Raw genomic sequence first — 54732 nt, 5'->3', positions numbered from 1 at the left:
CACACCGTCTCCACCGCCCGCCGCTTCGTCTGGCACAAACTGACCCTGGTCCCCGGCGACCCGACCGCCTACCTCCACGACGGTCAGCCCCGGAGGATGGTCGCCCGCACGGTCACCGTGCAGGTGCCCGACGCGTCCGGTACGGGCACGACGCCGGTCAGCCGCACCCTCTACGACACCCACTTCGGCCCCGTCGTCGTGGTGCCGGGCACGTTCGGCTGGACCGCCGACACGGCGTACGCGATCAGTGACCCCAACGCCGCGAACAACCGCGCCTTCGACGGCTGGCTCGCGATGGCCAGGGCCCGGACGGTGGGTGAGCTGCGGGAGGTGCTGGACCAGCGGCAGTTCCTGCCCTGGGTGAACGTAGTAGCCGCCGACAGCCGCGGCGCCGCCCTGTACGCGGATCACTCGGTGGTGCCCCGGGTCACCGACGAGCTGGCCGCCGCCTGCATCCCCGCGCCGTTCCGGCCCCTGTACGCCAGCAGCGGCCAGGCCGTCCTCGACGGGTCCCGCTCGGCGTGCGAGCTGGGCGCCGACCCCGACGCCGCGGTGCCCGGCATCCTCGGGCCGGCGCACCTGCCGGCGCTGGTCCGCGCCGACTACGCGACGAACTCCAACGACAGCTACTGGCTGGCCAACCCGGAGCAGCCGCTCGAAGGCTTCCCGCGCATCGTCGGCGACGAGCGGACCGAGCGCAGCCTGCGCACCCGGCTCGGCGTGCGCCAGGTGCAGCAGCGTCTGGCCGGCACCGACGGCCTGCCCGGCACCGGCTTCACGACCGGCAAGCTGTGGGACGTCACGTTCGGCAACCGGGCGTACGGTGGCGAGCTGGTCCGCGACGACCTGGTGCGACTGTGTACGGCCCAGCCGACCGGCACCGCCTCCGACGGCAGCATTGTCGACCTGGCGGAGGCGTGCGAGGCGCTGCGCGGCTGGGACCTGCGGGTCGACCTCGACAGCCGGGGCGCGCACCTGTTCACCGAGTTCGCCCTGGCCGGCGGCCTGCGCTTCGCCGACCGGTTCGACGTCGCCGCCCCGGTCACCACGCCCAGCCGGCTCGCCGTCGACGACCCGCGGGTGCGCACCGCCCTCGCCGACGCCGTACGCAGGCTGGCCGGCATCCCGCTGGACGCCCGCCTCGGCGACGTCCAGACCGAGCCGCGCGGCGCCGAGCGCATCCCGATCCACGGCGGACGCGCCGAGGCAGGCGTGTTCAACATGATCATCGACCTGTTGGCGCCCGGCGTCGGGTACCCGAAGGTGCGGCACGGCTCGTCGTTCGTGATGGCCGTCGAGCTGGGACGCGACGGGCCGTCGGGGCGGCAGATCCTGACGTACTCGCAGTCGGCCAGCCCGAACTCCCCCTGGTACGCGGACCAGACGCGGCTGTACTCGGGGAAGGGCTGGGACACGATCAAGTTCACGGAACGGCAACTGCGGGCGGACCCGAACCTGGTCACGTACCGGGTGGGGGAGCGCCCCTGACGGGCGGGACGTGACGATGCGCCGGCCCGTGGCCTCCGCCGCGGGCCGGCATGCCGTGATGTGACAGTGGTGACCTCGTCAGGCCGATGCGGTTGCCAGGTTGGGCAGGAGACCAGCGCACTGCAAACGCTCGCAAGCCGTGATGATGTGCGCCGGGGTGAAGAGGCGTGCCTTACGTCCGCTCCAGGCCTGGACGCGCTCAATCAATTGGTCGATATCGCTTGTCTTCGGTTGTGCTTGAGCGGCGTAGTGCACGGTGGCGAGTAGTTCGAGGCTGTACGGAGCCTCGAACCCCTGCACCAACGCGGCCAGGCGTTGGAGAGCGGGTGGGAGTGACCTGCCAGGGGAGTCGAACCATCTGGCGACCGCCTCGCTCGTGCCCTCTGTCAGGTGGATCGGGCGCAACTCCTCGACTCGGGACGAACGGTCGCCGAACCCGACCAGGTAATGCCCCTCCAGGCAGTTGAGAACGTGATTCAGGCGTTCCGCGTAGGGGCCGTACCTTCCGCGGCTGAAGGAAAGGTGCAGAGGTTCGCCAAGCACCTGCAGGAAATAGGCGATCTTCTGGATTTCCAGGGTTGTGATGCCGTCTCGCGGCTCCAGCGCACGGGATTGCTCAAGGTACCGCTCGATGGCACGTAGAAGGGTGACTCGTCCAGGTGTCAGCGGGGGCGCCGGGTTGCCGACCGGCATTTCGGACGGCTCGGGGGCGCCCTCGGGGGGAAACAGCAGCACCCGGACGCCGGGCAACTCGGCGAAGGCCCGCTCGATCAGTGGGCGGATGTGCTCCCAGTCGAGCCCGCCGTTGCCGCATCCAAGCGCAGGCACTGCCACCGAAGGAATTCCGCGCTCGCGTACCACTCGGACGAGGTCGGTGAGGCCGGTCTCGATGTCGCGCAGCTTGGAGGCAGCACGCCAGTGGCCCTTCGTGGGAAAGTTGATCACATATCGGCGAGGGCCGAGGCGCGCGGAGTCAAAGACGAACATTTCGCCCAGTCTGACTTCTTTCGCCGCGCAAGCCGCCCGGTAGGCCGCGTAGTTCGCAGGATAGGCGCGCTTGAACTGGAGAGCGATTCCTTTACCCATCACGCCTACCGTGTTGACCGTGTTGACCAGGGCTTCAGCGTCGGCGGTCAGCAGGTTGCCGTGGCTGATGATGATCACTTGCGCACCTCCTCCCGTTGGTATCCGTAGTACCAGTCCGGTCTGACACCAACGTACGCGTCGATGATGCCAGCAGCGCGGAGAACCTGCGTCAACTGCTCCTGCCGTTGTGGCGTCCGGACGGCGTACCCGGCGAGCAGCGAAGCGGGAACTCGAGGTGGACCAGGAACTCGGCCATCCTCCGCCGGACCCGGTCCGGGTCCTCCGGTGTGTTCTTCCAGATGCGCTCGTCGAGGAGTGGCCAGTCGACCAGGTCGGCCAGATCATCTAGAATCGGTGAGAACCTGGTCAAGCTGGCTGCGCAGTTGCCGTCGCTTGCGACCCAGCTCACCCCAGCGGTGTGCACCCGCTCCACCGAACTCACGAGGTAGACGAGCGGATCGTCCCCGCCCGCGTAACACCCGACCTTGCCGTCCCTGTGCTCACAAGCGATTCGGTACATCATCGGTGAGCGGGAGGCGAAGTAGAAGGGCACATAGTCGGCTACGACGCCGCCCGGTGGGCAGGTAACTCGCCTCGCCCGTCGGCTTGCTTTGATGTCGAGGGCACCGACGTTGGTAACCAGCCTGTCCCCGACCGTGGTGTCTGCGAGCAGGCGGCCGGCGGCGAGGATGATTGGCACGTTGTCGATGTGGGTGAAGTGCATGATCGGACGGTTTCTTGCCTGCCCGGCCTCGCTCGCCATCGCTCAGTCCAGATCGCTCGGGTCGATTCGGGCCTTCACCCCCGCGTGTTCCGCGAGCAGGTAGAGCAAGTTGGAGCCGTCGATCAGCTCCAGGGGCTTGCCTGAGGCGAACTCGTACGAGGCGGGTCCGTAGCCGCTCGTCGTGACGAGAATGCCCTTCGAGGCGCGGACACGATAGCCAGCGTGCGATGAATTCGGCACCCTCCGCAGCCTGAACACATCTGCTATCTGCCGAGATATGTGCGTTTTGGGTAAGCTGCGCTGGCCTCGGTTGTCAGATCCCGGACAGAAGAGGCCGGCTGCTGGTGAGCCGGCCGGAGAGAGCTCTCCCGGCCTGTGGGATCGTCAACAGGCCGCCAGACGTCAGGGCCCTGCTGGCGGCCTCGTTGCCGTTAGGGGTTCGAGACGCTCTTGGGAAGGTGGGGTCGATGTTGGCTGGGCTGGAGGTGCCGCCCGCCGTCGAGGCGGAGCGCGTCATCACGGCCGTGCTGGCCGACCTGCGCTCCGGTGACCACCGGGGCGTGGTCGTCGACTCGCCGCCCGGGGCCGGCAAGTCGACCCTGGTCGTCCGGGCCGCCGTCGAGCTGGCCGCCGCAGGGGAACCGCTGATCGTCATCGCGCAGACCAACGAGCAGGTCGACGACCTCATCGACCGGCTGGCCCGCAAGGCCGCCGAGCTGCGCATCGGCCGGCTCTCCGCCGCCGACTACCGGGCGACCGACCGGGTCAGCGGCCACGACACGGTCCGGGTCGCCGCGAAGGTCGCCGACCTCGCCGACTCGGCCGTCATCATCGGTACGGCCGCCAAGTGGGCCACGGTCACCGACGGCTCGTGGCCGTGGGCGATCGTCGACGAGGCGTACCAGATGCGGTCGGACGCCCTGCTGCGCGTGGCCGGCAGGTTCGAGCGGGCGCTGTTCGTGGGTGACCCGGGACAGCTCGACCCGTTCTCCACGGTCGAGACCGCGCGCTGGACGGGCCTGACCTGGGACCCGATGCAGTCGGCGGTGGCGGTGCTGCTGCGGCACAACCCCGACCTGCCGGTGCACCGGCTGCCGGTGTCGTGGCGGCTGCCCGCGTCGGCGGCCCCGGTGATCTCCCAGGCGTTCTACCCGTTCACCGGGTTCCGCGCCGGCACGGGTGGGGCCGATCGGGCGCTGGCGTTCACCGAGCCCGGGCCGGGGGACCGGGTCGACGCAGCGGTGGAGCTGGCGGCGTCCTCGGGCTGGGCGCTGTACGAGCTGCCGGCCCGGCACACGCTGCGCACCGACGCCGAGGCGACGGCGGCGTGCGCCGAGCTGGCGCTGCGGGTGCTGCGGCGCGAAGGGGTCGCGGTCTCCGAGCACGCGCCGGCGGGCGCGCCGGTCACGGCCGACCGGATCGCCGTCGGGGCCGCGCACCGCGACCAGGTCGCGGCCATCCGCGCGCAGCTCGGCGAGGCCGCGGCGGGCGTCACGGTGGACACCGCCAACCGGCTCCAGGGCCGCGAGTACGACGTGACGATCGTGCTGCACCCGTTGTCGGGGCGGCGGGACGCGACGGCGTTCCACCTGGAGTCGGGGCGGCTGTGTGTGCTGACGTCCCGGCACCGGCACGCGTGCGTCGTGGTGGCGCGCGCGGGAATCGCGGAGTTGCTGGACGCCCACCCGTCGTCCGAGCCGGTGTACCTGGACGTCCCGGTCAAGTTCCCGGACGGCTGGCAGGCCAACCAGGCCATCCTCGCCCACCTGCACGGCTCGGCCCAGCGGCGATAGCGGCTGGCCAGGGGCGAATTCGATGGTCGAGCCGGGCCGAAGCCCTTCGTCGGCTACTCGCGGGATTGCTTGGTGAACTCGGTTCGGACCTCGTTGAAAAGTGTCACGCCGAACCCTACGCACTCCCAGAGCTTCGCCGCGTTGGAGAACGGCAGCTTCGGCGCGAGGGGCGTCGGGTTGAAGTCGGGCTCACGAGCCTGAATCGCTTGGAGGGCGAGCCGTGGGTACGGGCCCCCTGCGACCAGGTCATCGGTCGACACATACAGAATGAACTCGGCCACCGAGTTGCGGAACGAAACCCTGAGGTTGGTCTCGTAGTTTGCCCACGCCTCTGTGTGTTGGAAGAACTTCTCCCTCGCGGAGTGCCTGAAAGCGAGGCCGGTTTTCGCCAGCAACGCCTCGATCTCCGCGCGGTCGGCGCGGTGTTCGCGATAACCGGATCGCTCGCGGAGGCTCGCGCACCGCTCGTAGTAGCGGTGGCCGAAGTCGATCCGGTTCAAGATCTCGATCAGCTCTCGCTGGAGCTCTGGATCGTGCACCTTACTCACGCTGGGAGCTTCCTTCGTTCGGGGGCAAGCCTCGGTTACCCCTCGGGCGCGTATCGTAGCTCAATGCCGTTGCTCTTCGCCAATTGTTCGAATGCGGCCCGGTTTGCGGAATTGAGGTTGCTGTCCGGGACTTCGAGAATCATTCTTCCCTGCAGCGGCTTCCCGTAGAGGTCCTCGCGGTACTTGATCGATCCTATGATGGTGCCGGGCCGGTATTTCCGCAGCATCTCGCCCAGATATGTCTTGAAGGTGTCCGGGGCGATGATGTCGAAATCTGTTGCCTTGCGTGAGACGATTTCGCCCGGTCGACCTCCTTCCGGTGGGCGATACGAGTCGACGATCTTGCCATTTTTGAGGTATACCTCGTTGTATTGATAGTTCTCGCCGGCGGTCCTGTTGAAACGGTTCCCGCGCGCCATCGGACTGTCGTTGAGCCAGTAATCCCGGGTGACCTTCCAGTCCACCCGGTCGCGCGGTGTCTCGTCCGCCACCCTGCTCTTGCGCGCGACGTAATCCTGGTAGAGCCTCTCCAGTTCCGGCGACGTGAACGTGCCGTCCTCGCCGATGAGTTCGCGGGCCTCCGCCCGGGCCCCCTGTTCGGCCAGGGGGGCTTGGTCGGCGCCGGCGTCGTCGGGTTCCGATCCCGGAGGCCCGGGCCCACCGCTGTCCGCCCCGCTCGACGGTGAACTCGGGCCGTCGACGAAGGGATCCGGCACGACGTTGTCGTGCGCGTCGTAGAAGGTGGTGCGTTCCAACGCGCCCGGCACGCTGTGCAGCAGGTACATCTCCCAGTCGGTGACGCCGGGCGCGAACTCCCAGTTACGGGCGTCGGACCGGATGTTGCCGGACCCGTCGACTGGGATGCCCCGATGCCCGTCGTCGTAGTACTTGCCTCGGGCCAGCACGTTCGGGTAATCGGTTGGGCTGAAACCGGACAGCGAGACGTGGAACCGGTAGTTGGGGTTCGCCAGTCGGCCGAGGAACTCCTGCCGGATGTTGGCCAGCCCGACGTCCATCAGGTGCTCGTGTCCACGCCGGTCAGCGAACGGTCGGACGTGATCCGCGAGACCGAGCGCCAGATCGCGCCCGCTGTTGTCGGCCGTCGGTCCCGCAGGGCCGTCGAGCGGCTCCACCTCGGTGATCGTGACCTTCTTGCCGTCGACGACGGCTGTTGCCCTGCCGCCACGACGGATCGCGTTGTCGAAGGCCTTCTGCTCCGCCGTCGACCCGGTTGCGGAGTTCCTGATGTAGAGCGCCCGGTAGTTCTTGCCCGACGTCCGGGCCAGGCCGTCGAAGGTGCGGGCCAGTGGAAGCACGCCCGCCTCGCTGGTCGGCACCCTGGCCACGGCGTCGGGTGTGAGCAGCACCTCGACCGGCCGTTGGTCGACCTTCACACCATGGCTCTTCGCGTACTGGTCGAGTAGGGAGCTCTGCGCCCTCCCGGAGAGGCTGTCGCCGCCACTGGCGCGCAGTCGCGGGTCGACGGGGCCGGCCGGGCGGGTAGCGTCGCCGCCGCGTGCCTGGCTGGCGGTCTGCGGCCGAGAGAGCTGCCGGGACAGGAGAGCCGACGACATCAACTGGAGCAACCGCTGCCGCTCGGCCGTGAGCCGCTGCCCCTCCGACTGCCATGCATCGGCCCATGCGTTGTGCTGCCGCATGTCGGCTGCGAGCCGGGTCTTCTCAGCACTCAGTCGGGTCTTCTCGGCGTCGAGTCGAGCCTTCTCGGCGTCGATCCGCCTCTTCTCGGCATCGAGTCGCGCCTTTTCGCGATTGAGTTGGTTCGCCTCGGCCTGGTACGCCGCGTACGCGTTGGCCTGGCGGGGCAGTTCGAAGACGTGCGGTTTGGCGTTGTGCGCCGCGATCTTGGCCCTGAGGACAGCGACCTTCTGGTTGTGTGCGGCGATCCTGTCGCCGACGGCGGCGTCCCGGGCGTTGTAGGCGTCCGCCCTGGTGTTGAATGTGGAACTGCGCCGTTCAAGTGCGTTGCGCTGGGCTGTCAGGGGCTGCGCGTTCTGCTCGTGCGCCGCGACGGTGCCGTTGAACGACGCCACCCTGTTGTTGAGATCTGCGGGAAAGCCGCCGACCGGCGCGAGCCGTTGGGGCGATGCGTTGCCGTCGACCTGCACTGCGGCCGGTGCGTTGGGGTCGGCGAGCGCCGGGCGCCCGCTCATGGGCAACGCCAGCATCGTGGCCAGGACGAGGGGCAGGACGCGCCGCGAATGACGCAGGACCATGACCATCGGGGTTCACCCCTTCACCCGGTCGGCGAACCGGTCGAGGATCTTTGCGGCGGCCGGCCCGCCGTCCCCGGCCTGGCAGACCGCGACCTGGAGGACGGCGGTCCCCTTGAGGCGCGCCTGGCGGTGGCAGGCCCAGCCGCCCGCGCCGTCCTGAGTTGCCGTCCAGGTGACGATGTCCGACCCGGTCGCACCGAGCTGGTAGGTCCAACTCGACGTGGTCTGGTTCGGGTCGGTCCGGACGGCGGAATTGCAGATCCTGACGCCCTCGGCCAGGCTGCGGAAGACCTTGCCGGCCTGATCGCCGTCGGGGTACAAGGCGACGACCTGGGTGACGGTGTTGTCGGGCACCGCCTCGGAGTCCTGGTAGGTCGCCGACAGGAAGGCCGTCCAGCCGCGTCCGTAGACCGCCTGGGTCGCCGGCCCGACCGCCATCACACACCTCGGCGGATCGGCCGTCAGCGGCGGCTGCGGTTCGCTCGCGCTGACGTCGGACGCCAACGTGACGCCAACCAGCCTGCTGACCTCTTCGGCATCCAGCACGCTCGCCTGCACCGTGCCGGACACGACGCGCAGCTCGTTCCTGGGCCACACCCAGTAACCCACACCGACCAGCAACAGGACTGTCGCCGCAGCCGCGCCGATCAGCCATCCGCCCCGCGACGTCAGCACCGCGGCGAACCGCCCCCGACGTCGAGCCGCCGAGCCCCCCGAATCGGTGGGGACGGCGGGCGAGGGCGGCGTAGGCGGGCCCTCGGTGTGGGGTGCGGTCAGCGCTTCCGCCGAGCCGGTCGGATTGGGCGGATCCACTTCGGCGGAGTCGGACCCCGCCTGGCCCCCCTCCGGACGCGGTGTCCGGGCCGGCTCGCCGCCTCGTAGCAGACGGGCAACGACGTGACGGGCTCGAGACACGAGAACGTGCACAGACCACCCCCGAGGACGACAGTGACCGCCATACCCTGTCAATCTACAAGGGACGCGCAACACGCCAGTGGCGGTCGATAACCGGTACGACTCCGCGCAAAGGAGTCGTCGGGACGATTGGGTCGGCCCCGGTTGACTGAGCATGCACGGAATCCCGTTTTGCGCCGCCAGCTATCCGTGGGATTGCTGTCGCTGTGCCGATAGATCGTTCGCCCTGCTGATCTATTCCGATCTATAGAGTCCGCGGGCAAAGGCCGTCACCGAAAGGCGGACGATGAACGATCAATCCAATTCCCTCTCCCGCCGGCGACTGCTCGTCGGCGCGGCGGCGGCCTCGGCGGCGCTCACCGCCGTGAGCCCGGCCGCCGCCCAGGCCGCCCCGTCCGGCGCATCCGCTCAGGCCGCCCCGTCCACCGCGCCCGCCCAGCCCCTCGTCGCCCGCGACCGGATCGCGACGGCTCGCCTCCTGGCGACCGGCGTCGGACCGGGCGCGGCCCGCTTCCAGGCGGACTTCCACGAACGGCTCGCCGCCTGGCTCGCCTTCTGGTCGGCCAACTCGCCCCCGTCCTGGGGCACCCCGGTCGAGGTGGTCGGCGAGGTCGCCCCCACGGGCGACGCTCTCACCCTGCACAGCGTCCGGGTACGCCGGGGCGAGGACCTGGCCGACGGGTTCACCGCGGCCCGACTCGACGCCGCGCACCGGGCCACCGAGGCCAGCCTGCACCACCACTTCCCGGCCGTACGCCGGCTGCCCGACGGCACCCTGCGGGTGCGCGACGGGTCCGCCGCGTTCACCGGCTCACCCGACCAGCTCGCCTTCGTCGCCGGGGCGTGCCGCGAGCTGTGGGGCCTGACGGCGGGGGACTGGCGCGACCGGGCCAACGCCGCCCTCGCCCGGGCCGGGCACCGCCTCGACGTCGCCTCCCGCTCCGGGTGGGCGGCCTTCACCAGGACGAGCCTGCGGCTCGGCCTGCGCACCGAGACCTACCAGTAGAGGGAGACAGCAGATGGCGCGCAGTGAGTTCCGGTTCGTGGTCGACGGGGTCGAGCTGACCCCCGAGCAGCAGACCGCCATCGCCGGCGAGATCCAGAAGGCGGGCCTTGCCGCCCTGACTGCCGTCGGCGGCCGGCTGACCAACCCGCTGACCGTCGGGCACGGCAACATCCGGCTCCGGCCCGAATGGTACGGGCTGTGGGTGGTCGACGGGCCGTTCGCCGACGAGCTCGGCCAGAAGATCAACGACCTCGGTTTCTGGATGCAGAAGTGACCCAGCCCGTCCACCGGCCGGACCCGCCGGAGCGAATGTGCCCGAGCACCCCCGCGACCAACGCCACGGTGTTCCTCGGCATGATCACTCCGGCGGGCCGGGTCGCGTACGTCACGCCACAGCTCCCGGCCGAGGTGGCGCTCGCCGCCTCGGCCGGGGCCGACGGGCCGGTGGAGTCGCGGTACCGGTTCGCCGGCCCCTGCGTCACCTCGTCGTGCGGCTTCTGGACCGGCGACCACTGCGGCCTCGGCGAACGCCTCGTCGCCTCGTACCGGGAGACCACCGGGTCGGCCGAGGCGGAGCTGCCGCGCTGCGCGATCCGCCGGTCCTGCCGCTGGTACGCCGAGCAGGGCCCGTCGGCCTGCGTCGCCTGCTCCCACGTGGTCACCGACGCCCGCTGACCGCCCGTGAAGGTCGGTCAGGCCCGGGCCGACGCCGCGACGCGCTGCTCGGCGTCGTCCAGCCACCGGCGGTACCACCGGGCGAAGCCCAGCGGTGTGCCGTCGTCGTCCAGCAGCGGGCGGAACCCGCCCTCCTCGGCGGTGTCGTCGGCCCACATCGCGCCGCGCGCCGGCCCGCTCACCACGAGGGCCTCGCGCAGGGCGCAGCCCAGGTGGCACAGGTACAGCAGGCCGACCGAGTGCGCCGGGTCGTAGACGACCTCGTCGTGCCGCTCCCAATAGGCGTCCTCGGCGGCGTTGAACTCCTCCGTCGTGGCGAAGTCGTCCTCGTCGGGCTGCTCGGGCAGCCCGTCGGCCGGGTTGAACGCCTCGGTCGCCGGGAAGGGCCGGGCCAGGGTCTCCCGGTCGGTCAGGTCGGCGCCGTCGCCCTCCCACTTCCACCGGCCGTCCACCCGGCGGACCGGGAACAGGCCGTACACCGGCCCGGCGCCGCCGCGTCCGACCTGGAGCAGGAACGAGCGGTACTCCCCGGGCAGCTCCACCCGGAGCTGGCCCTCCAGCTCGGCCAGCTCCGCCGGGGTCAGCGGCGGCTCCACCTGCCACTCGTGCGCGTATGCCCCGAACACCTCGCCCGTCGCCGCCGTGACGGCCAGGCGGGCGAGCCTCTGCCGTACGTCCGACCAGTCGTGTTCCGTCACGCCCGGCACCGTACCGGCCGCCGCCGACAGAACCGCCCGCCCGCCGAGGGCGCCGACGTCACCCGCCAGGAGGTCGACCTGCTGCGCCGGCTCAACTCGCACGAGGTCCGCGAGCACACCGGCGGGCCGGAGACGGAGGGGCAGGTCGTCGCCCGGCACGAGCGCTGCGTGCGCGGCCCGGGCCGGCTCGCGGACGTTGACGGACGAGCAACTCGACACGCCGGGCAGGAAGTAGCTGAGCTGCCAACATCGGGACGGGCCCGGCAGATCCAGCCGGTACGCCGGGCTCAGGCCGGGATGTAGTCGAAGGTGTCCGGGTCGGGCCCCTGCCGACCCGCCTCGCCCCGGTCGAGGCTGCCGATCCGCTCCATCGTCACGTCGTCCAGCTCGAAGTCGAAGACCTGGAAGTTCTCCTCCATCCGACTGGGCGTGACGGACTTCGGGAAGACGATGTCGCCGCGCTGGACGTGCCAGCGGAGCACCACCTGGGGCACCGTCCGGCCCGCCTGCTCGGCGATGTCGATCAGATCGGGGTCGTCCAGCACCTTGCCCTGGGCGATCGGCGCCCACGCCTCGGTGAGGATGTCATGTACGTGGTCGTACGCGCGCACCTCCTCGTTGCCGAAGTACGGGTGCGCCTCGATCTGGTTCACCGCCGGCACGATGTCGGACTCGGCGGCCAGCCGCTCCAGGTGGGACACCTGGAAGTTCGACACCCCGATCGAGCGGGCCCGGCCGTCGCGCTGGAACTCCTCCAGCACCTTTCACGTCGAGACGTAGTCGCCGTCGTACCGGGTGGGCAGCGGCCAGTGGATGAGGAAGAGGTCCACGTAGTCCGTCTTCAGCTCCGTCAGGGTGTCGTCGAACGCCCTGCGGGCGTCGTCCGGGCGGTGGAAGCCGTTGTTCAGCTTGCTGGTGATGAAGACCTCGCCCCGGTCCAGGCCGGAGGCGCGGACCGCCTGGCCCACCTCGGCCTCGTTGCCGTACATCTCGGCGGTGTCGATGTGCCGGTAGCCGATCTCCAGCGCCTTGGCGACCGCCTCGGCGGTCTCCTTCGGCGGGATCTGGAACACCCCGAAGCCGAGCTGCGGGATGCGGTTGCCGTCGTTGAGGCTGAGGTAGGGAACGGTGTTCGCGGCCATACCCGAATCCTCTCCCATCGTCGGGTCGCCCGGCGGGGTCGCGGGGAAGCGCGGGCGGTGGGGCCGGGCCGGGCCACCCGGTCGTCGTACCCGAACCCGCCGCCTCCGCACGGCCCCGGCCGGGTGGTCTGCGACGTACCGGGTGGCCCGGTGTCGCAGTCAGCCCCAGACGGCGGCGGCCCACTCCGGGTGGTCGATGAACGGGTTGCGGTTGCGCTGCCAGCGGTCGTAGATGACCTGGTTGCGGCGCTTCTCGAAGGCGTCCGGCGGGTCGAGCTGGTGCCAGGCGAGCAGCACGGACTGCCGGCCGTGGTACGGGGCGGTGCCGTTGGTGACGGAGTTGTTCATCTCCAGGTTCGGCCAGCCGTCGTCGCCCTCGTACCGGATCGCCATGTACATGATCATGCGGGCGACGTCGCCCTTGACCGCGTCGCGGGGCTCGAACGAGTCGGCGTCGCTGAAGCAGTCGGGGCACTGCGACACGGCGCTGCCACCGTTGTCGAAGTCCTTGTTGCCGCGCGTCGAGTTGACGGTGACGTCCTCGGGGCGCAGGTGGTGCACGTCGGTGCCCGGACCGGTGGCGGTGCCGAAGTCGCCGTGCGACTTGGCCCAGACGTGCTCGCGGTTCCAGTCGTCCACGCCGCCGCCGTTGCTGGCTTTGCTCTGCGAGCGGCCGCTGTAGAGCAGGATGACGTTGTTGGCGTTCGCCGGGTCCTGGTCGGTGTCCTTCAACGCCTCCCACACCTGGTCGTAGCTGAGCTTCGTCTGCGTCCTGATGATCGAGTGCAGGGCGCTGCGCAGGGCCGTGCCGGTCTTGCCGATCGCGCTCGCGTAGTACGTCGAGTCGTACGGGCCGCCGGTCGGGCTGGTGGTCGGCGTCGGGCTGGGGGACACGCCGCCGAGGCTCATCGCCGTCGGCTCCTTCAGGCCGCCGTGGCTGAAGTACGCGGTCAGCGTCCCGGTCGCGGTCACCAGTTTGCCGCGCAGGCCGGGGTTGGTCAGCAGCCCGAAGGCGCTCCGATACGCGGCCGTGACCTGGACGTAGAGCATCCTGCTCGTGCTGGTCTCGCCGGCGGTGTCGGCGATGGCGATCGCGGTGTCGGCGGTGAAGCCGGAGGTGATCACCGTGTTCGTGGCGATCGGCTGGCCGATCACGTAGCCGGTGACGGTCGCCGTACGGCCGTCCTGGGCGGCCAGCGCCTGGGCGACGGTCAGCGCGGTCGCGGCCGACGCGGAGGTGCTTGCCACCACCGCACCGGTCACCAGGGTCACGGCAAGGAGGAACGCCGTGGCCAACCGCCCGGATCGCGAGCGGGTGATGCTCTTTGTATTCATGTTCAGCGATGTTAGCGGCGGCGGCGTGAACGCCGGGAGGGCGGCGGGCGAATTTCTCCGCCAACAGTCCGGACGCTTTCCGGCCGGACCATCGCCCTACTGTGGAGGCGACCAGAGTGGAGCGAGTGGCTCCCGCTGGTCGGCACAATCGATGGGGGCAGCACCATGCGATGTCACGCCGCAACCCTCTCCGGGCCGCCGGAGTCGCCGGCACCGCCCTGCCCCCGCTGGCGGCAGGCGACGCTCGCGCGGACACGCGCGCGGCCGTCGAGCGGGCGGCGGGAACGCCGGCAGCGGCGACGTACGACCCGCAGCAGCGCTTCATCCAGGTGGTCGGAGGAGGCAACGGGGTGCTCTACGGCATCCGCGCCGACGGCGCCCTGGTCTGGTACCGACACTCCGACTGGCAGGCGCTGAAGACCGGGTGGGCCAGCGGCTCGGGCCGCATCATCGGCAACGGGTTCCACCAGTTCCTCAACGTCTTCGGCAGCGCGGACGGCTCGCTGTACTGCCTGCGCGCCGACGGCACGCTACGCCGGTACCGGTACGTCTGCTCGGACCTCGAGACGGGGGCGGGTTCCTGGGCCGACGCGAGCGGCGTGCAGATCGGTAGCGGATTCCACCGGTACCCGCGCCTGTTCGGCTTCACCGGCTACGTCTACGGCGTCACGGCGGACGGCGACGTGTACGCGTACCGGTTCAACCCGGCGACCGGCACGTGGACCGACGCCTACGGCACCCACGTCGGCAACGTCATCACCTTCAACGGGGCGCTCGCGACGGACAGCGCGGCCTCGACGATCCTGCGCAACGTGTTCGCTCTCGCGTTGCGGGACGGGTAGGCGCCGACGACGGCGAGGGGTCGGGATCAGGCGCCCCGGCCCCTCGCCGTCACGCGGTCGTCACCGGGCGAGCGGCTGGCCCTGCTTGTCGCGGAAGCCGCCGACGAGGATCACGATGAAGTCGATCAGCGTCCAGAGACCGAGGCCCCCGAAGGTGACGATCTGCAGGATGCCGGTGCCGGTCTTGCCGACGTAGAAGCGGTGCACCCCGATGATGCCGAAGAAGAAGCACAGCAGCAGGGCGACGAGCCACGACCGCTGGTTGGTGACAGGAGCGTTCACGCTGGTCTTTTCGTGGTTGAGCGGGCGGGAGCCTATCCAGGCAGGTGATCGGGGACAAGGACGCCGTTCGCAAGATCATCCGTACGGCCGGCCGCTCCCGGCCGATGCGGTCACCCGTCGAGGCTGGTCAGCCCGGTTGTCCGGCGGAACGTCGACGGCCACCATCGGGGGCGACGCCCGAGGTCGCCGGTGCTAAGGTCCTCGCGGCTCGGCGGCGGTCTCGGGGGAGGAACGGCGATGGTGGGGGCGTTCCGCGACACCCTGTCGCAGTTGCTCAAGGCCCGCGTACCGGTGCTCCAGATCTCCTCGTACGAGGAGCAGCGGGTGCTCGTCGAGATCGCCGCGGTGGCCCACGACGCCGCCCGGGTACGGACGCCGCGTGGGATCTGGACCTGGTCGGCGACCCGCGGCCTGGTCACGCCGGACGGCGAGCGCCGGCAGGGGACGACCGACCCGGTGGCCGCGCTCGACGCGGCGTGGCGGATCGACGCGCCGGCCCTGCTCGTCCTCGCCGACCTGCATCCCGCGCTCGGCGCCGGCGGCCGGCCGGCCGATCCCGGCGTGGTCCGGCGGCTGCGGGAGCTGGCCGTCGCCTACCGCTCGGGCCCGGTCCCGCGCACGCTGGTCCTCCTCTCCCCGGTGCCGGACCTGCCGGTCGAGCTGGCCAAGGACGTCACCGTGCTGGACTTCCCGCTGCCCACCGAGACCGAGATCCGCGTCGTGCTGGAGGGCATCATCGCGGCCAACGCGGCCAGCGGCCGGATCCGCATCGCGCTGGACGAGCAGGGCCGGGAACGGCTCGCCAAGGCGGCGCTCGGGCTCACCCTGCACGAGGCGGAGAACGCGTTCGCCCGGGCCATGGTCGACGACGGGGTGCTCGACGCCAGCGACCTGCAGGTGGTCCACGAGGAGAAGCGGCAGGTGGTCCGCCGCAGCGGGCTGCTGGAGTTCGTGGACGACCGGGTGGCGCTCGCCGACGTCGGCGGCCTGGAGAACCTGAAACGCTGGCTGGCCAAGCGGGACGGCTCGTGGCTCGCCGAGGCCGCCGCGTACGGGCTGCCCGCCCCCCGCGGCGTGCTGATCACCGGCGTGCCGGGCTGCGGCAAGTCGCTCACCGCCAAGGCCGTCGCCGCCGCCTGGGGGCTGCCGCTGCTGCGGCTGGACATCGGCAAGGTCTTCGCCGGCCTGGTGGGCTCCAGCGAGCACAACATGCGCGAGGCGATCGCGGTGGCCGAGGCCACGGCGCCCTGCGTGCTGTGGCTGGACGAGATCGAGAAGGGCTTCGCCGGGGCGGCCGGCGGCGACTCGGGCACCTCCGCCCGGGTCTTCGGCTCGTTCCTGACCTGGATGCAGGAGAAGACCCGGCCCGTCTTCGTCATCGCCACCGCCAACGACTTCGCCGGCCTGCCCCCGGAACTGCTGCGCAAGGGGCGCTTCGACGAGATCTTCTTCGTCGACCTGCCGACCCGCGCGGAGCGCGCGTCGATCTGGGGACTGCACGTCGGCCGGCGACTGCGGTACCCGGCGGTAGCCGGGGAACTGACCGTCGACCAGGCGCTGCTGACGGAACTGGCCGGGTTGAGTGACGGCTACTCGGGCGCGGAGATCGAGCAGGCCGTCGTCGGCGCGCTGGTCGACGCGTACGCGGAGCGCCGGCCGCTGCGCCGGGACGACCTGTTGCGCGCGTTGGTCAACATGGTTCCGTTGAGCGTCACGCAGGCCGAGCGGATCGCCGCCGTGCGGAGCTGGGCGGAGCACCGGGCGGTCGCCGCGACCGCCGCCGAGGACTGGGACCTGGAACCCCGGCCGTCGGCCGGCCCGGGCCGCCCCGGGGGCGGGCACGGCCGGGCGGTGGAGTTCTGAGTTTCCCTTCGACGACAGGAGAGCGCCGGTGAGCATCTCACTGATACTCGTACCGCTGGCGGTGGCCACGGTGGCCGCCGCCCACGCCACCAGCGCGGACCGCGACGACGAGGACCGGGTGGTCTGCCAGGTGCAGACCCGGATGCGGGACGAGACGCTGCTCGCCGCCGCGCTGCGCGACACCGGCGCGGCGGTCACCGCCGACGCCGACGGGATCATCGCCGACTGGGCGGGGGTACGCGCGGGATTCCGTCGCGGCTCGGACGGCATCTGGACGGCCCACCTGGCCGGCGAGGTCGACGAGCAGCGGGCGGTGGAGATCGTCCACGCGGTGGACGCCGCGTACGGGCGGCAGGTGCAGGGCGCGGTGCTGGAACGGCTGCGCGCCCAGGCCCCCGCCGCCGGGCTGCGCCTGGAGTCCGAGCAGGTCACCGAGGACGCCTCGGTGCGCCTGGTCTTCGCCGTGGGGGAGCGGACGGCATGAGCGAGCAGCCCCGCATCGTCGTGACCGTCGGCCCGGACGGTGCGGTCAGCGCGGAGACCCACGGGCTGCTCGGCGAGCGCTGCCTCGACTACGTCGCCGTGCTGGAGGACCTGCTGGCGGCGCGGACGGTGCGCAGCGCGTACACCGCCGACCACGGCCGGGTCGCGGCCGTCGTCGGCCAGGAGGAGCGCGATGTCGACCGCGCCTGAGGGCGGCTGGCCGCCGGGTTGGCCCCCGTCACCCGGCCAGGGCGGCCACCCGGCCCCGCCCGGGCACCCGGCCCCGCCCGGGCACCCGGCCCCGCCCGGGCACCCGGCCCCGCCCGGGCACCCGGCCCCGCCCGGCCCGGTCGGCTGGCCCGCCGCGCCGCCCGGTGCCCCGGCTTGGCCCACCGCGCCGAGTGCCTCGGCCTGGTCCGGCGCGCCGTCGGGCGCCTCGGCCTGGCCCACCGCGCCGGGTACCTCGGCCTGGTCCGCCGCGCCGCCGGCAGGATCGCCCGCGGCCAGCGCCTGGTGGCGGGTGCGGCACAGCTGGTGGCTGCTGCTGCCGATCCTCGGCTTCAGTTGCCTCGGCGGGTTCGGTTTCCTCTACGTCGGCGTCCGGGCCCGCCGGTCGGCGTGGTGGCTCTCCGGCATCGGCTACCTGATCGCCGGCTGGTCCGGCTTCATCGTTTTCAGCGCGCTGCCGAAGGAGAACCCGCTGACCGACTGGTTCTTCTACATCCTCATGGCGTCCTGGCTGGCGGGCATCGCGCACGCCTGCCTGATCAACGCGTCCTGGCTGCGCTGGCGCGCCAACCACCGCCCCTGGTACGCCGCGCCGGGCGGCGGGTACCCGCCGGGAACCCTCGCCCCGCCGCCCGGCGCGCCCGGTTCGCCGATCGCCGGCCCGGCTGGATTCGGCGTCCCGGCCGCCAACCCGGCTGGATTCGGGGCCCCGGCCGCCAACCCGGCTGGATTCGGCGTCCCGGCCGCCAACCCGGCTGGATTCGGCGTCCCGGCCCCCGCCTCGCCCAGGTTCGGCGACCCGACCTCCGGCCCGACCGGGGCCGCGCGCGAGCCCGGCTACTGGGGCGCCGGGCCGGCCGCGACACCGGTCCCGGCCACCGGGCCGGCACCCACCACCGCGTCGCAGGTGTCGCCGGTGTCACCCGCCGTCCCCGGACCGCCCAGGGCGGACACGCCGGCGCAGGTGGACGTCAACACCGCCGGAGCCGAGCAGTTCGCCGCCCTGCCCGGCTTCGACCCCGCCCGGGTCGCCCGGGTGCTCGCCGCCCGGGAGTCCCGCCGCGGGTTCGGCAGCCTCGCCGAGTTTGCCGCCGCCGCCGACCTGGCCCCCCACGAGTACGCCCGGCTGCGCGAGGTGCTGGTCTGCGTACCGCCGGCCGGGCCGGCCGGCCATCCCGGGACGCCGCATGGACGCGTACTCGATTTCTGAGGCCGGCCCCGTGCGGCGCGCCGCCGCCGGGCCGGACCGGGTGGCCCTGGCCCGGTTCCTCGCCTCGACCCGCGCCGAGGGGCCGCGGGAGCGGACCGCGCTGTGGGTCCAGGGCTGCGCCATCCGCTGCCCGGGCTGCTTCAACCCGCAGATGTGGGCCTTTCGGGGCGGCGAACTGGTGGCGCCCGCCGAGCTGGTCGAGCGGGTCCTCGCCGCCGGCACCGAGGGCGTGACCCTGCTCGGCGGGGAGCCGTTCGACCAGGCCGCCCCGCTCGCCGAGGTGGCCGCCGGGGTACGCCGGGCCGGCCGGTCGGTCATGACCTTCACCGGCTACACCCGGGCCGGGCTGCGCCGGGCCGTCGACAGTGGCCGCGACGACGTGGCGGCCCTGCTCGCGGAGACGGACCTGCTGGTCACCGGGCCGTTCCGGGCCGACCTGGTCGACACCCGTCGCCCCTGGGTGGGCTCCACCAACCAGGAGTTCGTGCTGCGGGGCGACCGGTTCCCGGGACTGCTGGACGACCTGCCGACCACGCCCGACCGGGTCGAGGTGATCGTCGACGTGGCCGGCCGGGTGTCGGTCAACGGCTGGGCCGAGCTGGAGGCGCTGGACGAGCTGCTGGCCTCGGTCGGCCGGCCTCAGCCGCGCCGGGCGAGCGCGGGGCGGCCGTAGCCCCCCTGCGGCGGCCGCCCTGCGGCGGCGGCCCTGCGGCGGCGGCCGCCCTGCGGCTCCATGTCGCCGACATGGGGGTGTCAATGCGGGCCCGACCCCGCCATGTCGCCGACATGGTGTGGATCAAGCCTTAGGCCGAGCTGGACACCCAGGTGCGGCCCGGCGTAACGAGGTCCGCGTCAGTCCTGGAGACGATGAGCAGCTGCTGCCCGGTGCGCCGCGTCCGGGGTGTCGGGAAGTCCACGCCGAGGACGTGGACCGGTCGGCCGGTCAGCTCGTCGATCAGGCTCGGCGTCCCGATCAGCTCCTCGCCGGCGAGGAGTGTCCCGCAGGCGATGAGGCCGGACCGGGCAGGAAGGTCGAACACCTCGTCGATCCGGAACCTGAAGTCCGTCACCCTTCACCCCTCAATCGCTTCAGCGCGTCTGGCTCGACCGCGTACGCCTCGTCTTCGAGGTCCCGCCAGCTGCGGCGGAGGTGCTCGCCCGAACGCAGTTGCAGAACGTGGCAGTACTCGTGCGCGATGGTCGCCGCCAACGTCTCCTCGTCCGCGAAGCTGGCAGGACCCATCCGGATCTCTCGCCCCTCCAGTTCACCCGGCGTGTATGCACATGCCTCCATCGAGTCGAGGTACCGGACCTCGTCTGGCTCCTCGATCAGCTGGATGCCGACGTCATCGAGGTCCAACCCGAGGCGTTCGGCGACGGCCCGCACATTCTCCACGGTGCGGGGCGTCCCCGGCCCGTTCTCGAGCACGTCCTGGTTGCTGCGTGGGCTGTTGCTCGAGTAGAGGTTCCTGCCTCCGGTCGGTGGTGGGGTGGTGGGATTGTGGCGGGCGAGGCGGCGCAGTTCCTCCTCCAGTCGGCCGAGTACGCCGTCCAGCCGGCGCAGCATCGGGGCGACCCGGCGCAGGCTGCCGACCAGCCCGGTGAGCAGCCGGGCGATCTTCGCGGCCCAGCGCGCCGCCAGCGTGGAGACCTGGGCGACGACCCAGGGGGTACCGGCGCCGAGGGTGCCGCCCGCGATGGCCAGCCACTCCCACAGCCGTACGGCGAGCACCGAGACGAAGTCGGCGATCAGGTCGCGCACGAGTTCCCGGACCAGCGCGACCACCAGCCCCGTACCGGTGGTGACCAGGGCGAGCGCGTCCGCCCCGGCGGCCATCGTGGCCAGCGCCTCGCGTTGCCGCCCGGCGTGCGCCCGGTACGCGGTGGCGGCCCTGCCCGACCAGGCTGCCAGGTCGGCGGCGACGGCCGCGTCCAGGTCGGCCGCCGAGGAGCGCAGCGCGGCGGCCACGTTGGACCAGGTGCCGGCGTACGCCTCGACCTGGTCGGGGTCGCCCGCCAGCCAGTCGAGCGCGTCGGAGAGCGGCTTGAGGTGCTCGATCAGCCATGCCACGCCCCACGAGACGAGCTGGCCGAGCGGGTCGACCACGAGGGCCAGGGCGTCCAGGCCGGCGGCGAAACCGCCGATCGCGCCGTCGATCCAGGAGCCGCTGCGGAAGGCCTGGACGATCAGGTCCACGTCCTCGGCCAGCCCCACGCCGGACCACCCGGTGGTGCTGTCGACCCGCTCGGCGACCAGTGGGTTCGGCGCGGTCACCGGGGCGACGGCGGGAAAGTCGGGGCAGCGGGCAGCGTCGCCGTCGGGGCGCCCAGGCGGGCCGCCGCCCGGTGGTCGCTGCCGTCGTAGCGGGCCGCCGCCGTGCGTACGCCGTGGGCGGCCTCGTCCAGCGCGTCGCGGGCCTCGCGGAGCACCCGTTCGGCCAGGTCGTGCAGCGGCTCCAGCATCGCCGGGAACGCCGCACACAACTGCCCGTACGCCTGCCCGCCCAGCCGTACGCCGCCGGCCGCCCCGATGGCCTGCCGCACCGTGCCGCCGATCCGGTCCAGGTTGGCGGCGTGCCCGGTCAGCGCCTGCGGGGTGACCTCCAGGGCCGGCTCACCGGGCACGGCGCGTCCCGGGGGAGCCGTCGTCGGGCGCGGGGAAGCGGCGGTCGTACCCGTCGAGGACGGCCCGGCCGGTTTCGGAGTCCGCGCCGACGGTCTCCGCCACCGCGGCGGCGACCCGGTCGGTCAGGCCGGCCTGAGCCCGGCGCAGCGCGGTCATGATCTCCCGCTCGATCCGGGCCGGCGGCCAGCCGGTGAGCCGGTCGTCCAGGTGCAGCCCGACCAGGGCGCCGCCGCTGTCGACCCGCACCTCGACCAGGCCGCCGGCCGCCTCGGCGCTGCCGGTGAGCCGGGCGACGCGCTCGGCCAGCCGCCGCGCCTGCTCGGCGCGTTCGGAGATCGAGGCCGACCAGTCGGCCACCCACCGCTCGGCGTCGTCCAGGTCACGAGCGAACACTGCCGCCTCCCCGTCGTGAACGCCGACCAAGCCTAGGAGATCCGCTCACATACCGCGACCCCGCCCAAGCAGTCGGTCATGCGCGGTCCCCGAGCGTGAGCTATGCGGCGATCTTGCACTTTCGGCCCCTGGAATGGGCTGTTCGCCCTATTTGCCGGGGCGGAAAGTGCAAGATCGCGGAGGCGGGAGGCGCGGAGGCGGGCGGCGGGAGGCGCGGAGGTGGGAGGCGCGGAGGCGGGAGGTGGGAGGCGGGCGGCGGGGTGTAGGAGCTGGGTGGGGCGGGGCGTGGTGGGGCGGTCAGGTGGCGAAGCGGAAGAGCCGCGCCGTCCTGGTCAGCGGGCGTGGGCGGGCGAGGAGGCGGTGCACGCCGACGGAGAACAGCACGTCCTGCGGGGCGTGGAAGGCCCGCTCGGCGAACCCGGCGTCGGCCAGCCACGTCCTGATCGCCGGCGTGAGGTCCGGCGCCCGTCGGGTCCTGGTCCAGATCACGGTGGCGCCGGGGGCGCACAGTTCGGGCAGGGCGCCGATCGTCTCCCGGGCGTCGGCGTCGCTGACGTTGCCCAGGACCCCGGCCAGCAGGACGAGATCCGCGGGTACCACCCCCGCGTAGGAGGCGGGGTCGCCGGCGTCGGCGCGGACGACCGTCACACCGTCCAGCCGCTCGGCCGCGGCCCCGGCCCGGGCCGCCGCCACGTTGCGCGGGTCGTACTCGATCAACCGGGCCCGGACCCGCCGCGCGTCGGCGGGCCGCGCGGCCAGCACGCCCAGCAGGTCGTGCCCCTGGCCGGCGCAGACGCTGACCACGGACAGCGGCCCGTCCGGTCGCTCGTCGAGCCAGCCCGCGATGTGCCGCCGCACCAGCAGCAGCCGGCGCGCCAGCGGCGAGCCGGCATCGGCGTACGGGAGATGCCAGTCGTACCAGTCCCTGCCGTCGCCCATCCGGCAAGCCTGCCAGCCCCCGGCGACCGGGAGAAGGACGACGCCGGGGCACGAACGGCGCGACGCGACGGAAACGTTACCTCGGTCCGGCGGAGGGTGACCGCGGCTGGTTCACCCGGCGGCGGTAACGTCGGCGGTGGGCTCGGGGAGGTGGGCGTGGCACGGGGTGGGGTGTTCTGCGTCGAGGGGCAGTGGCACCGCGACCTCAACGAGCGGGGCTCGGTCCTGCCGACGCTGGAGCTGCTGGAACGGCTCGGGAAGATCCGCTTCATCCACAAGGACGCGGCCACCCGGGACGAGCTGTTCTACTTCCTCGACCGCTGGCTGCTCAAGCAGTACGCCGACTACCGCGTCGGCTTCTTCGCGATGCACGGCGAGCCGAGCCGACTCCGCCTCACCGACTGGGACTCGGTCGAGCTGGCCGACGTCGCCGAGCTGATGGCCGGTCGCTGCGACGGCCGACGGCTCTACTTCGGCAGCTGCTCGGTGCTGCGGGCGTCCGACGCCGCGCTGCGCGAGTTCCTCGACGTGACCGGGGCGGCCCTGATCTGCGGGTTCACCCGGGATGTCGACTGGGTGGAGTCGGCCGCGTTCGAGACGGTGCTGCTCGACGTGCTCGCCAACGGGCACCGGCACAACGCCGCCGAGCTGCGGATGGGCTCGGCGCACTGGGCGCCGCTGGCGGCGTACCTGGGTTTCCGGGTGATCTACGCCAACGGCCGGGCCTGGCGTCCGCCCGCCCGCCCGCGGGTGCCCGCCCAGGCCAGGGGCCGGGCCGCCACGGGGCAGCGCTGAGGCCGGCGGCCGGTGATCTCCACGTATCCCGAGCGGGCCAAGGTGGCGAGCATCCGGCGGGATCCCGGGTCTCGGCTGCTCTCCGACGGCTGGAACGGCCCGTGGGTGCAGGTCGACGGCGCCGCTCCCTTCCCGCCGGCCGGCGGCCTCAGTACGCGGCGGTGAAGCGCATGTTCTCGAAGCGCGGGCGCTCGATCTCGTCGACGACGGCGACCGCCAGGTCCTCGTAGCTGAGCACCGACCGGCCCTGTTCGTCGGTGACCGGCTGGTCGGTGCCGGTGCGGTAGTGGCCGGTCCGCTCGCCTGGATGGAACTCCAGCGGCGGCGGGGAGAGGTACGTCCAGGTCACCCCGTCGGCCGACGCGCGGTACAGGGCCAGCGCGTCGGCCTGGCCCAGCGCCGCGTCCCGGTACTCCGCCGGGAAGTCCGGCTCCTCGAGGTACGGGGTGCCCTTCGGGGTCAGCAGGGTCGCCCCGCCGCCGACGTGGATGATCCGGGGCGGATTCGGCTGGTCCCGCAGCACCGTGACCAGGGTCTCCGCCGCCTCCCGCCAGAGCGACCGGTCGCCGCCGCCGACCGCCACCACCATCGCGTCCGCCTCCGGGGCCAACTCCCGTACGCTCCGTCCGGAGGTGGCGTCCCCGGTGACCACCCGTACGCCGGCCGGCAGGTAGCTCGTCGCCTCCGGGCGGCGCACCGCCGCGGTCACCCGGTGGCCCCGGCTCACCGCCTCGGCCGTGATGCGCGAACCCGCCGTGCCTCCGGCACCGAACACCACGATGTCGCTCACCTGACCGCCTCCCGCGCCCGGTCGGGCCTGGCCCGACGTCGCCCGCCTCCCAGGCTATGAAGTGCGCCGGGGCCTCGGGCGCGAACGGCGATCCCGGCCCCGCCGTGACCTCCGTCGACGCGCGAAACCCCCTTGCCGGGATCGAATACCGTCATCCCCGATAGATCAACCGACCCATGGGGGAACAGATGACCTTTCGTCCCGCCGTCCGTCGCCTGGCGGCGCTGACCGCGCCGGTCGCGCTCGCCCTGGCCGCGGCCGCGCCGGCGCTCCCGGCCCAGGCCGCGCCCGCCGGCCGCCCGGCCCCGGTGCTCACCACCGGCCCGGCCGACAAGGACCTCGACGGCGACGGCGTACCCGACCTGGTGACGGTCGGCGGCACCGCCGGCCTCGGCTCCGGCGTCTGGTCCGCACTCGGGGTGCAGTCCCGCAAGACCGGCGTCGGCACCGGCGCGGTGCACACCCCGGCCGTCAACATCGGCCTGCGCGGCAATGGTGCCGGTGGCGACTTCGAGGGCACCCAGGTGATCACCGGCCGCTTCTTCGGGGGCGCCGTGGAGGACTTCCTCGACTACAACCCGAAGACCCGCAGCGGCGGCGTGATCCGGGGCGCCGGCGACGGCACCATGACCAACCCGGACCTCAGCGGCAACCAGGCCACCATCTTGGGCGACCTGCTGACCGACGCCTACGGCAACGTCCCGGTGACGATCGCCAACGCGTACACCGCCGACGGCGTCGACACCGGCATCCCCGACCTGATCGGCATCAGCGGGGACGCCGCCAACGGGTACCGGCTGAACTACTACCCCAATGCCTGGGCGCCCGCCCTGTACTACTACGGGTTCGCACTGGCCGCCGCCACGCCGACCGGAGGCACCGACTGGGAGAACTGGAGCATCGCCAGCACGGAGCTGTCCTCCGGGGTGGCGATCTTCCTGCGTAACGCCGCGACGGGCGACCTCTACCTCTGGACCGGCGTCACCATCGTCGACAACGGCGACGGCACCGGCTCGCTGAGCCGCACCCAGTACCAGGTCGCCGCCAACTGGAACACCGGCGTCGAGATCAGCACCCTCTGGGCCGCCGACATCAACGCCGACGGCGCCCCGGACCTGCGGACCGTCCTGCCGGACGGCACGGCGCGGGCGTACCTCGTCTCGGGGTTGTCCCAGACCGGCACCGCGACGGTGGTCGCCACCCGCGCGCAGCAGTTGGTCTGACGGGCGGTCGGGCCGCCATCCGCGCGGGTGGCGGCCCGACCGGGTTCAGTCGACCAGGGCGGAGTAGACGAGCTGGCGCAGCTGGGGCCGCAGCGGGTAGGTGCTCGACGGCATGAGCTGGGTGAACAGCAGCGCCGTGACCTCCTCCACCGGGTCGACCCAGAAAGCGGTGCTGGCCAGGCCGCCCCAGTAGTACTCGCCGACGCTGCTCGGCACCCGGGCCGGGACCGGATCCTGCACCACCGCGAAGCCGAGGCCGAAGCCGATGCCGTCCAGCACCGTCTCGGAGAAGCCCTCGGGAGAGAACGAGGCCAGGTCGCGCCCGTCGGGCAGGTGGTTGCGGGTCATGAAGCGCACCGTGCGGGGGCCCAGCAGCCGGACGCCGTCCAGCTCGCCGCCGCGCAGCAGCACCTGGGTGAACCGGTGGTAGTCGGCGGCCGTGGAGATCAGGCCGGCCCCGCCGGAGTGCCACGTCGGCTCGGCCAGCGCGGCCCGGCCGATCGTGTCGGCCCGGAACGCCTTCCCGGTGGCCGGGTGCGGGGCGTACAGGGCGGCCAGCCGCTTGGCGTCCGCCTCGTCGACCCACCAGCGGGTGTCCGTCATGCCCAGCGGGCCGAAGATCCGCTCGGCGAAGAACGCGTCCAGCCGCTGCCCGGAGACCACCTCGACCAGCCGGCCGAGCACGTCGGTGGAGACGCCGTAGTTCCAGCTGCTGCCCGGCTGGAACAGCAGCGGCAGCCGGGCCAGCCCCTGCGAGGCGGCGGCCAGGTCGGCCCCGGTGGGCACGCCGAGGTCGAAGCCGGCCGCCCGGTACAGGCCGTCGACCACGGAGACCTGGGCGAAGCCGTACGTCAGGCCGGAGGTGTGGGTGAGCAGGTGCCAGATCCGGATCGGCTCGACCGCCGGCACCGTGTACGGCTTGAGCAGTGAGCCCCTGTCGTAGACCCGGACGTCGGCGAACTCCGGCAGGTAGCGGCTGATCGGGTCGGTCAGCTCGATCCGGCCCTCCTCCCACAGCATCATCGCCGCGACCGAGGTGACGGGCTTGGTCATCGAGTAGATGCGCCAGAGGGTGTCCTGCTCGACCGGAGCGCCGGCCTCCAGGTCGCGCATCCCGTACGTCGAGGAGTGGGCGATCTCGCCGCGGCGGGTGACCACGATCTGCCATCCGGCGAGCCGGCCGTCGTCGACGTACCTGCGGAAGTGCTCGTCGATCCGCGCCAGCCGGGCGGGGTCGAAGCCGATACGGTCCGGGTCGATGCTGGGTGCGACGCTCACGCCCAGAAAACTACTAGCCGGTACGCCCCGGAAGGAAGGGCGTCGGTGTCGGTGGCCGTCACTAGGCTGGCCGGATGCCGGAGCCGACCGAGGACACCACGTTCCGCCACGAGGACTGGTACGGCGAGGAGTTGGCCGACCGGCACTTCGTCCGCTGCGAGTTCTTCCACGTCGACCTGACGGAGGCGGTCAGCCGGGGCGCGGTCTTCACCGGGTGCACCTTCGGCAACGTGGCGTTCAACGCCTCCCGGCACACCGACTCGGCCTTCACCCGCTGCGTGTTCAAGCGGTGCGACTTCTTCGAGGCCGAGTTCACCGGCTGCAAGCTGGTCGGCAGCAGCTTCGCCCAGTGCGACCTGCGTCCGCTGCGCATCGACGGCGGGGACTGGTCGTTCGTGGCCCTGCCGGGCGCCGACCTGCGCGGGGCCCGCGTCACCGACGTGCGGATGCGCGAGGTGGACCTGACGGCGGCCGACCTGACGGGGGCCACGGTCACCGGCGTCGACCTGTCGGGCGCGCAACTGCACGGCTGCCGGCTCTCGGGGGCCGACCTGCGCGGCAGCGACCTCACCGCGCTCGACCCGACCGTCGTCGAGCGGTCCGGCGCGCGGGTCGACGCCGAGCAGGCCGTCGTGCTCGCCCAGGCGCTCGGCTTCCGGGTCGGCTGACCGGGCGACGAGATTCCAGGGCCTGCCGCGCGTGCCCTGGGTGCCGTGCGGGTGAGGCTGCGGCTCCGCCCGCGCGGGGACAGTTTGTCCGTCACTGTGCCCGGAAGCGGCCGTACGGTCGCGCTGTCCCGATCCGTCCGTCCCCTGTGGAGGCCCTTCCGATGAGCCGCACCACCACCGTCCGTCCCGCCGGCCCGGCACGTGTCGACGACGAGCCTGGCGAGTCGCTCCGGGAGATCCCGTTGCCCCCGTACGTCACCGGGGAGGACGTGCACTTCGCGGTGCGGGCGGTGGTCGTGCACGCGCCCCGGCGCTGGTCGGGCGGGACGATCTGCCGCAACGACGCCAGCCCGCACCCGTGCCGCCTGCACCGGTGGGGCCGGCGGGTGCTCGCGCTGCGCGGGCTGCGGGCCGCCGAGATCGACGCCCTCGTCGAGCGGGGCGACCCGACCGCCGTGGTGCCCGCGCCGCACCGCCCCGGGGCCTGAGAGCCGCCGCGGGCCTGAGAGCCGCCGCGGCGTGTCCGCGTACCGGTGCGGGCCCGCCGCGGCGGCTCTGCGGTGCCCGGGCCCCTTCCTCCGCACCCGGAAGGGGCCCGGGCAGGTCAGCAGAGGATCGGCTTGACCCAGGGGCACTCGACGCCCTCGGGCGTCCGCGGCGTCTCGGGCGCCGTCGGCGGCGCCAGTCGTGCCGCGCCCGCGCTCTGCCCGTCGTACGTCGCCAGCGCGATCGCGATCTGGTCCTCCAGCCCCTTCACCGACGAGGCGAGGTAGTTGTTGAGTACGACGGAGAACGCCAGCAGGTGCCCGTCGGCGGCGGTGACGTAGCCGGAGAGGCTCGACGCGCCGGTCAGGCTGCCCGTCTTGGCGTGCACGTTGCCGGCCGCCGGGGTGCCCCGCATCCGGCTGCGCAGCGTCCCGCCGACGAGATCGTGCTCTCCCCGGTGGCCACCGTCTCGGCGCGGTTGTCGATCCGCACGTACCCGTTCGGCGGGGTCATGGTGATCACCGGCCGCCCGCCGCGCCGGCCGTGGCCGCGGTCGCGACCAGCGCCGCCAGCGCGAGCGCCTGGGGGAAGAGACGACGATGCATGGGCCGATGCTGCCATGGAGCTTTCTGCCGGGAAAGCCCAACGGCCGAAAGTTTCCGCCGTACGGGGTGGCGGGGGTCAGCCGTCGAGCCGGACGGTCGTGCGGGCTGGCGGGGTCAGCCGTCGAGCCGGGCGGCCGTCACCGGCCCGGCCGCCGGTTCGACGGGAGGCGTCAGGACGGCCACCGCCCTGTCGGTCACCAGGCCCCCGTCGACCAGTACCAGCCGGCGGCACCGGGGATCGCCCGTCCGGTCGGGCAGCTTTCCCGCCAGCGTCCGGACCTCCTCGGCGGAGGCGTCGTCGAGCACGAACCCCTCCGGGCGCCACGTCCCGTCCACCGTGAAGAACGCCTTGCTGTCGTTGTCCAGGTCGCCGTTGAGCACCACCGTCCGGTCCGAGCCCGTCAGGTCGCTCGACGCCTCGTTGAGCCCCCACACCTGGTACGACGCGTTGCCCTCGCGAGGGGCGTCACCCACCGCCACCCCGGTGCAACCGGCCAGCAGCGCCAGCGCCGCCACCGGCCCCAGCAGCCGTGGTACCCGCCGTCGACCCATCGCCGCCTCCCCGCGGTGCCGTCGTCCTCGCAGGGATCAGACCACGGTGGGGGCCGGTCGGTTCCGCCCGGGCGGTGGCGGACCCACCCCGTCGGCCGTCGGTCCAGCCTACGCGACGTAGGGGCAGGTCGGAGGCGATTCCGGCGGTACGGCGGCACACCGCCCCGTCGATCGGGCTCTATTTGACGGATGCCTCGTCAAGGGGCACCGTAGGCAGAGACGGGGGTACGACCTGCCCTGTTTCATACGGAGACGACCGTTTCGCCGCGTAGCCTCCCTGACATGCCCGTACGCGGGCAGAGTCCGGCTGCGCCGACCGCGATCCGAGCGACGAGGAGTCCCGCCATGCTGACCATGACCGACAACGCCGTGCTCGTCATCCGCGACCTGGCCAACCAGGAGGACGTCGCCGAGGGCGGCGGGCTGCGGATCGCGGCGGACACCGACGCCGGCTCGCTGACCATCGAGTTGGTGGCCGAGCCGGCGCAGGGCGACCAGGTGGTGGACAACCAGGGCGCCCGGATCTTCCTCGACTCGGACGCCGCCGAGCTGCTCAGCGACAGCTCCGTCGACGCCACCGTCGACGACGAGGGGATCGTGCAGTTCGGCTTCACCGAGAAGCAGTAGCGGTCAGCCCGCCCGCCTGGACTCGCCGCCCCGGTGGGGCCGCGCGGGCCGGCCCCGCTCGTCCCGCCACGGCCCCGGGCGGTCCTCCCGCCTCGGGCCCGCCAGCGCGCGCAGTACGTGCGCGAGGTGGTGGGACGTGCTCCAGGCGACCCAGTTCGTGCTGTGCCCCGCCCCGACCACCCGGCGGGCCCGGCGCACGATCTCGTGGTCGCCCCACGAGAAGGCGGCTCCATCGGTCGGCCAGTGCGGCGCCGACACCAGCGTCCGGCACAGGTCGGTCATCCGGTCGTCGCCCCGGCCGCCCCGTCGCGACCAGCGGTAGACCCACCACGCCCCGTCCGTGGTGTACCGGACGGTGGGCAGCCGATCCCCTCCCGCGTCCGCGCCGGGCACCGCGCAACCGACCCCGTAGTCGCCGAACCCGACGCCCAGGTCGGCCAGCCGCCGCCAGAGCAGCCAGTCCCAGCGCTCCAGGCGTACCGGCTCGTCGGTGGGCAGCCGGGACATCGTCGGCGGCAGCCCGCCGGCCGCCACGGTCACCGTCCGCCAGGCGTGCCGCCGGGCCCAGTCCGCCAGCCGCCGTACGCGCGCCTCGGCCTGCCGCACGTCGGCCGCGCAGCAGACGTCCCCGAGGTCGACCAGCAGCTCGCACTGCTCCGGCACCAGTCGGCTGAGCCGCCAGATCCGCTCCACCGCGGCCGTGGCCGCGTCCGGGCCCGAGCGGTCGCGCCCGGGCCGCAGCCGCACCACCATCCGCCCGCCGTACGCCCGGGCCGCCACGCCGTGCGCCACGAGTCGGCGGTCGCTGTCCGCGAGGCCCGCCACCGGCACCAGCGGTACGCCCCAACGGACCGGTTCGCCCTCCGGCCCGTCGGGCAGCGCGGTCACGTCGACCGCCGGCACCAGGCCGGCGGGGAGCCGGGCGAGACCGTCCGGAATGGAGGCATCCACGATGGACACGTCGAGAACCGGAGCGAGCAGGGGTGCCGTTGCACCGTCGACATGACACAGTGCCTCGAGCTCGCCCCGCCGACTGGCGAGGACGGGGCGGTAGACCGGTTCCGCCACCCGGCCCCCGTGGGCGGGCACCATACCTCAGCGTACCGACCGGATCACGCCGACCACAGTGCTTGCCGAAAATGCCGGGCCGTCCCGGCAGGACCCTGGTTACCATCCCCGGATGCCCGAGGCCCCGTACCGCTACCGTTCCCCGGACGAGGACAGCGCGCGCTGGCTCGGCTTCCCGTTCCGCGACGGCGACATCGTCATCAGCACCCGCTCCAAGAGCGGCACCACCTGGATGCAGATGGTCTGCGCCCTGCTGGTGTTCGGCACGCCCGACCTGCCGGCCCCGCTGCCGCACCTCTCGCCGTGGCTGGACTGGCTGGTGGAGCCCCGCGACGAGGTGTACGCCCGGCTCGCGGCGCAGCGGCACCGCCGGTTCGTCAAGACGCACACCCCGCTCGACGGCGTCCCACTCGACCCCCGGGCGCACTACGTGGTGGTGGCCCGGCACCCGCTCGACATGGCGGTCTCCCTGTGGCACCAGGCCGGCAACCTGGACCGCGTACGGATGGCCGAGCTGACCGGCCGGCCGAGGCCGGAGGGGCCGCCGGCCCCGCGTACGCCCCTGGCCGAGTGGTTGCCGCGCTGGGTGGACCGGGAGGTCGACCCGCGCGAGGAACTGGACTCGCTGCCCGGGGTGCTGTGGCACCTGGCGGACGCCTGGTCCCGCCGCGACCGGCTCAACGTCACCCTGGTGCACTACGACGACCTGGTCGCCGACCTGCCCGGGCAGATGCGTGCCCTGGCCCGCAGGCTCGGCATCGAGGTGCCCGAGGCGCGCTGGCCGGAGCTGGTCGAGGCCGCCACCTTCGAGCGGATGCGCCGACGGGCGGACCAGCTCGCCCCTGACCCGGCGGGCGTGCTCAAGGACCGCTCCGCCTTCTTCCGGCGTGGCGGCTCCGGCCAGGGCCGGGAGCTGCTCGACCCGGCCGCGCTGGCCCGCTACCGGCGGCGCGCCGCCGCCCTCGCCCCGCCGGACCTGCTCGCCTGGCTCCACCGTGCCGACTGACGCCCCGGCCGCCTGACGCCCCCGCGATCTTGCACTTGCCGCCCCGGCAAAGCAGGCAGTCCGGGCATGTCGCGGGCCGCAACTGCAAGATCGCGGATCGGTGCTCGGTCTGGAGGCGCGGCCGCGCGATCTCGGTTCCGCCGCCGGTAAGCCCCGACGGCGGGACCGTGGGATCAGCTGTCCCGGCCGTGGTCGTCCCCGGCGAGGTCGTCGGCGCTCGGGTGGTCGTCGCGGGTTGCGCTCCCGCGGCTGTCGTCCGCGCCGGGTCGGTCGTCGGAGCCGTCGCCGCGTCGGTCGTCGGCCGCCTCCCGCCTGACCCGCCCGATCGCGCCGGTGGACCGGTCGACGTCGACCTCGTACGTCTTGCTGCCGGCCACGATGTCCACCCGCCACACCGACCGGCCGTGCTCCGACTCGGCCTCGATCTTGACGATCCGGCCGCCGCCCGTCGCGGCGAGCGCGAGCTGGCCGGCCCGGTCCCGGCTCACCTGACCGGCCACCGGGGCACCGGTCGTCGTACCGGTCGACCGGTCTCCGCCCGGCCTGTCGTCTCCGCCCGGCCTGTGGTCGCCGCCCGGCCTGTCGTCGGTCGTCGCGGCCGCCGCCGTCAGGGCGGTACCGCCGGCCGGCCGGTCGGTGCGGTCCGCCACGCCCACGCCGAGAGCCGCGCCGGTGATCGCCAGCGCGGCCGCCCCGCCGATCGCCGCCAGGAGCAGAGAGTTGCGCCTCATGGTTTCCGCCTTTCCTCCGTGCTGCTCTGCGTTGTGTCTCCGAGGATCGGCCGGATACTGATAGCGCCGCGCTGTCCGTCCGTCAAGGCCCGGTTAAGGCACGCGGGACTCCGTACGCGATCGCCCGGCCCCGCCGCGGCACCGCCCGGTCGGCCGGCCTGGGCGGTTCCGGCGGCCAAGTCCCCTCGTTGCTGCCCGGACGGGACGGGCAGGGCCGGGGCTGGCCGCCCCGGGTGACCCCCGTTTCGTGCCCTGTGGAGCTGCCCGCACAGGCGGGGCAGCCTCCGGCGAACGCGCTCCGGCCCGCTTCCCGGCTCGGCGCCTCGATGCGACGACCCGACCCCGACACCGCACGGACGAGCAGAGACTGACGGCTCTACACCACCTCCACGGGACGCGACCGCGGTGGCGCCGAGGCCGGCGATGACGCGGCTCGTTCCTTCACGACCGGTGGCCTCCGGGCCCTGTCGGTACGTGGGAGCGTGGGCGGGGCAGCTCCACAGCGCCCGAGACGGATACTCTCCAGCCGCCAGCCGCCAGCCGCCAGCCGCCAGCCGCCAGCCGCCAGCCGCCAGCCGCCAGCCGCCAGCCGCCAGTCAGTCCTCGGCGTGGCCCAGTCGCAGCAGCACCTGCGCGCCGCCGCGCGGGCCCGTCCGCAGTTCCAGTCGGCCGCCGCTGGCCTGCGCCGCCCGGCGGGCGATGTCCAGGCCCAGCCCGGTGGAGCCGGCGGTGCTGGCCCCCCGCCGCAGGGCGTCGGGTGGCAGCCCGGGGCCCTGATCGGCGACGGTCAGCGTGACCTGCCCGGTCCCGGCCTCCAGGGTGACGGTGAACGGGGTGCCGTCCGGGGTGTGTGAGAAGACGTTGCCGAGCAGCGCGTCCACCGCCGCCGCCAGCTCGTCGGCCGGCGCCCGCACCGGCAGCGGGCCGGGGGCCAAGTCGAGGGTCACTTCCCGGCCGGTCTCCTCGGCCAGCACCGACCAGAACGCCACCCGCTCGCCGACCACCCCGGCGGCGTCGCAGCGGGCCGGGGCGGACGCCACCGTCCGGCGCCAGCGGGCCTCGCGGATGAGCCCGGTCACCGCCCGCTCCAGCCCGTCCACGGCGGAGGTCATCCGGGCCGCGTCGTCCGGGTCGCGCAGCGACTCCGCCTCCAGCCGCAGCGCGGTCAGCGGCGTACGCAGTCGGTGGGACAGGTCCGCCACCTGCTCCCGTTCGTCGTGCAGCAGCTCCTGGATGCGCCCGGCCAGGTGGTTGAGTGCTCCGGCGACCTCGCGCAGCTCCGGCGGGCCGGCCGGCGCGACGCGGGCGTCCAGCTCGGCGTTGGCCAGCCGGTGGGACACCCGGGACAGTTCGGTGATCGGCCGGACCAGGGTCCGGGCCAGCCGGTCGGCCACCGCGAGCCCGACCAGCACCAGCAGCACCCCGAGCGCGGCGAGCACCAGCCACGCCCGGGCCACCCCGACGCCGCGCACGGTGTGCAGGTAGCGGGGGTGCTGCGCGCTCTCCCCGAGCTTGCGGCGCAGCCAGGACAGGTGCACGTCGACGGTCTTGTCGGCCCCGCCGTACGGGATGTGCCAGACCTCGGTGAGCAGTTCCCGCTTGGTCACCACCTGGCCCGCCCGCGCGGCGAGGTGGTGCAGCAGGTCGAACTCCCGGGGCGTCAACTCCACCGCGACCCCGTCCAGGGTGACCTGCCGGGAGCGGGGGTCGACCCGCAGCCCGCCGACGACCAGGGTCGGGTCGCCCTCGGCGGTGCCGGCGGCCCGGCGCAGCACGGCCCGGACCCGCGCGTCGAGCTGGGCGGCGGTGAACGGCTTGACCACGTAGTCGTCGGCGCCGGCGTCGAGCACCCGGACGATCTCCGCCTCGTCGTCCCGCGCGGTGGCCACGATGACCGGCACCGCGCTGACCGCGCGCAGCATCCGCAGCAGTTCACGGCCGTCCAGGTCGGGCAGCCCGAGATCGAGCACGACCAGGTCCGGCCGCTCGTCGAGGGCGTCGCGCAGGCCGTCCAGCGCGGTCGACGAGGCGGCGACCGCGTGACCCCGCTCGCGCAGCGCCCGTACCAGCGGCGTCCGGATCGTCAGGTCGTCCTCGATGAGCAGCAGGCGGGGCACAGCAGGCAGGCTAGCCCCCGGCCGTCGTGGACCCGAGCCCGTTAACCGTCCCTTAGCGTTGCCCGGTGCCGGCCGTAACGCGGGACCGGGGATATTGGGGGCATGGGCCGTCACCCGTTCCTTGCCGTCGTCGGCTGGCTGGTCACCGTCGCGGTGGCCACCGTCGTCGGGTTGGCCGCGGTCCGGCTGATCGGGGACAGCATCACCGGCACGCCGGGCGGGGTGCGCAGCGCCCGGGACGTCGCCGACGCCCTCGCCTCACCGATGCCGTCGCCCGCCACGTCGGGCACGGACGCGTCCCCGTCCGCCGGCCCCGCCCCGACGGGCGGCACGGCGACCCCTCGCGCGAGCCGGCAGTTCACGGTGCGGGGCGGCAGCGCGGTCGCCGAGTGCGGGCCGGCCGGCGTACGGCTGGTCTACTGGACCCCCGCGCAGGGCTACCGGGCCGCCGAGGTGGAGCGGGGGCCGGGCCACGAGGCGAAGGTCCGGTTCGTCGGGCCGGACGGCCGGTCGGAGCTGAAGGTGCGCTGCGCCGGCGGGCACCCGGTGCTCGACGACTGAGCGGCGCATCGGCGGCCGACGGAAACGGGCGCACGGCGCCGCCCCGACCCTGAGGTCGTCACGTCGCCGCGCTCCGGCCGTCTCCCACCGTCGCAGCCACCCGGCGGTACGCCAGCGGGGACTTGGCTCGACCGGCCGCGCGGGCCGGTCGATGGTGTCGATGCCCGGTGCGGCGGGGTCCAAACCTTCGGAGAGTGGCGAATTCCACCATCTGGGGTTACCGGCGTGACGCGCGCCGCCACGGGGTATGTGCGCGCCATGGAGCATTACACGATCGCGACCGTGGCCGAGAAGAGCCCGGACTTCCGGCGGGTGCTGTGGACCGGGCGACACTCCCAGCTTGTGATCATGACCATCCCGCCGGGCGGCGAGATCGGCGAGGAAATCCACGAGGGGATCGACCAGATCCTGACGTTCGTCAGCGGCACCGGCGAGGCCCGGGTCGCCGGCGAGAAGAAGGCGGTCGCCCAGGGGGACCTGGTGGCGGTGCCGGCCGGCACGAAGCACAACTTCGTCAACACCGGCCCGAACCCGCTGGTCCTCTACACCGTGTACGGCCCGCCGGAGCACGCCGACCAGGCGGTGCACCGGACGAAGGAGGAGGCCGACGCGGCGGAGGCGGCCGGCGCGGACGAGCCGCCGACCGCGTGACGGGCCGCCCAGGCCGCCGGGCGCCCCCGGTCAGGCCACCACCGGTACGGCCGAGACGTCCACCGTCTCCGGATACTTCAGGCCCGCGCCCGTGTTGAGCACCACCACCCGCTCGTCGGCCCGGATCCACCCGCCGGCGCGCAGGTGCCGGGCGGCGGTCAGGCAGGCCGCCCCCTCGGGGCACAGCAGCAGCCCCTCGTCGGCGCCGAAGTCCCGCAGGTCGGCCAGGATCTCCGCGTCGTCCACCGCGACCGCCGTGCCGGCGCTGGCCCGCAGCGCGGACAGGACCAGCTCGTCGCCCAGCGGCGCCGGCACGGTGATGCCGAACGCCACCGTCCGCGCGTCCGCCCACGGTTCGGCCCGCTCGTCCCCGTTGGCGAACGCCCGGACGATCGGCGCGCAGCCGGTCGACTGCACCGCCACCAGCCGGGGCAGCCGGTCGCCGATCCAGCCCAGTTCGCGCAGCTCCCGCATCGCCTTGTGGATGGCGATCAGCCCCACCCCGCCGCCGGTCGGGTAGATGATCACGTCGGGCACCTGCCAGCCGAGCTGCTCGACGATCTCGTACCCCATCGTCTTCTTGCCCTCCAGCCGGTAGGGCTCGCGCAGCGTGCCGGCGTCGAAGATCGCGCCGCCGGAGTCCGCCACCAGCGCGGCGATGTGCCGGCCGGCGTCGCTGATCAGCCCGTTGACCAGGCGCAGGTCGGCGCCGGCGGCCAGCACCTCGCGGCGGCAGATCGCCGGCGCGTCCAGCGGCATGGCGATGGTCGCCCCGATCCCGGCCCGGGCCGCGTACGTCGCCCAGGCCGCGCCCGCGTTGCCGTTGGTCGGCATGGCGATCCGGGTCGCGCCCAGCTCCCGGGCCCGGCTCACCCCGACCGCCGCCCCCCGCGCCTTGAACGAGCCGGTCGGGGTCAGCCCCTCGTCCTTGACGATCAGGTCGGGGATGCCGATCCGGGCGCCGTACGCCGGGGCGCGCAGCAGCGGCGTCCAGCCCTCGCCCAGCGTGGTGACATACCGGGGGTCGGCCACCGGCAGCAGTTCGCGGTAGCGCCACAGGTCGGCCGGGCGCAGCATGAACCGTTCCGGCATGACGGTGTCGGCGACCGCCGCCAGGTCGTAGCGGGCCAGCAGGGGCGAGCCGCACTGGCACAGGTTCTGCGGCTCCGTCGCCGGGTACGCCCGGCCGCAGCGCGGGCACTCCAGGTGCGTCAGGTACACGTGCCTGCTCCTCGCATCCTCAGCTTGCGTCGATGCTCAGCCAGTTCCGGCTGCGGCGGCCCGGCTCGTACGCCGAGTCGAGCCGCTTCGCCACCACCCCGGGCAGCCCCTGCTCGCGGCCGGCCCGCAGCGCGTCCGCCCCGGCGGCGGGGAACCACGGCGGAGTCTGCCAGTGCGCCCCGGCCAGCGCCAGACCGTCGAGCAGTTCGCGGCGCTGCGCGTACGGCACCTCGACGCTGGGCACGCCCTCCAGCCAGAGCAGGTCGAAGACCAGGTACTGGCCGGTCGTGCCGGCGCGAGCGCCGGTGCCCGGCCGGGCCGGCCGGACCCGGCCCCGCCGGTCGATGTCGACCAGCACGCCGTCCAGGACCGCCTCCGTCGGCGCCAGCTCCTCGGCCAGCTCGCGCAGCCACGGGTACGCCCCGGTGACGTCGGCGTCGGCGTCGTCGAGCAGCCGCAGCCGGCCGCCCCCGTACTCGCCGGCCGGGATCTCGCCGTGGAAGGTGAGGTACTCCATCGGGTGGTCCTCGGTGTGCACGGCGAGGTGGTTGCGGCCCGGCTCCCGGGGCAGGCCGCGCGGCACCGCCCAGGACGCCAGCACGCCCTCGTGCTCCAGCCGCAGGTCCCAGTGCAGCCGGCGGGCGTGGTGCTGCTGGATGACGAACCGGGGCCTGCGCCGGCCCGCCCGCTTCGGCGCGGGCGTCCGCTCCGGCACCGGCTCGGGGGTACGCTTCGCGTCCCTCCGGCGCCGGTACTCCTCCAGCCGGTCGGCCATCCCCGCATTCTCCGGTACGCGGTGCCCCCCGGCATCGCCGACCGTCCGGTTCGTACCGTTCCGAACGCTTCCGTCGTTGTGCGGGCCCGGGGGCATGTCGGATGCGATCGGGGGTAGAACCGCCGGCATGACGAGCGTTGACCAGCTCACCGTCCCACTCGCCGGCGACGTCCGGATGCCGCTGCTCGGCTTCGGCACCTGGCAGGCCACGGGCCAGGCCGGCTACGACGCCGTGCTCGCCGCCCTCGACGCCGGCTACCGGCACATCGACACCGCCACGATGTACGGCAACGAGCGGGAGGTGGGCCGGGCGGTCCGGGAGAGCGGGGTGCGCCGGGAGGACCTCTTCATCACCACGAAGCTTCCGCCGGAACGGGTGGGCCGGGAGCGGGAGACCATCGAGGAGAGCCTGCGCGCCCTCGACACCGACCACGTCGACCTGTGGCTGATCCACTGGCCGCCGGCCACGCCCGGGGACAGCATCCCCACCTGGCGGGAGCTGCTGGCGGCCCGGGACGAGGGACTGGCCCGCGCGGTCGGGGTCAGCAACTACAGCGTCAGCCAGATCGACGAGCTGATCCAGGCCACCGAGGAGACCCCGGCGGTGAACCAGATCCGCTGGAGCCCCACCCTGTACGACCGGCGGACGCACGCCGCGCACCGGGACCGGGGTGTCGTGCTGGAGGGCTACAGCCCGTTCAAGACCAGCGACCTGTCGGATCCGGTGCTGGCCCGGGTCGCCGCCGCGCACGACGCGTCCCCGGCGCAGGTGGTGCTGCGCTGGCACATCGACCACGAGATCGTGGTGATCCCCAAGTCGGTGACGCCCGAACGCATCCGCGCCAACTTCGACGTGTTCGGCTTCTCGCTGACGGCGGAGGAGATGCGCGACATCGACGCCCTGGGTCGGTGATTCCCGGGCTCGACAACCGATCATCAGTCATGGACGTACCCGAGCTGATCTTCCATCTGAAGCGGCGTCGACGGCGTATCTGTGAGTCGCGGCCAGCCGACCGCTGATCAGAATGGGACGAAGAGCCCTACCGTGCGGCTATCGCGCGGAGTAGTCTCTTGCCTCCAATGCGTGCCCCACCCCTCCGGAGGCGTACACCTCATGCGTGGCTCCCCCCTGCGCATCCTCGTCGTCGGCGCGGGCATCGCCGGCCTGGCCGTGGCCCGGGCACTGCGGATGGTGGGCTTCCGGCCCGACGTCACCGAGAAGCTGCCCACGTCGGAACTCGTCGACACCGGCCTCTACCTGCCCGGCAACGCGGCGCGGGCGCTGCGCCGGCTCGAACTGCACGGCCCGGTGCGCCCGCTCGGGCGGATCATCCACCGGCAGCGCTTCTTCGACGCCGCCGGCGTCCCGCTGTGCGAGGTCGACCTCGACGCCCTGTGGGCGGGCGTCGGCGAGTGCCGGGCCCTGCCCCGCGCCGAGCTGCACCGCGTCCTGTTCACCGGGGCCGGCGGCGCCGTCCGGCACGGCGCCGAGGTGAGCGCCGTCGAGCTGCTGCCCGCGGCCGTGGGCGTCACCTTCGCCGACGGGACGGCCGCCGAGTACGACCTGGTGATCGGGGCGGACGGCCCCCGTTCGACCGTGCGCTCGCTGGCCGCGCTGGGCGGGCCGCCCCGCCCCGCCGGGCAGGTGGTGTACCGCGGCGTCGTGCGGGGCGGCCCGCCGGTCACCGAGTGGACCGCGCTGCTCGGCCAGCGGTCGGGGTTCCTCGTGGTGCCGCTGGGCGCCGGGCGGCTCTACTGCTACGCCGACGAGGCGGGCGCCGCCGCCCCGGCGGAGCCGCTGGCCCGGCTCCGCGAGCTGTTCGGCTCGTACGGCGGGCCCGTGCCGCGGGTGCTGGAGGCGCTGGACCAGGTGCACGTCAGCGTGACCGACGAGGTCGAGCTGGGGCGCTGGTCCCGGGGGCGGGTGCTGCTCGTCGGCGACGCCGCGCACGCCACCGCCCCGACCCTGTCGCAGGGCGCGGCCATGGCGCTGGAGGACGCGGTGGTGCTGGCCGAGGCGCTGAAGGCGGCCGGTTCGGTCGAGGCGGCCCTGGTCGCGTACGAGAGTCGGCGGCGTCCGCGTACCCGGTGGGTGCGGGACCGGACCCGGGACCGCAACCGGACCCGCGACGTGCCGCCGGCGCTGCGCGACCCGCTGCTGCGCGGGCGCGGCGGGCGCATCTTCGGCGAGCACTACCGGTTGCTCGTCGACCCGCTGTAGGGCGACCCTCCATCCTGCCCGGCCACCCCACGCGGTGCCCCCACCTGCGGGGGACTATCCTCCTTGCGGATGACGGCTCGCAGATGACCAGGGCGTGCCGAGCGGGACAAACCAGAACCGGAGGCCACTCGTGACCACCGTCGCACCCAAGCCGGTCGTGACCCGGCCCTGGCCGGTCCGAGAGCCGGTCAAGGGGTCGGCCCTCGCGCGGCTGCTGCGGACCACGGACGCGAAGCAGATCGGGATCATGTACATGGTCACCGCGTTCGTGTTCTTCATGATCGGTGGCCTGATGGCCCTGATCATGCGGGCCGAGCTGGCCCGACCGGGCATGCAGTTCCTGTCGCCCGAGCAGTTCAACCAGCTGTTCACGATGCACGGCACGATCATGCTGCTGTTCTTCGCGACGCCGATCGTGTTCGCCTTCGGCAACTACGTGGTGCCGCTGCAGATCGGCGCCCCGGACGTGTCGTTCCCCCGGCTCAACGCCTTCGCGTACTGGCTGTACCTGTTCGGCGGCACCATGGCCACCGCCGGCTTCATCGCCCCGGGCGGCGCCGCCGACTTCGGGTGGTTCGCGTACGTCCCGCTGAGCAACGCGCAGCACTCGCCCGGCGTGGGCGCCAACATGTGGATCGTCGGCCTGGCCATCTCCGGCCTCGGCACGATCCTCGGCGCGGTGAACATGATCACCACGATCCTGACCCTGCGCGCCCCCGGCATGACCATGTTCCGGATGCCGATCTTCACCTGGAACCTGCTGGTCACCAGCCTGCTGGCGATCCTGGTCTTCCCGCTGCTGGCCGCCGCGCTGTTCGCGCTCGCCGCGGACCGGCTGATCGGCGCCCACGTGTACGACGCGGCCACCGGCGGCCCGATGCTGTGGCAGCACCTGTTCTGGTTCTTCGGCCACCCCGAGGTCTACATCATCGCGCTGCCGTTCTTCGGCATCATCTCCGAGATCATTCCGGTCTTCTCCCGGAAGCCGATCTTCGGTTACAAGGGCCTCGTGGCCGCGACCGTCGGCATCGCCGCCCTGTCGATGAGCGTCTGGGCGCACCACATGTTCGTCACCGGCCAGGTGCTGCTGCCGTTCTTCAGCTTCCTCAGCTACCTGATCGCCGTGCCGACCGGCATGAAGTTCTTCAACTGGATCGGCACCATGTGGCGGGGCCAGATCAGCTTCGAGACGCCGATGCTGTTCGCCGTCGGCTTCCTGGTGACGTTCCTCTTCGGTGGCCTGACCGGCGTGCTGCTGGCCAGCCCGCCGCTGGACTTCCACATCTCGGACTCGTACTTCGTGGTGGCGCACTTCCACTACGTGCTCTTCGGCACCATCGTGTTCGCCGTCTTCGGCGGCATCTACTTCTGGTTCCCGAAGATGTTCGGCCGGATGCTCGACGAGCGGCTCGGCAAGGTGCACTTCTGGCTGACCATGATCGGCTTCCACACCACGTTCCTGGTGCAGCACTGGCTGGGCGCGGAGGGCTTCCCCCGCCGCTACGCCGACTACCTGCCGAGCGACGGCTTCACCACGTTGAACACGATCTCCACCATCGGCGCGTTCATCACCGGTATCTCGACCCTGCCGTTCATCTACAACTGCTGGAAGTCGTACAAGACCGGCCCGGTGGTCGAGGTCGACGACCCGTGGGGCCACGGCAACTCGCTGGAGTGGGCGACCACCTCGCCGCCTCCGCTGCGTAACTTCGACCGGATGCCGCGCATCCGCTCCGAGCGCCCCGCGTTCGACGCGAAGTTCCCGGAGTTGGCCGCCGGCGGCCAGAGCCTGGCCGGGCCGCCGGAGGGCGGCGCCAAGCCGCTGACCAGCGAGGCCGACGGTGGCGCCAGCTACCAGGAGGACACCGCGAGCAACGCCGACCGGCGCTGACCGACCGCTACGACGGGCGCCGCACCCCACTGGGGGTGCGGCGCCCGTCGCCGTGTTCCACCCGTTTCCCGCGTGCCTTCCCCCCGTGCCCTTGCCCCGTGCCCGACCCCGACCCCGGTCGACCTCGACCCCGGCCCGACCCCGACCCCGACCCGGGCCCGGGCCCGGGTCGAGGCCACAACATCCCTGAAGTTGTCCCCTTCCCGGCCGGTCGAGACCGCAACTTCCCGGAAGTTGCGGCCGCGCCGGGCCGCGGTGCCGGGGCAGCAGTGCCGGAGTGGGCGAGCGTCTCGACCGGAAGGTGCGGCCGCCGGGCCCGTGGCGCCAGGGCAGCAGCGCCGGAGTGGGCGAGCGTCCCCGGGGGCCGTCAGCCGGCCAGCGGGGCCGGCTCCGGTGTCGGGGCGGGCTCCGGAGCCGGGGCGCGGCGGTGGCGCAGCTCGGCGGGGAGCACTGCGGCGGTGACCAGCACGCCGATCACGCCGATGACCACGAACCCCCACGGTGGCGCGCTGGCGTCGATCACCGCGCCGGCCAGCGGGGCGCCCAGCGCGACCCCGACTGTCACGGCCGAGCCGTGCAGGCCCATCGCCTCGCCGCGCACCGCCAGCCGTTTACCGCGTCAGGCGGCCCTGATCACAGGCTGCCCGCGCATCGCCACTCCGGCGCCCTCCATGGCGCGCAGCGCCACGTCGGTGGTCTCCGGGGCCACGGCGGCGGTGAGGTCGAGCAGCACGGTGGTGGCGAACCCCGACCGGGCCGCGTCCAGGGCGGTGGCCCGCACGCAGTGGTCGGTGGCGATGCCGACGACCTCGACCGTGTCGACGCCATGCCGGCGCAGCCAGTCGGCCAGGCACTCGCCGTCGGCGGCGTGCCCCTCGAAGCCCGAGTACGCCGCGGCGTACTCGCCCTTGTGGAAGACCGCCTCGACGCGGCTGGTGTCCAGCTCGGGGTGGAACTCCGAGCCGGGTGTGCCGACCACGCAGTGCGCGGGCCAGCACTCGACGTAGTCCGGCGGGTCGCCGAAGTGTGACCCCGGGTCGACGTGGTAGTCCTTGGTGGCCACGACGTGGTCCCAGCGGTCGGGCTCGGCGGCGAGCAGCCGGGAGATCCCGGCCGCCACGCCGGCCCCGCCGGCCACGGCGAGGGACCCGCCCTCGCAGAAGTCGTTCTGCACGTCGACGATGATCAGCGCGTTGCCCACGGGGGTGCTCCTTCGGGGAGTGGAGTCAGGCGGCGGGGACGACCGTGACCGGGATCGCCGGGTCACCGGCCGAGAGCTTCAGGCCCTCCCAGGGGATGGAGATCAGGCACTGCCGCAGGTGCTCCCGCGACTCGTCCAGCGTGGGCAGTGTTACCGGCTCGCCCGCGACGACGTACGACCGCTGGAGCAGCCGGTCGTGGGGCTGCCGGTCCGGTACGCCCTGCGGGACGACGACCTCCTCCGTGGCGGTGCCGGTCGGCTTGTGCCGGCGGACGGCGACCTTGCGCCCGCCGATGGTGGCCTTGTGCTCGGAGCGCTTCACGACCGGCCGGCCCGCCACCTCCACCAGCTTGTAGATCAGGCCGGCGGTGGGCGCGCCGGAGCCGGTGACGACCGCGGTGCCCGCGCCGTACATGTCGACCGGCTCGGCGGCGAGCGCGGCGATGGCGTACTCGTCGAGGTCGCCCGAGACGACGATCTTCGTCTCGGTGGCGCCGAGGGAGTCGAGCAGCTCGCGGGACTGCTGGGCGATGACCGCGAGGTCGCCCGAGTCGATCCGGACGGCCCGCAGCTCGGGCCCGGCCACCTCGATCGCGTTGCGGATGCCCTGGCTGATGTCGTACGTGTCGACCAGGAGCGTCGTGTCCTTGCCCAGCGTGGCGACCTGCGAGGCGAACGCCGCCCGCTCGTCGTCGTGCAGCAGCGTGAACGCGTGCGCGGCGGTGCCGGCGGTCGGGATGGCGTACCGTTCGCCGGCAGCCAGGTTGGAGGTGAACCGGAACCCGGCCAGGTACGCGGCGCGGGCGGCGGCCACCGCCGCCTCCTCGTGGGCGCGCCGGGAACCCATCTCGATCAGCGTCCGGCCGCGGGCCGCGGTGACCATCCGGGCGGCGGCCGCGGCGACGGCGCAGTCGTGGTTGAGCACGGACAGCACCAGCGTCTCCAGCACCACGCACTCGGCGAACCCGCCGGAGACGGTGAGGATGGGGGAGCCGGGGAAGAACAGCTCGCCCTCGGCGTACCCGTCGACGTCGCCGGTGAAGCGGTACCCGGTCAACCACTCGGCGGCCCGGTCGTCGACGACGCCGGTGCGGCGCAGGAAGTCGATCTCGGCGGGGGAGAACCGGAAGTCGCGGATCATCTCGACCAGCCGGGCCGTGCCGGCGACCACGCCGTACCGGCGCCCGGTGGGCAGCCGCCGGGTGAACACCTCGAAGACGCAGGGACGGTCGGCCGTGCCGTCCCGCAGGGCGGCGCCGACCATCGTCAGCTCGTAGTGGTCGGTCAGCAGCGCGGGGCGAAGGGTGCTCACCCGACCAGCCTAGAGATCAGCCCGCGAGCTCGCCGTCCTGCCCCGGCAACGACCGCAGCGCGGACCGCAGCGCGGACCGCCCGGCCACCCCGAGCTTGCTGTAGACGCGCTGCAGGTGGTTCTCCACCGTCCGGCTGGACAGGAAGAGCCGCTCGGCGATGGCCCGGCTGGTCACCCCCTCGGCGGCGAGGCGGGCGATCTCCCACTCCCGCTCGGTCAGGGTGGGCTGGCCCAGCCGCAGCGCGGGGGTGACGACCTGGTCGCACCGGCTGAGCAGCTCGCCGAGGCGCTCGTGGGCGACCGAGGCCGAGTTGGACCGGTCGCTTCGCAGCCGGTGCAGCGCCGCCGCGGTCGCCTCCGCGGCGAAGACCCGCAGGTCCAGCGCGGCGAAGTCGTCGGCCACGGTGAGCAGGTCGTCGGCCGCGTCGGCGACGGTGGCGCGCGCGTACCGGGCCAGTAGCGGCGGCAGCGGGCCGTCGACCCGCTCGGAGAGTTCGGTCAGCCGCTGGGCCACCGTCCGCCGGCCGCCGTCGGTGCAGGTCGGGCCGACGGGGGCGGCGGCCTGGTCGAGCCGGACCAGGTCGTGCAGGACGAGCACCTCGTGGCCGGCGAGGCCGTCCGCACGGAGCCGGTCGGCAAGGGCGGCGAGGTGCTTGGCGGCGCCCGGCAGGTCGCCGGCGGCGGCGAGCGCGGCGCCGCGGGCCTGCTCCAGCCAGGGGTAGAGCACCGCCATCCCCGGCGCGTGGGTCCGGTCCGCCTCGGCCATCGCCTCCGCGGCGTGCGCGGCGTCGCCGCGCAGCGCCGCCGCCTGGGCCCGTTCGGCGTGGGCCAGGCCCGCGTACACCCGGCTGGTGGCCAGCACCGCGCACGCGCCGAGGCTGGTCTTGAGCGCGGTGCCGCTCTGGCCGCGCAGCCGAGCCGCGTACGCCTGGAGGATGGCCAGGTAGCCGGTGCCGAGCCGGAAGTCGCCCTCGCCCGCGAGGTCGGCGAACTCGTCGGCGACGATCGCGTCGATGCCGGCCAGGTCGCCGCCGAGCGTGAGCCGGGTGCCCCGGGCCAGCTCCAGCGCCAGCTGGAGGTAGGGCATGTCGCCGCGCCAGCGGGCCGCCTCGGCCTGCACCTGCCGGATCGCGGCGGCGCTGCGGGTCAGCTGCCCCTGCGCGGCCTGGAGGTGGGCGAGGGTGCACCGGGCCAGCTCGCGGGCGGCCACCCCGGCGGCCGGCCGGTCCAGCACCGCCCGGGCCAGCCGTACCGCGCCGGTCGTGTCCAGCCGGTGCAGCCGCATGATCGCCTCGAAGGCGTTGACGCGGGCCCGTTCGCTCGCGTCGGTCAGCTCCGCGCCCCGGGCCGCGATCTCCTCCACCGTGGACTCCTGGTTGAGTCCCCAGTAGCTGACCATGCCCCGGACCGTGAGCCACCGGGCGCGCCGCCCCGGGCCGGACGCGTCCGCGGCGACGGCGTCGAGCATCGCCAGGGCCTCCTCGGGCCGGTCGGCGAACATCAGGATGGTGGCCAGCAGCTCCGCGGCGTCGAAGCCGCCGTCGGCGTCCAGCGCCGCGCGGGCCAGCCGGGTCCCCAGCGGTACGTCGTACCGGGCGAACGCCTGCGCGGCCGCGTCGAGCAGCAGCGCCGGATTCTGCGCGGTGCCGGAGTCGAGCCGCCACACCGCCACCCGCAGCAGGTCGCCCCGGCGGCGTTTGCCCACCGCCTCCAGCAGCTCGGCGAGCCGGGCCTGCAACCGCCGGGTCCGGCTGACCGGGCAGCGGCGGCGCATCACCTCGCCGTAGAGCGGGTGGCCCAGCCGCACGTCGACCCGGCGGTCGTTGTGCTCCACCGCGATCAGGCCGCGCTCCTCGGCGGTCTCCACGTCGGTCGGCTCCACCGCCTGGTAGAGCAGGTGCAGGCCCAGCGGCTCGCCGAAGGCGACCAGCTCCAGCACGGCCCGCACGCCCGGGGTGAGCTGCCCGATCCGGGTGTCGATCAGGTCGGACAGGCTGGGGGCCAGCTCCAGGCCGCCGGTCCAGCGCCACATCCCGTACGCGCGGCTCAGCTCGCCGTCCGGGGCGGCCATCACCAGCTCGCGCAGCAGCAGCGGGTTGCCGCCGGAGAGCCGCCACAGCCGCTCGGCGGACCGGCCGTCGACCGGCCCCTTGAGGATGGCCGCGAGCAGCCCGGTGGTGTCGGAGAGCCCCAGCGGGGTCAGCTCCACGTGGTCGACCAGGCCGTCGGTCCACAGGGCCCGGATCGGCAGCGGCAGCTGCTCGCCGTCGCGGAGCGTCCCGATCACCGTGGCGTTGTCGGCCCGGGCGATCAGGTGCACCAGCGCCGCCGACGGCGGGTCGAGCAGGTGCGAGTCGTCGACCGCCAGCACGATCCGCCGCCCGGCCGCCTGCTGTTGCAGCTGGTCCACGGCCCAGCGCAGCACCCCCGCGGGCGACAGCCCCTGCGGCTGCTCGGCGGGGAGGACCTGGATGAGGCCGCCGAAGGGCAGGGCCGCCGTGGTGGCGCTGGCCGAGATCGACCACACGGCGTACCGGTCGGTGGGCAGGGCGGCCAGGCACTCGCGCAGCAGCCGGCTCTTGCCCACCCCGGCGGAGCCGCGGTAGAAGAGGCCGCGCCCCTCGGCCCCGGTGGCCGCCGTCAACAGACGGTCGAGCTCATCCCGGCGGCCGACGAACTCCCAGCGACTCATCGGAGCAGCATATCGATCCGGATACGTCCGCGTACGTACCGTCACCGCGGGAAATTGAGTAACCCGATGGTTACCCGTGAGTATCGGAGTGGCCTGTTGCCGACGCCGTTCGCCCGTACTCTTCCGGCATCCGGCTGTCTCGGCCGGAAGAGACACGCGGCCGGGTTCCCGTGGCCGCCCTCACCGGGAGGCCACCTGATGAAGCCGGGCCCTCTCCCCGGGATCGACGTGCCCGATCATGCCGGCGGTGGCCCGTTCGGCCCCGCGCGGTGCGCACCGCTGCCGGCCCGGCTGGGGGTGACCGAGCCCGGGCCGGACGAGCCCCTGGCCGTGGTCGCCGCCGGTCCGGCCGGCGCCGCCCGCCGCGACGTGCTCGCCGCCCTGCTGGACCTCGCCCCGGACGTGCTCGCCGTCCCGACGGGGAGCTGGCTGATGGTCGATCACGCCCGGGTGGCCACCCGCGCAGCCTACGTGCCGGGCTACCGCGAGCCGTACAGCTACGCGCCGGACGGGTCCGCGGCGGGCCCCGCCCTGGCCCGGCCGCCGCGCCGGGTCGAGCTGAGCCTCGCCGAGCCGCTGCTGCGGCACTTCACCCTTGTCGACACGCCGGACAGCGAGACGCTCGGTCCCGCCGGTGGGCAGATCCTGCGCGACGCCGTCGGCCGGGGCGGCGCGCTGCTCTTCGTGATCGCCGCCGACCAGGCGTTCACCGCCGCAGAGCTGCACCTGCTGGCCGAGGTCGCCCGCAGCCGGGTCGAGGTCTTCTTCGTGGTCACGCCGGGCGCGTCCGGGTGGGCGCCGCCGTCCGACGGGGCGCCCGTCGCCCGGGGCGAGGCGGCGGCGCCGGAGGGGCGGGTGATCCGTGGCCGCGGGGGCCGGGCGAGGCGCACCGGGCCGGCGGGCCCCGACGGTGGGGGCGGGACGCCGGCGTCGGCCGCGCGCCCGGGCACCCCGGTGGACCCGCGGGCCGGCCGGCCCGCGGCCGAGCCCGTCGACCCGGTCGAGGTGGTCGTCGCCGCGCACCGCGCCGCCCTGCTCTCCGCCGTGCCGGAGCTGGCCGGCGCGCGGTGGTGTCCGGCGCGGCCGGAGGAGACCGACGCGCTGCGTCGGGCGCTGGTGGGCTGGTCCGTCGGGGAGGGGCTGCGCCGGGCCAGCGCCCAGCCGCCCGTGCCGGCCGGGGCGCACGGCCGGGTGTCGGTGCTGCCGGGCCTGGACCCGACCGAGTGGTCCGAACAGCTCGACCGCCAGGCGCGCTCCTGCGCCCAGCGGATCCGCCAGGACCTCGCCCTGGAGCTGGCCAGCACCCACCTGCGGGTGGTCCAGGAGATCGTCTTCGGGGTCGGCAGCGCGGGCCTGCCGCAGCTGCTGGACCGGGAGATGGAGGCGCTCTCGCTGCTCGCCACCGCCAAGTGCGACCGGGCGGTGCGGGCGATCCTGGACGACGCCGCGGCCCGGGTCTTCGGCGCCCCGGTCGCGGAGGGGGTGCGCCGGCGGATCGCCGACGCCGTGCACTTCGGGCTCGCCGACCACCCGGCCGGCCAGGATCTCGACCGGGTGCTGCTCGTCACCAGCACCGCCGGGGTGGCCGAGCTGGCCGGCCCCGGCGCCGTCGACTCCGTCTCCGGCTACCCCGGCGCGGCGCGCACCGAGGTGCTGCCGCCCGTGGCGGTGGCGCTCTCCGGCGGATGCTGGCAGCACTGGCGCACGCCCGGCAACGACGACCCGGGTGGCGCGCGCTCCTGGGCGCAGCGGGCGCTGCGCGAGGTCGAACTGGAGCTCGCGCGGGAGGTCTCCCGGCGGTTCGAGGCGGTCCGCCTCTCGCTCGGCGTGGTGCTCTCCGATGCTGTCGACCACGGCATCCTGCTGGCCTGACGGCCGCCCGGTCGGGCTCGGGCGCGAGCCGTTCGCGCGGCCCGTCGGCGCCGATCCGGGCCGGTCCGGCGCTCCGGTTCATCGCCACGGCGGAACCGGTGGCACGATGGGGGGCATGGCGGCTCCGCAGGTTGCACCGGTCGAGACGCCGGACACCGAAGAGGTGCCGGCTTTCGACCGGCCGTGGGTGACGATCGTGTGGGACGACCCGGTCAACCTGATGTCGTACGTGACCTGGGTCTTCCAGAAGCTCTTCGGGTACAGCCGGGAGAAGGCCGAGAAGCTGATGCTGGACGTGCACCACAAGGGGCGGGCGGTGGTCTCCAGCGGCGCCCGGGAACGGATGGAGCACGACGCTGCGCAGCTGCACGCGTACGGGCTGTGGGCCACGGTGGAGCGCTCGTGAGCGAGTTCCGCCGCCGCGGCGACCGGTACGTCGTCGCCCTCGCCCCGGACGAGGTCCGCGTGCTGCGCAAGGTGGCCTCCGAGGTTGTGGGCCTGCTCACGGACGGCTTCGACCACTCCGACCCGGTGGTCGGCCGGCTGTTCCCCGAGGCGTACCCGGACGACGCGCCCGGTGCGGCGGAGTTCCGCCGCTACACCGAGGGCGACCTGAAGACCGGCAAGATCGACCAGGCCGGCGCGGTCCTCGCCGCGCTGCCCGAGGCCAGCGGCGAGGTGGCGCTCGACGCCGAGGCGGCCGAGGCGTGGCTGCGGGCGCTCAACGACGCGCGGCTGGCGATGGGCGTCCGGCTGGAGATCAAGGACGGCACGGACCTGGGCGCGGAACTGGACGTGGCGGTGGCCGCGGACCCGTCGTCGAGCCGGGTGTTCCAACTATCGGTATACGCCTATCTCGGGTACCTCCAGGAATCCCTGCTCAACGCCATGATCGACTGAGCGTGACCGCTGCCACTTCGGGTGAAGGCCAACAGGCGTTAGGCTGGACGGCGTGCTGACCATCGACCGGTCGATCGTCGACGCGATCGTCGCCCACGCGCGTCGGGACCACCCGGATGAGGCGTGCGGCGTGGTCGCCGGCGCCGCCGGCAGTGACACCCCCACCCGGCACATCCCGATGGAGAACGCCGCCCGCTCCATGACCTTCTACGAGTTCGACTCGATGGAGCACCTGCGGGTGTGGCGGGAGATGGACGACCGCGACGAGGAGCCGGTCGTCATCTACCACTCCCACACCGCGACCGAGGCGTACCCGTCCCGCACGGACATCTCCTTCGCCGGCGAGCCGAACGCCCACTACTTGCTCGTCTCCACCCGCGAGCCCGACACGGAGGAGATCCGCTCCTACCGGATCGTCGACGGCGTGGTGACCGAGGAGCCGGTCCGGATCGTGGACGCCAGCGTGGACCCGCACGCCGTCCAGTCCTACATGTTCGGGCAGAGCCCGGCGACGGTCGACTACGAGTGTTCCGACCGCTGACACCCGCAGCGCCGAAACATCCTTCTCCCTTCCGTCACCGTGCCACCACACACCCGAACAAGGAGTACGACACCATGGCCATCGAGGTTCGCATCCCCACCATCCTGCGCGGCTACACCGGCGGCGCGAAGGTCGTCGAGGGCGCCGGCGACACGCTGGGCGACCTGCTGACCGACCTGGACTCCCGGCACGAGGGCCTGCGCGCCCGGCTGGTCACCGACGCCGGCGCGCTGCACCGGTTCGTCAACGTCTACGTCAACGACGAGGACGTCCGCTTCCTCGGCGCGCTGGACGCCAAGCTCAACGACGGCGACAGCGTCACCATCCTGCCGGCCGTGGCCGGCGGCGCCCGCTAGGGCTGTCGCCATGTCTCGGTACGACAGCCTGCTGGACGCCTGCGGGGGCACGCCCCTGGTCGGGCTGCCCCGGCTCTCCCCGACGGTGCCCGAGGGGGCGCCGCCGGTGCGGCTGTGGGCGAAGCTGGAGGACCGGAACCCGACGGGCAGCATCAAGGACCGCGCGGCCATGTTCATGGTCCGCCGGGCCGAGGAGGAGGGCCGGCTGCGCCCGGGCGACACCATCCTGGAGCCGACCAGCGGCAACACCGGTATCTCCCTGGCGATGGTGGCCAAGCTGCGCGGCTACCGGCTGGTCTGCGTGATGCCGGAGAACGTCTCCGCCGAGCGGGTCCAGCTGCTCCGGATGTACGGCGCGGAGATCATCTTCTCGCCGGCCGCCGGCGGGTCGAACCAGGCCGTCGCCACGGCGAAGCAGATCTCGGCCGAGCACCCCGACTGGGTGATGCTCTACCAGTACGGCAACGAGGCCAACGCCCGGGCGCACTACGAGACGACCGGGCCGGAGCTGCTGCGTGACCTGCCCACCATCACGCACTTCGTGGCCGGGCTGGGCACCACCGGCACCCTGATGGGCACCGGACGCTACCTGCGCGAGAAGGTCGAGGGTATCCAGGTCGTGGCCGCCGAGCCCCGCTACGGCGAGCTGGTCTACGGGCTGCGCAACATCGACGAGGGGTACGTCCCGGAGCTCTACGACGCCACGGTCCTGTCGAGGCGGTTCTCCGTCGGCACGCGCGACGCCGTGCTGCGTACCCGGCAGTTGGTGGAGGTCGAGGGGATCTTCGCCGGTTTCTCCACCGGCGCCATCCTGCACGCCGCCCTGGCGGTCGCGCACGAGGCGGTCCGGGCCGGCCGGGGGGCCGACGTGGCGTTCGTGGTCGCCGACGGCGGATGGAAGTACCTCTCCACCGGCGCGTACGGCGGCACGCTCGCCGAGGCGGAGGAGGCCCTCGAAGGTCAGCTCTGGGCCTGACGACAGCGACGGGACGGGTCGTGGCCGGGTGACGGCCGCGGCCCGTCGCGTGCTTTCCGCCTCCCGTACGCCCGGCGTGGGTGTCACCTTGGTGACAACTTCCACGAGATGATTCTTGCTCCGGTGCGAGCCAGCGTAGGCTGCGCAGCGTGGCGTACGCGTCGGTGGAGATCATCCCCGGGGTGGCGGCCGACGTGACGACTACCATATGTTACAGCGGGACGACGTGATGCGACTGACCGTCCTGGGCTGCGCCGGTAGCTTCCCCGGCCCCGACTCCCCGTGTTCGGCCTATCTCGTCGAGGCCGAGGGCTTCCGCCTCCTGATCGATTTCGGCCCGGGAGCCCTGTCCACTCTCCAGCGGTACGCCGGGCTGCACGCCCCGGACGCCATCCTGCTGACCCACCTGCACTGTGACCACATCCTCGACGCCGTGTCGTACGTCGTGGTCCGCCGGTACGCCCCGGACGGCCCGTACCCGGCCCTGCCGGTGTACGCGCCCTCCGGCGCGCCCGACCGGCTGGCCTCCGCGTACGGGCAGGAGGACGGCACGGTCGACGACGTGTACCAGTTCTACGGGCTGCAGCCGGGCACCTTCCCGATCGGACCGTTCACGGTCACGGTGGACCGGATGAACCACCCGGTCGAGACGTACGGGGTGCGGCTGGAGCACGACGGCCGGGTGCTCTGCTACTCCTCGGACACCGCGCCGTGCGAGGCGCTGCTGCGGCTGGCCCAGAGCGCCGACGTCTTCCTCTGCGAGGCCAGCTACCTCGACGGGGTGGAGAACCCGCCGGACCTGCACCTGACCGGCCGGGAGGCCGGCGAGGCGGCCACCAAGGCGGGCGTCGGGCGGCTGCTGCTGACCCATCTCGTGGCCGCGTGGGGCAGCGAGGCGATGACCGTGGAGGCGGCCGGGGCGGCGTACGCCGGTCCGCTCGAGGTGGTCCGCGCCGGCGCGTCGTACGAGGTCTGAACGCCGCCGCCCCGGCGGCGCGCCGTGTTGTGCCGCACTGTTCGCCGGCCCGTCAGCCGCCCGTCGCCTGATGCACCGTTGCGACCCCCACGGTGGGGCCATGCGCATCGCCATCGTGACCGAGTCGTTCCCCCCGGACGTCAACGGCGTGGCGCACTCGGTCGTGCGGAGCGCCGAACACCTGCTGCGCCGCGGCCACGAGCCGCTGGTCATCGCGCCGGCCCCCGCCGCAAGGCACCGGGACACCGGCCGGCAGCCGTACCCCGTGATCCGGATCCCCAGCGTGCCGCTGCCGCGCTACCAGGGATTCCGGCTCGGGGTGCCCGGCGGGCGGCTGCCGGAGGCCCTGCTGGCCCACCGGCCGGACGTGGTACACCTCGCCAGCCCTTTCGTGCTCGGGGCCCGGGCGGCCGCCGTGGCCGCCCGGCACGGGCTGCCCACGGTCGCCGTCTACCAGACCGATGTCGCCGCGTACGCCCGGGCCTACCGCGTCAGCTGGGGCGAGGCTGCGGCGTGGCGGCGGCTCCGAGCCATTCACAACTCGGCGCACCGGACCCTCGCTCCGTCCACCCGGGCCGCCGCCGATCTGAGCGCCAACGGCGTCGAACGGGTCTGGCTCTGGCGGCGCGGCGTCGACGCCGAGCGGTTCGCCCCGGCCCACCGTTGCCCGTCGCTGCGTCGCACGCTCGCCCCCGCCGGCGAGACCCTGGTCGGATACGTCGGCCGGCTGGCCCCGGAGAAGCAGGTGGATCTGCTCGCGGCAACCGCGGGGCTGCCCGGCGTCCGCGTGGTGGTGGCCGGCGACGGCCCCGCCCGTGGGCAGCTGGAACGGGCCCTGCCGAAGGTGACCTTCCTCGGCGTGCAGCACGGCGCGGCGCTGGCCCGGCTCTACGCCAGCCTCGACGTCTTCGTGCACACCGGCCCGCACGAGACCTTCGGCCAGACCCTGCAGGAGGCCGCGGCCAGCGGCGTACCCGTCGTCGCGCCCGCCAGCGGCGGACCGGTGGACCTGGTGCGCACGGGTGAGACCGGCCTGCTCGTGCCGCCCGGCGACGCGGAGGCGCTGGCGGACGCGGTCGCGGCGCTGGCCGCCGACCCCGCCCGCCGCGCCGCGTACGGCGCGGCCGGGCGGGCGATGGTCGAGGGGCGCAGCTGGACCGCCGTCGGCGACGAGTTGATCGCCCACTACCGGGCGGTCCAGGCCGCCGCGGGTTCCGCCCGCGCCCTGCCGGCCGCGTGATGACCGACATGGGAGACCCGTCGGTGGCGCCCGGGCCGGCGCCGTCCGGCCTGCGCATCGTCCGGCTGGCGAACTTCGTGGCCCCGCGCTCCGGCGGGCTCCGCACGGCGCTGCGCCACCTCGGCGCGGGATACCGGGCCGCGGGACACGACCCCGTCCTGTTGGTGCCGGGCCCGCGGCACGAGGACACCCGGCACGGACACGGCCGCCTGCTGACGCTGCCCGGGCCCGCGGTTCCCGGCAGCGGCGGCTACCGGCTGCTCACCAGCCGGCGGGACGTGGTCCGGGTGCTCGACTCGCTCGCGCCGGACCGCCTGGAGGTGTCCGACCGGTCCACCCTGCGCTGGGCGGGCAGTTGGGCGCGGGCCAACGGCGTGCCGTCGGTGATGGTGTCGCACGAGAGCCTCACCGGCCTGCTGGCTCAGTGGAGGCTGCCCCGCCCCGCCGCCCGCCGGCTCGCCGACCGGCTGAACGCGGCCACCGTCCGCGCGTACGACCGGATCGTCTGCACCACCCGGTGGGCGGCGGAGGAGTTCCACCGCCTCGGCGCGCCCGACGTGTCGCTGGTGCCGCTCGGCGTCGACCTGGAGACGTTCCATCCCGGACGCGCCGACCCCGGCGTCCGCGAGTGGTACGCCGACGACACGGAGATCCTGCTGGTGCACTGCGCCCGGCTGTCGCCGGAGAAACGACCGGGCCTCGCTGTCGACGCCCTCGCCGCGTTGCGCCGGGCCGGGCTGCCGGCGACGCTCGTGATGGCCGGCGACGGGCCGCTGCGGGCCGCTCTGGTCCGGCGCGCCACCGACCTGCCCGTACACTTCACCGGCTTCCTGCCGGACCGGCTTGCGGTGGCCACGCTGCTGGCCAGCGCGGACGTGGTGCTGGCGCCC

General features: G+C 73.6%; 58 protein-coding genes and 3 pseudogenes (2 of these 61 only partly in view). 33 read left to right on the top strand and 28 right to left on the bottom strand.

From position 1 onward, the window contains the following. Nucleotides 1-1488 carry the 3' portion of an acylase gene (locus ABGB16_RS10230; RefSeq protein ID WP_347667744.1) on the top strand. Its footprint begins 915 nt before the window's first position, so the window shows 1488 of its 2403 coding nt (coding positions 916-2403); the start codon falls outside the window, past its left edge; the stop codon is at nt 1486-1488. Between the two features lie 78 nt (nt 1489-1566). On the opposite strand, the gene ABGB16_RS10225 is transcribed toward ABGB16_RS10230, so the two are convergent. The 3 genes from ABGB16_RS10225 to ABGB16_RS10215 all read right to left on the bottom strand — a co-directional run bounded on the left by ABGB16_RS10225 (nt 1567) and on the right by ABGB16_RS10215 (nt 3538). Further along, nucleotides 1567-2652, bottom strand: coding sequence for a macro domain-containing protein (locus ABGB16_RS10225; RefSeq protein WP_347667743.1), 1086 nt, complete (start codon nt 2650-2652; stop codon nt 1567-1569). 91 nt (nt 2653-2743) lie between these two features. Next, nucleotides 2744-3298 (bottom strand): DUF4433 domain-containing protein, encoded by a 555-nt coding sequence (locus tag ABGB16_RS10220; RefSeq protein WP_347667742.1) that lies wholly within the window; start codon nt 3296-3298, stop codon nt 2744-2746. Between the two features lie 42 nt (nt 3299-3340). Continuing rightward, a complete protein-coding gene (locus ABGB16_RS10215) occupies nt 3341-3538 on the bottom strand; it encodes a restriction endonuclease (RefSeq protein WP_347667741.1) in 198 nt (65 codons plus the stop codon). 227 nt (nt 3539-3765) lie between these two features. Here ABGB16_RS10215 and ABGB16_RS10210 point away from each other — a divergent pair, with 227 nt between their 5' ends. Next, nucleotides 3766-5091 carry an AAA family ATPase gene (locus tag ABGB16_RS10210; protein WP_347667740.1) on the top strand — a complete coding sequence of 442 codons (1326 nt, stop codon included), beginning with the start codon at nt 3766-3768 and terminating at the stop codon, nt 5089-5091. A 53-nt stretch (nt 5092-5144) separates the two neighbouring features. Here ABGB16_RS10210 and ABGB16_RS10205 read toward each other — a convergent pair whose 3' ends face one another. The 3 genes from ABGB16_RS10205 to ABGB16_RS10195 are packed head-to-tail and all read right to left on the bottom strand — an operon-like array spanning nt 5145 to nt 8548. Beyond that, a complete protein-coding gene (locus ABGB16_RS10205) occupies nt 5145-5639 on the bottom strand; it encodes a hypothetical protein (RefSeq protein ID WP_347667739.1) in 495 nt (164 codons plus the stop codon). A 35-nt stretch (nt 5640-5674) separates the two neighbouring features. Next, nucleotides 5675-7879 carry a hypothetical protein gene (locus ABGB16_RS10200; RefSeq protein ID WP_347667738.1) on the bottom strand — a complete coding sequence of 735 codons (2205 nt, stop codon included), beginning with the start codon at nt 7877-7879 and terminating at the stop codon, nt 5675-5677. Nucleotides 7880-7885: 6 nt separating this feature from the next. Beyond that, nucleotides 7886-8548 carry a sensor domain-containing protein gene (locus ABGB16_RS10195; RefSeq protein ID WP_347667737.1) on the bottom strand — a complete coding sequence of 221 codons (663 nt, stop codon included), beginning with the start codon at nt 8546-8548 and terminating at the stop codon, nt 7886-7888. A gap of 526 nt (nt 8549-9074) precedes the next feature. On the opposite strand from ABGB16_RS10195, the gene ABGB16_RS10190 reads away from it, so the two are divergent. Genes ABGB16_RS10190 through ABGB16_RS10180 form a run of 3 tightly spaced genes read left to right on the top strand, consistent with a single transcriptional unit; the run spans nt 9075 to nt 10469 of the window. Continuing rightward, entirely contained in the window at nt 9075-9794 is a 720-nt protein-coding gene (locus ABGB16_RS10190) for a hypothetical protein (RefSeq protein ID WP_347667736.1), read from the top strand. Nucleotides 9795-9807: 13 nt separating this feature from the next. After that, nucleotides 9808-10068, top strand: coding sequence for a hypothetical protein (locus ABGB16_RS10185; protein ID WP_347667735.1), 261 nt, complete (start codon nt 9808-9810; stop codon nt 10066-10068). Continuing rightward, nucleotides 10065-10469: a hypothetical protein gene (locus tag ABGB16_RS10180; protein ID WP_347667734.1), complete on the top strand. Its 405-nt coding sequence runs from the start codon at nt 10065-10067 to the stop codon at nt 10467-10469. The genes ABGB16_RS10185 and ABGB16_RS10180 overlap by 4 nt, the downstream gene beginning before the upstream one ends. Before the next feature lie 17 nt (nt 10470-10486). Here ABGB16_RS10180 and ABGB16_RS10175 read toward each other — a convergent pair whose 3' ends face one another. Beyond that, the gene (locus tag ABGB16_RS10175; protein ID WP_347667733.1) at nt 10487-11167 is read right to left on the bottom strand and encodes an SMI1/KNR4 family protein; all 681 of its coding nucleotides are present in this window, start codon (nt 11165-11167) and stop codon (nt 10487-10489) included. Between ABGB16_RS10175 and ABGB16_RS10170 the strand changes: the two genes are divergently transcribed. After that, on the top strand, nt 11156-11470 hold the full coding sequence (locus ABGB16_RS10170; RefSeq protein WP_347667732.1) for a hypothetical protein: 315 nt from the start codon (nt 11156-11158) through the stop codon (nt 11468-11470). The two genes, ABGB16_RS10175 and ABGB16_RS10170, sit on opposite strands and share 12 nt — an antisense overlap. On the opposite strand, the pseudogene ABGB16_RS10165 reads toward ABGB16_RS10170, so the two are convergent. Then, a pseudogene (locus ABGB16_RS10165) lies at nt 11455-12309 on the bottom strand (aldo/keto reductase). The gene ABGB16_RS10170 and the pseudogene ABGB16_RS10165 sit on opposite strands and share 16 nt — an antisense overlap. A 159-nt stretch (nt 12310-12468) precedes the next feature. Beyond that, nucleotides 12469-13644, bottom strand: a complete 1176-nt coding sequence (locus ABGB16_RS10160; RefSeq protein ID WP_347667731.1) for an endonuclease — start codon at nt 13642-13644, stop codon at nt 12469-12471. A 170-nt stretch (nt 13645-13814) separates the two neighbouring features. Here ABGB16_RS10160 and ABGB16_RS10155 point away from each other — a divergent pair, with 170 nt between their 5' ends. After that, entirely contained in the window at nt 13815-14486 is a 672-nt protein-coding gene (locus tag ABGB16_RS10155; RefSeq protein WP_347667730.1) for a tachylectin-related carbohydrate-binding protein, read from the top strand. 60 nt (nt 14487-14546) lie between these two features. Here ABGB16_RS10155 and ABGB16_RS10150 read toward each other — a convergent pair whose 3' ends face one another. Beyond that, the gene (locus ABGB16_RS10150; protein WP_347667729.1) at nt 14547-14768 is read right to left on the bottom strand and encodes a TM2 domain-containing protein; all 222 of its coding nucleotides are present in this window, start codon (nt 14766-14768) and stop codon (nt 14547-14549) included. Nucleotides 14769-15005: 237 nt separating this feature from the next. Here ABGB16_RS10150 and ABGB16_RS10145 point away from each other — a divergent pair, with 237 nt between their 5' ends. From ABGB16_RS10145 to ABGB16_RS10125, 5 genes are read left to right on the top strand one after another with little or no spacing between them, the layout of a single operon-like run. Continuing rightward, the gene (locus ABGB16_RS10145; protein WP_347667728.1) at nt 15006-16631 is read left to right on the top strand and encodes an AAA family ATPase; all 1626 of its coding nucleotides are present in this window, start codon (nt 15006-15008) and stop codon (nt 16629-16631) included. 28 nt (nt 16632-16659) lie between these two features. Further along, nucleotides 16660-17115, top strand: coding sequence for a hypothetical protein (locus ABGB16_RS10140; protein ID WP_347667727.1), 456 nt, complete (start codon nt 16660-16662; stop codon nt 17113-17115). Then, complete coding sequence (locus ABGB16_RS10135) at nt 17112-17324, top strand: DUF2997 domain-containing protein (RefSeq protein ID WP_347667726.1); 213 nt, start codon at nt 17112-17114, stop codon at nt 17322-17324. Before ABGB16_RS10140 ends, ABGB16_RS10135 begins: the two co-directional genes overlap by 4 nt. After that, a complete protein-coding gene (locus tag ABGB16_RS10130) occupies nt 17308-18552 on the top strand; it encodes a helix-hairpin-helix domain-containing protein (RefSeq protein ID WP_347667725.1) in 1245 nt (414 codons plus the stop codon). The genes ABGB16_RS10135 and ABGB16_RS10130 overlap by 17 nt, the downstream gene beginning before the upstream one ends. Next, entirely contained in the window at nt 18530-19225 is a 696-nt protein-coding gene (locus ABGB16_RS10125; RefSeq protein ID WP_347667724.1) for a 4Fe-4S single cluster domain-containing protein, read from the top strand. Before ABGB16_RS10130 ends, ABGB16_RS10125 begins: the two co-directional genes overlap by 23 nt. Nucleotides 19226-19355: 130 nt before the next feature. Here ABGB16_RS10125 and ABGB16_RS10120 read toward each other — a convergent pair whose 3' ends face one another. The 5 genes from ABGB16_RS10120 to ABGB16_RS10100 all read right to left on the bottom strand — a co-directional run bounded on the left by ABGB16_RS10120 (nt 19356) and on the right by ABGB16_RS10100 (nt 22510). After that, complete coding sequence (locus ABGB16_RS10120; protein WP_347667723.1) at nt 19356-19622, bottom strand: hypothetical protein; 267 nt, start codon at nt 19620-19622, stop codon at nt 19356-19358. Then, nucleotides 19619-20827: a hypothetical protein gene (locus ABGB16_RS10115; RefSeq protein ID WP_347667722.1), complete on the bottom strand. Its 1209-nt coding sequence runs from the start codon at nt 20825-20827 to the stop codon at nt 19619-19621. Before ABGB16_RS10115 ends, ABGB16_RS10120 begins: the two co-directional genes overlap by 4 nt. Further along, a complete protein-coding gene (locus ABGB16_RS10110) occupies nt 20824-21177 on the bottom strand; it encodes a type VII secretion target (RefSeq protein WP_347667721.1) in 354 nt (117 codons plus the stop codon). The genes ABGB16_RS10115 and ABGB16_RS10110 overlap by 4 nt, the downstream gene beginning before the upstream one ends. Then, complete coding sequence (locus tag ABGB16_RS10105) at nt 21167-21571, bottom strand: YbaB/EbfC family nucleoid-associated protein (protein ID WP_347667720.1); 405 nt, start codon at nt 21569-21571, stop codon at nt 21167-21169. Before ABGB16_RS10105 ends, ABGB16_RS10110 begins: the two co-directional genes overlap by 11 nt. Nucleotides 21572-21868: 297 nt before the next feature. Then, nucleotides 21869-22510, bottom strand: a complete 642-nt coding sequence (locus ABGB16_RS10100; RefSeq protein WP_347667719.1) for a class I SAM-dependent methyltransferase family protein — start codon at nt 22508-22510, stop codon at nt 21869-21871. A 156-nt stretch (nt 22511-22666) separates the two neighbouring features. Here ABGB16_RS10100 and ABGB16_RS10095 point away from each other — a divergent pair, with 156 nt between their 5' ends. Together ABGB16_RS10095 and ABGB16_RS10090 are read left to right on the top strand one after the other, a co-directional pair. Next, nucleotides 22667-23305 carry a hypothetical protein gene (locus ABGB16_RS10095; protein WP_347667718.1) on the top strand — a complete coding sequence of 213 codons (639 nt, stop codon included), beginning with the start codon at nt 22667-22669 and terminating at the stop codon, nt 23303-23305. Nucleotides 23306-23311: 6 nt separating this feature from the next. Next, nucleotides 23312-23431, top strand: a pseudogene (locus ABGB16_RS10090) (PPOX class F420-dependent oxidoreductase); the annotation flags it as partial. A gap of 22 nt (nt 23432-23453) precedes the next feature. Here ABGB16_RS10090 and ABGB16_RS10085 read toward each other — a convergent pair. Then, the gene (locus ABGB16_RS10085) at nt 23454-24095 is read right to left on the bottom strand and encodes an NAD(P)H-binding protein (protein WP_347667717.1); all 642 of its coding nucleotides are present in this window, start codon (nt 24093-24095) and stop codon (nt 23454-23456) included. Between the two features lie 188 nt (nt 24096-24283). Between ABGB16_RS10085 and ABGB16_RS10080 the strand changes: the two genes are divergently transcribed. After that, the gene (locus ABGB16_RS10080) at nt 24284-25318 is read left to right on the top strand and encodes a hypothetical protein (protein WP_347667716.1); all 1035 of its coding nucleotides are present in this window, start codon (nt 24284-24286) and stop codon (nt 25316-25318) included. Between the two features lie 45 nt (nt 25319-25363). Here the strand turns inward: ABGB16_RS10080 and ABGB16_RS10075 are convergent, their stop codons facing one another. Further along, nucleotides 25364-26596: a serine hydrolase domain-containing protein gene (locus tag ABGB16_RS10075; RefSeq protein WP_347667715.1), complete on the bottom strand. Its 1233-nt coding sequence runs from the start codon at nt 26594-26596 to the stop codon at nt 25364-25366. A gap of 74 nt (nt 26597-26670) precedes the next feature. On the opposite strand from ABGB16_RS10075, the gene ABGB16_RS10070 reads away from it, so the two are divergent. Together ABGB16_RS10070 and ABGB16_RS10065 are read left to right on the top strand one after the other, a co-directional pair. After that, on the top strand, nt 26671-27264 hold the full coding sequence (locus ABGB16_RS10070) for a pentapeptide repeat-containing protein (protein WP_347667714.1): 594 nt from the start codon (nt 26671-26673) through the stop codon (nt 27262-27264). A 161-nt stretch (nt 27265-27425) separates the two neighbouring features. Next, nucleotides 27426-27752 carry a hypothetical protein gene (locus tag ABGB16_RS10065; protein ID WP_347667713.1) on the top strand — a complete coding sequence of 109 codons (327 nt, stop codon included), beginning with the start codon at nt 27426-27428 and terminating at the stop codon, nt 27750-27752. A 116-nt stretch (nt 27753-27868) separates the two neighbouring features. Here ABGB16_RS10065 and ABGB16_RS10060 read toward each other — a convergent pair whose 3' ends face one another. Together ABGB16_RS10060 and ABGB16_RS10055 are read right to left on the bottom strand one after the other, a co-directional pair. Further along, a complete protein-coding gene (locus tag ABGB16_RS10060) occupies nt 27869-28396 on the bottom strand; it encodes a D-alanyl-D-alanine carboxypeptidase (RefSeq protein ID WP_347667712.1) in 528 nt (175 codons plus the stop codon). Between the two features lie 73 nt (nt 28397-28469). After that, on the bottom strand, nt 28470-28907 hold the full coding sequence (locus tag ABGB16_RS10055) for a hypothetical protein (protein ID WP_347667711.1): 438 nt from the start codon (nt 28905-28907) through the stop codon (nt 28470-28472). A 345-nt stretch (nt 28908-29252) separates the two neighbouring features. Here ABGB16_RS10055 and ABGB16_RS10050 point away from each other — a divergent pair, with 345 nt between their 5' ends. Further along, nucleotides 29253-29534, top strand: coding sequence for an iron-sulfur cluster biosynthesis family protein (locus tag ABGB16_RS10050; protein ID WP_347667710.1), 282 nt, complete (start codon nt 29253-29255; stop codon nt 29532-29534). Nucleotides 29535-29537: 3 nt separating this feature from the next. Here ABGB16_RS10050 and ABGB16_RS10045 read toward each other — a convergent pair whose 3' ends face one another. Then, nucleotides 29538-30626, bottom strand: coding sequence for a beta family protein (locus ABGB16_RS10045; RefSeq protein WP_347667709.1), 1089 nt, complete (start codon nt 30624-30626; stop codon nt 29538-29540). Nucleotides 30627-30714: 88 nt separating this feature from the next. Between ABGB16_RS10045 and ABGB16_RS10040 the strand changes: the two genes are divergently transcribed. Continuing rightward, on the top strand, nt 30715-31608 hold the full coding sequence (locus ABGB16_RS10040; RefSeq protein ID WP_347667708.1) for a sulfotransferase domain-containing protein: 894 nt from the start codon (nt 30715-30717) through the stop codon (nt 31606-31608). Nucleotides 31609-31781: 173 nt separating this feature from the next. Here the strand turns inward: ABGB16_RS10040 and ABGB16_RS10035 are convergent, their stop codons facing one another. Both ABGB16_RS10035 and ABGB16_RS10030 read right to left on the bottom strand, forming a co-directional pair. Continuing rightward, nucleotides 31782-32339 (bottom strand): PepSY domain-containing protein, encoded by a 558-nt coding sequence (locus ABGB16_RS10035; protein WP_347667707.1) that lies wholly within the window; start codon nt 32337-32339, stop codon nt 31782-31784. Nucleotides 32340-32935: 596 nt separating this feature from the next. Further along, a complete protein-coding gene (locus ABGB16_RS10030) occupies nt 32936-34456 on the bottom strand; it encodes a winged helix-turn-helix domain-containing protein (protein WP_347667706.1) in 1521 nt (506 codons plus the stop codon). Nucleotides 34457-34558: 102 nt separating this feature from the next. Here ABGB16_RS10030 and ABGB16_RS10025 point away from each other — a divergent pair, with 102 nt between their 5' ends. After that, entirely contained in the window at nt 34559-35017 is a 459-nt protein-coding gene (locus tag ABGB16_RS10025; RefSeq protein ID WP_347667705.1) for a septum formation initiator, read from the top strand. A 258-nt stretch (nt 35018-35275) separates the two neighbouring features. Beyond that, nucleotides 35276-35668: a cupin domain-containing protein gene (locus ABGB16_RS10020; RefSeq protein ID WP_347667704.1), complete on the top strand. Its 393-nt coding sequence runs from the start codon at nt 35276-35278 to the stop codon at nt 35666-35668. A gap of 30 nt (nt 35669-35698) precedes the next feature. Here the strand turns inward: ABGB16_RS10020 and ABGB16_RS10015 are convergent, their stop codons facing one another. Then, nucleotides 35699-36889 (bottom strand): threonine synthase, encoded by a 1191-nt coding sequence (locus ABGB16_RS10015; protein ID WP_347667703.1) that lies wholly within the window; start codon nt 36887-36889, stop codon nt 35699-35701. A 19-nt stretch (nt 36890-36908) separates the two neighbouring features. After that, entirely contained in the window at nt 36909-37664 is a 756-nt protein-coding gene (locus ABGB16_RS10010; protein WP_347667702.1) for a DNA polymerase ligase N-terminal domain-containing protein, read from the bottom strand. A gap of 127 nt (nt 37665-37791) precedes the next feature. Here ABGB16_RS10010 and ABGB16_RS10005 point away from each other — a divergent pair, with 127 nt between their 5' ends. The 3 genes from ABGB16_RS10005 to ctaD all read left to right on the top strand — a co-directional run bounded on the left by ABGB16_RS10005 (nt 37792) and on the right by ctaD (nt 41776). After that, nucleotides 37792-38577, top strand: a complete 786-nt coding sequence (locus ABGB16_RS10005; RefSeq protein ID WP_347667701.1) for an aldo/keto reductase — start codon at nt 37792-37794, stop codon at nt 38575-38577. Nucleotides 38578-38778: 201 nt separating this feature from the next. Beyond that, entirely contained in the window at nt 38779-39885 is a 1107-nt protein-coding gene (locus ABGB16_RS10000; protein WP_347667700.1) for an FAD-dependent monooxygenase, read from the top strand. Nucleotides 39886-40015: 130 nt separating this feature from the next. Next, nucleotides 40016-41776 carry a cytochrome c oxidase subunit I gene (gene ctaD / locus ABGB16_RS09995; RefSeq protein WP_347667699.1) on the top strand — a complete coding sequence of 587 codons (1761 nt, stop codon included), beginning with the start codon at nt 40016-40018 and terminating at the stop codon, nt 41774-41776. Nucleotides 41777-42143: 367 nt separating this feature from the next. On the opposite strand, the pseudogene ABGB16_RS09990 reads toward ctaD, so the two are convergent. The 4 genes and pseudogenes from ABGB16_RS09990 to ABGB16_RS09975 form a co-directional block, all read right to left on the bottom strand. Then, a pseudogene (locus ABGB16_RS09990) lies at nt 42144-42374 on the bottom strand (MFS transporter); the annotation flags it as partial. A 21-nt stretch (nt 42375-42395) separates the two neighbouring features. Beyond that, on the bottom strand, nt 42396-42977 hold the full coding sequence (locus ABGB16_RS09985; RefSeq protein ID WP_347667698.1) for an isochorismatase family protein: 582 nt from the start codon (nt 42975-42977) through the stop codon (nt 42396-42398). A gap of 25 nt (nt 42978-43002) precedes the next feature. Continuing rightward, nucleotides 43003-44289, bottom strand: coding sequence for a nicotinate phosphoribosyltransferase (locus ABGB16_RS09980; protein WP_347667697.1), 1287 nt, complete (start codon nt 44287-44289; stop codon nt 43003-43005). A 16-nt stretch (nt 44290-44305) separates the two neighbouring features. Beyond that, nucleotides 44306-46981 (bottom strand): LuxR C-terminal-related transcriptional regulator, encoded by a 2676-nt coding sequence (locus ABGB16_RS09975; RefSeq protein WP_347667696.1) that lies wholly within the window; start codon nt 46979-46981, stop codon nt 44306-44308. 198 nt (nt 46982-47179) lie between these two features. On the opposite strand from ABGB16_RS09975, the gene ABGB16_RS09970 reads away from it, so the two are divergent. From ABGB16_RS09970 to ABGB16_RS09930, 9 genes are all read left to right on the top strand, one after another. Beyond that, complete coding sequence (locus ABGB16_RS09970; protein WP_347667695.1) at nt 47180-48853, top strand: hypothetical protein; 1674 nt, start codon at nt 47180-47182, stop codon at nt 48851-48853. A gap of 115 nt (nt 48854-48968) precedes the next feature. After that, nucleotides 48969-49259, top strand: coding sequence for an ATP-dependent Clp protease adapter ClpS (gene clpS / locus ABGB16_RS09965; protein ID WP_347667694.1), 291 nt, complete (start codon nt 48969-48971; stop codon nt 49257-49259). Next, complete coding sequence (locus ABGB16_RS09960; RefSeq protein WP_347667693.1) at nt 49256-49753, top strand: DUF2017 domain-containing protein; 498 nt, start codon at nt 49256-49258, stop codon at nt 49751-49753. Before clpS ends, ABGB16_RS09960 begins: the two co-directional genes overlap by 4 nt. Before the next feature lie 52 nt (nt 49754-49805). Next, a complete protein-coding gene (locus ABGB16_RS09955; protein WP_347667692.1) occupies nt 49806-50294 on the top strand; it encodes a M67 family metallopeptidase in 489 nt (162 codons plus the stop codon). 74 nt (nt 50295-50368) lie between these two features. Then, on the top strand, nt 50369-50650 hold the full coding sequence (locus ABGB16_RS09950) for a MoaD family protein (RefSeq protein ID WP_347667691.1): 282 nt from the start codon (nt 50369-50371) through the stop codon (nt 50648-50650). 10 nt (nt 50651-50660) lie between these two features. Next, on the top strand, nt 50661-51626 hold the full coding sequence (locus ABGB16_RS09945; RefSeq protein ID WP_347667690.1) for a cysteine synthase: 966 nt from the start codon (nt 50661-50663) through the stop codon (nt 51624-51626). A 229-nt stretch (nt 51627-51855) separates the two neighbouring features. Beyond that, nucleotides 51856-52602 (top strand): MBL fold metallo-hydrolase, encoded by a 747-nt coding sequence (locus ABGB16_RS09940; protein ID WP_347667689.1) that lies wholly within the window; start codon nt 51856-51858, stop codon nt 52600-52602. 100 nt (nt 52603-52702) lie between these two features. Then, the gene (locus ABGB16_RS09935) at nt 52703-53842 is read left to right on the top strand and encodes a glycosyltransferase family 1 protein (RefSeq protein ID WP_347667688.1); all 1140 of its coding nucleotides are present in this window, start codon (nt 52703-52705) and stop codon (nt 53840-53842) included. After that, nucleotides 53842-54732: the 5' portion of a glycosyltransferase gene (locus ABGB16_RS09930; protein ID WP_347667687.1), read on the top strand. 315 nt of this gene lie beyond the right edge of the window; 891 of the gene's 1206 nt are visible here — the first part of the coding sequence; it begins with the start codon at nt 53842-53844; its stop codon lies beyond the right edge, outside the window. The genes ABGB16_RS09935 and ABGB16_RS09930 overlap by 1 nt, the downstream gene beginning before the upstream one ends.

It is taken from the genome of Micromonospora sp. B11E3, from assembly GCF_039871625.1.
Lineage (GTDB): Bacteria > Actinomycetota > Actinomycetes > Mycobacteriales > Micromonosporaceae > Micromonospora.
This window is presented reverse-complemented; position numbering and strand designations above follow the sequence as displayed.

Excerpts from the sequence above, each read along its gene's own strand:
- ABGB16_RS10070 (WP_347667714.1), top strand. The coding sequence starts at position 26,671 with ATGCCGGAGCCGACCGAGGACACCACGTTCCGCCACGAGGACTGGTAC.
- ABGB16_RS10055 (WP_347667711.1), bottom strand. The coding sequence starts at position 28,907 with ATGGGTCGACGGCGGGTACCACGGCTGCTGGGGCCGGTGGCGGCGCTG.
- ABGB16_RS10145 (WP_347667728.1), top strand. The coding sequence starts at position 15,006 with ATGGTGGGGGCGTTCCGCGACACCCTGTCGCAGTTGCTCAAGGCCCGC.
- ABGB16_RS10040 (WP_347667708.1), top strand. The coding sequence starts at position 30,715 with ATGCCCGAGGCCCCGTACCGCTACCGTTCCCCGGACGAGGACAGCGCG.
- ABGB16_RS10020 (WP_347667704.1), top strand. The coding sequence starts at position 35,276 with ATGGAGCATTACACGATCGCGACCGTGGCCGAGAAGAGCCCGGACTTC.
- ABGB16_RS10125 (WP_347667724.1), top strand. The coding sequence starts at position 18,530 with ATGGACGCGTACTCGATTTCTGAGGCCGGCCCCGTGCGGCGCGCCGCC.
- ABGB16_RS10035 (WP_347667707.1), bottom strand. The coding sequence starts at position 32,339 with ATGAGGCGCAACTCTCTGCTCCTGGCGGCGATCGGCGGGGCGGCCGCG.
- ABGB16_RS10100 (WP_347667719.1), bottom strand. The coding sequence starts at position 22,510 with ATGGGCGACGGCAGGGACTGGTACGACTGGCATCTCCCGTACGCCGAT.
- ABGB16_RS10160 (WP_347667731.1), bottom strand. The coding sequence starts at position 13,644 with ATGAATACAAAGAGCATCACCCGCTCGCGATCCGGGCGGTTGGCCACG.
- ABGB16_RS10185 (WP_347667735.1), top strand. The coding sequence starts at position 9,808 with ATGGCGCGCAGTGAGTTCCGGTTCGTGGTCGACGGGGTCGAGCTGACC.
- ABGB16_RS10045 (WP_347667709.1), bottom strand. The coding sequence starts at position 30,626 with ATGGTGCCCGCCCACGGGGGCCGGGTGGCGGAACCGGTCTACCGCCCC.
- ABGB16_RS10050 (WP_347667710.1), top strand. The coding sequence starts at position 29,253 with ATGCTGACCATGACCGACAACGCCGTGCTCGTCATCCGCGACCTGGCC.
- ABGB16_RS10000 (WP_347667700.1), top strand. The coding sequence starts at position 38,779 with ATGCGTGGCTCCCCCCTGCGCATCCTCGTCGTCGGCGCGGGCATCGCC.
- ABGB16_RS10210 (WP_347667740.1), top strand. The coding sequence starts at position 3,766 with ATGTTGGCTGGGCTGGAGGTGCCGCCCGCCGTCGAGGCGGAGCGCGTC.
- ABGB16_RS09935 (WP_347667688.1), top strand. The coding sequence starts at position 52,703 with ATGCGCATCGCCATCGTGACCGAGTCGTTCCCCCCGGACGTCAACGGC.
- ABGB16_RS09940 (WP_347667689.1), top strand. The coding sequence starts at position 51,856 with ATGCGACTGACCGTCCTGGGCTGCGCCGGTAGCTTCCCCGGCCCCGAC.
- ABGB16_RS10080 (WP_347667716.1), top strand. The coding sequence starts at position 24,284 with ATGACCTTTCGTCCCGCCGTCCGTCGCCTGGCGGCGCTGACCGCGCCG.
- ABGB16_RS10130 (WP_347667725.1), top strand. The coding sequence starts at position 17,308 with ATGTCGACCGCGCCTGAGGGCGGCTGGCCGCCGGGTTGGCCCCCGTCA.
- ABGB16_RS10010 (WP_347667702.1), bottom strand. The coding sequence starts at position 37,664 with ATGGCCGACCGGCTGGAGGAGTACCGGCGCCGGAGGGACGCGAAGCGT.
- ABGB16_RS10005 (WP_347667701.1), top strand. The coding sequence starts at position 37,792 with ATGACGAGCGTTGACCAGCTCACCGTCCCACTCGCCGGCGACGTCCGG.
- ABGB16_RS09975 (WP_347667696.1), bottom strand. The coding sequence starts at position 46,981 with ATGAGTCGCTGGGAGTTCGTCGGCCGCCGGGATGAGCTCGACCGTCTG.
- ABGB16_RS09970 (WP_347667695.1), top strand. The coding sequence starts at position 47,180 with ATGAAGCCGGGCCCTCTCCCCGGGATCGACGTGCCCGATCATGCCGGC.
- clpS (WP_347667694.1), top strand. The coding sequence starts at position 48,969 with ATGGCGGCTCCGCAGGTTGCACCGGTCGAGACGCCGGACACCGAAGAG.
- ABGB16_RS10155 (WP_347667730.1), top strand. The coding sequence starts at position 13,815 with ATGTCACGCCGCAACCCTCTCCGGGCCGCCGGAGTCGCCGGCACCGCC.
- ABGB16_RS10135 (WP_347667726.1), top strand. The coding sequence starts at position 17,112 with ATGAGCGAGCAGCCCCGCATCGTCGTGACCGTCGGCCCGGACGGTGCG.
- ABGB16_RS10220 (WP_347667742.1), bottom strand. The coding sequence starts at position 3,298 with ATGCACTTCACCCACATCGACAACGTGCCAATCATCCTCGCCGCCGGC.
- ABGB16_RS09945 (WP_347667690.1), top strand. The coding sequence starts at position 50,661 with ATGTCTCGGTACGACAGCCTGCTGGACGCCTGCGGGGGCACGCCCCTG.
- ABGB16_RS10190 (WP_347667736.1), top strand. The coding sequence starts at position 9,075 with ATGAACGATCAATCCAATTCCCTCTCCCGCCGGCGACTGCTCGTCGGC.
- ABGB16_RS10025 (WP_347667705.1), top strand. The coding sequence starts at position 34,559 with ATGGGCCGTCACCCGTTCCTTGCCGTCGTCGGCTGGCTGGTCACCGTC.
- ABGB16_RS10200 (WP_347667738.1), bottom strand. The coding sequence starts at position 7,879 with ATGGTCATGGTCCTGCGTCATTCGCGGCGCGTCCTGCCCCTCGTCCTG.
- ABGB16_RS09950 (WP_347667691.1), top strand. The coding sequence starts at position 50,369 with ATGGCCATCGAGGTTCGCATCCCCACCATCCTGCGCGGCTACACCGGC.
- ABGB16_RS10065 (WP_347667713.1), top strand. The coding sequence starts at position 27,426 with ATGAGCCGCACCACCACCGTCCGTCCCGCCGGCCCGGCACGTGTCGAC.